The sequence below is a fragment of the Salimicrobium salexigens genome, assembly GCF_900156705.1.
GTDB lineage: Bacteria > Bacillota > Bacilli > Bacillales > Halobacillaceae > Salimicrobium > Salimicrobium album.
In genome coordinates this window covers 55073-112440 of sequence record NZ_FTOK01000007.1, presented here as the reverse complement: position 1 = coordinate 112440, position 57368 = coordinate 55073, and the positions used below count along the sequence as shown (strand labels likewise).

Below are 57368 nucleotides of genomic sequence, written 5' to 3'. Positions count from 1 at the left end.
GCGGCAGAAATGAGAGCCGTCATCACAAGACCCGTATACGCGACGGGGAGATGGGTGCTCTGCTCTACGGTATTGAAAACCTTCCGTTTCCGATAAATAAAATCGAAAATCATGAGGATGAGGACGTTGAACACGTTACTCCCGAGCATATTTCCGACGGCTATGTCGGCATTATCGATGTATACGGCAGTCAGACTGGTGGTCAGTTCAGGCAGAGAAGTGGCCCCGCCTATAAGCAGGGTACCCACCATAGCCCCGCTCCACGTGGATTTCTGGGAGATGACGTCTCCGTATTTGTTTAATTGAATCGCTGCAAAAATGACGACTATCGCAGCCGCAGTGAATATGACGAAATTCATGTTGACCCTCCTGCATTGTAGAAATAACTATTCCTAACTATAGCGAAGGGGAAAAGGAGCGTCAATTTATTAGGGATCGGAAAAGAGCCGATTTCGTGAAAAATAAAACGAGGGTTACGGGGGAGAGGCTCTTCCCGGGGATTCAAATTTCCAGAAACGGGTATATTATAAAGAAAGAGCCTGCAGGAGGTGGTGACATGGAGTACGAGTTCATGACGACGGAATGTGCCCTTCCCTGTTTAGTGGTGTCGGATGAGGATAACGGCAGGTATATGATTCAGAATTTCGATCGGAGCGGTGAAGTTTTCAATTCAAAAGAAGAGCTTGTGAAATGGATGGAGACTTTTTGGAGCCCTGATTTGATGCTTGAACCAGAAAGATATGACGAGGTCTTACAGGAAATCAAAGAAAGCGTACTCCCTGTCTGATGAACGGGGGTACGCTTTTTTCTGCTTGTATGTCTAATCTGCCTCGATCCGGAAATTTTACCCGGAAGTTTCCGCTTTTCATTGTGTCCAGCTGCACCACCCAGAAGTCCACGGTCCAAGCCGTAGTTTCTTTTTCAGGAAAGGACACCTGAAAAGCGAACCTCCGGCTTACGCCACCGCTTCTAACCGGAAGTTTCCGCTTTTCATGATCCAGCTGCAGCGTCCAGAAATTCATGCCATAAGCAGCACGGATCAGTGAAAGGAAAAGTCACCTTTCACGTGACCGGTCTGCTTATGCCCTCATTTCTAATCGGACGCTTACGCTTTTCATGATCCAGCTCCGCCATTCAGAAGTCCGTAAGATAAGCTGGCTCTCCTGTTTCGGGATAGAGCACCCGAAGCCCGGAGTACCTGCTTATCTTAGAACTTCTAAGCGAACGGCTCCGCTTTTCTTTTAATAATGCCGGGATTTGTACAGAGATATCGCTTCACTTCGGGTTTTTACTTTAAGTTTTTTGTACAGGGAGCTTATATAGTTTCGTACGGTTCCTTCCGACAAATAAAGGGTTTCGGCGATTTCTTTATTTTTCATTCCTTCGGCTAAACACGCAAGAACCTCATCTTCAGCTTCGGAGAGAGAGGAGAAAATATTATTGTGTTTAATGATCAGGGAACGGCGGAGGCCCGCTGCGGATTCGGCAGGGAAAATGAGCTTTCCTTTAGCACAGCCTTTTACGGTCAAAATGATGTTCTCGGCTTCCTTGTTTTTCAATAAAAAACCGTTCGCACCCTTTTTGAAAGCTTCAATAGCTAAATGATCGTCGTGGTAGGAGGAGAGGATGACGAAACTTGAACCGATACCCTCCGCTATAGCCTTTTGCATAACTTTCAAGCCATTCATACCGGGCATATCCCAGTCGATAAGGGCAACATCGGGAGCATATTGTTTCAATTGTTCCAGTGCTTCCGCTCCATCTTTCGCCACGGCCGTAACCTCCATATCTTTATCCGTAGACAAAATCGTGTGGAAACCATCGCGAATGACAGCATGATCGTCAGCAACCAGTATGCGAATCGGTTTCATACATACCTCTCCCTTTACTTTCTTTTTAGGTTTCAAGTGGAGCATGATAAAGTTCATTATGTCCTTGGCGGGACTTCACGGAAGAAAGGAAAGTATTTTCATTTAATTGTCACAATTTTTGTAATACCTAGTCATATTTTACCCTAAATAGGTTATATTTACTAGAAAAAACCATTATAATAAATACACTGAACGGAAGACTTGTGGGAGAGTCGTTTCTTCGTTCAGAAACGCTTCAGCTATTTTAACGGGAGAGTGGGAGTTTGACCTTTCTCAATATTCATCAGGGAAGGGTCTTTTTTTGGATTTTTTTACCACGCCCTGATGTTTGACACCGTTTGCAAGTGGATATAAAGTAAATGTATAAGTTAAAAAGTGTGACAGAAGTGGAGACCACACGACAATCGTTAAGTATACCTTAGATTGTCGTGTGTGTTTTTAACAACCGGAAAGGGGAAATCGTTTATGAAAAAAGTGATTAACAACCCTGAGGATGTAGTCAGGGAAATGCTTGAGGGGATGACGCTGGCTTACCCGGAACAGGTAAGAAACCTGGAGGATACGACGGTGCTCGTAAGAAAGGATGCACCGGTCGCAGGTAAGGTTGCAATTGTAAGCGGAGGGGGCAGTGGCCACGAGCCTGCGCACGCCGGTTATATTGGGCGCGGTATGCTTGATGCGGCAGTGGCAGGGGAAATGTTTACTTCTCCGACGCCGGATCAGGTGATAGAAGCAATACGTGCCGTAGATAGCGGGCAGGGCGTTTTTCTGGTCATCAAAAACTACACCGGTGACGTTATGAACTTTGAAATGGCAAGAGAGATGGCAGAAGCGGAAGGTATTTCTGTTGAGCAGGTAGTCGTCAATGATGACGTCGCTGTGGAGGACAGCTCTTTCACTACCGGTCGCCGGGGGATTGCAGGGACAGTTTTTGTCCATAAAATAGCCGGAGCTAAAGCAGCAGCCGGAGGATCTCTTAAAGAGGTGAAAGAAGCAGCTGAAAAAGTGGTAGCTAACACGAGATCCATGGGAGTCGCTCTGTCTCCGTGTACCATCCCTGGGGCAGGGAAACCTAATTTTCAACTGGAAGATGACGAGATGGAAGTAGGAATCGGTATACACGGCGAACCGGGGACGAAGCGGGAAAAGATTGCTCCTGCTGATGACATTGCCGAAGAACTGCTTCAAAAAGTTCTGGAAGACAGCGTTGATTTCGATAAATCGGAAGTAGCGGTCATGGTTAACGGTCTCGGAGCGACTCCAGAATCCGAACTGTTCATAGTAAACCGCTACGTACACAGTAAGCTGCGCGAGAAAAGCATAAACGTCACCCATACATTTGTCGGGGAATATATGACTTCCCTTGAAATGGCCGGTTTTTCCATAACACTGATGAAAGTCGATGAAGAAATAAAACAGTTGCTTGATGCAGAGGCAGTAGCCCCTGCGTTTCACAGATAGGAGGTTTTGAAATGATGGTAATGACAGCGGAACAGGCAGTAACGTGGGTGGAGAAAACGAACGCCCTTATACAATCGAATAAAGAGTATCTTACGGAACTGGACCAGGCTATCGGAGACGGTGATCACGGTCTGAACATGTCCCGGGGTTTCCAGGAAGCGGAAGCCAAAGTCAGCAGTTCAGAGTATGAAACGGTCGGAGGGGTGTTCAAGGATACCGCCACTGTCCTTATGTCAAAAATCGGGGGCGCATCCGGTCCCTTATACGGAACTGCTTTTCTGAAAATGTCCATGTTTCTGAGAGATAAGCCGTCCGTAACTCAGGCTGATTTTGCAGAGGCCGTGGAAGAAGCTCTGAATGGAATGAAACAGCGCGGGAAAGCGGAGCAGGGAGAAAAAACTATGATCGACGTATGGCATCCTGTTGCAGATTTCCTGAAGAACGGACAAAACGTCAACGCCGGGAAATTAGTGGAAGTAGCGGAACAGGCGATGGAAGGTACGAAGGATACGGTAGCCACAAAAGGAAGAGCCGCTTACCTGCAGGATCGTTCCAAAGGTCACATCGATCCCGGTTCCACTTCTTCCTTCTATTTATTCCAGGCACTGGCAGATGTTTGGGAGGAAGGAGAATAAACGATGGCGAATACAGGAATTGTACTGATTTCTCACAGTCCCAAAGTGGCCGAAGGTACCCGGGATATAATTGCGGAGGCAGTTAAGAATGTGAAGGTTGTGCCTGCCGGAGGCACCGAGGAAGGTGGTATCGGCACCAGCGCCCCTAAGATCCAGCAGGCTGTGGAAGAAGCGGATGATGGAAACGGCGTTCTGCTTTTGTATGACATCGGAAGTGCCGGTATGAATGCTGAAATGGCCGTAGAATTGACGGAGACAGAGAGATGCCACGTAGCGGAAGACATCCCCCTTGTGGAAGGCGGATATGTGGCGGCTGTTGAAGCAGGAATGGGTAAATCTGCAGAGGAGATAATAGCTTCCTTGCGGAAAAGCTTTCGCCTGGAATAAACAAAATCAAAACAGGCTCCATCCATTGATAATTTTTGGATGGAGCCTGTTTTTTTAATATGGAAAGCGGTGTCCGACGCAGTAAACTTATTTTCGGTGAAGAGCCTCCAGCTTAGCCCAGAACTTCTAAACGGGCGGTTCCGCTTTTCTTGATCCAGCTGCAGCGTCCAGAAATTCATGTCACAAGCAGCTCGGATCAGTGAAAGGAAAAGCCACCTTTCACGTGACCGGTCTGCTTATGCCCCCATTTCTGAACGGACGCTTTCGCTTTTCTTTGTGTCCAGCTCCGCCATTCAGAAGTCCGTAAGATAAGCCGGCCCTCCTGTTTCGGGCCAGAGCACCCGAAGCCCGGAGTACCTGCTTATCTTAGAACTTCTAAGCGAATGGCTCCGCTTTTCTTTTAGGCATGTTGCTGCAGGAATTGATACATTTCCTGTCCTTCGGCGTTCAGACGGGTGCCCGTGCCGTGACAGGCAGTGCAGTCGATTTCGTAGCTTGTTTCATTAAAAGCCTGGGCCCATACTTCCTCCGCCTGCTTATCCGTTACTTCGAAATAGTGGGCAGCAAGCATACTTGCCTTTCCGTCATCGTATTCGGTATATTTCCCGGAGCCTTCGCAGACCGGGCAAGTGTAGTATAGAGTGTGCAATTGTTGAGATGTCATAAAATCTCTCCTTTTTCGTCTCGAATTTAAGTTATAAATAAGATTTTACGAAATATTCTGATAAAATACAACTCAAATACGTACATTTTATTTTGAAAAAAAAGAAAAAAACTACATTTCTTCCTTAATTCCTTTCCGAACGAGCCACCAGTTAGCCGGATAGCTGGTGATAAACCCGAGAATCATGGCTATCTGCATCATGAACCAGTAGGTGGCTTCTGTAGGAACAGGGGGTTCCGTGAAAAGAAGATAGTGTACGATGGCCATCCATCCGAACATTCCGATCTCAAAGGCGATCAGAGATAGAGAGTCTGCTTTGACCGAGGCTTTCAGTGAGTCCATCGTCGTATTATTTTCACTCATAGGATGAATAGCTAAATACTGAAAAACAATTCCGAATCCATAAGCTAAAATAAATTCCACAGCGTAGTGAGCGAATAGGGTAGAGCCTGCAATCGCCGCTCCTGTGACGGCTACAATCGGAACTCCGACCGCATCCCCGAGAGTGCACCCGGCCGAGCAGTGACTGGTGGAGAGGAAAACTTTAGCTGCTTTTCCCCGCTCGTCTTTCCTTTCGTTATCTTTCGCTTTCAGACGGCCCCAGCGGTAATACGTCCATAAAGCGAATGGACCGAAGAACCATCCGTTGATAGGCCATACCACGTTCATAATTTTCATCATCTGCGGATGTCTGTATACATCGACAACAATGATCAATGAAGATAGCAACCCGATACCGAGGGCGATCCATGAGATTATTGTAAGCATAAATATTCCTCCTTGCTTTTTTTGGATATCCGTAGGCCGTATAATTTAAACGGTAGTAATATAACGTTATATTTTAAGGGAAAAGTGAGCAATTCATTTGAATAATATACCTATACGGGGTATTATATTAAGTGAAGGAGGGAGTTGTTATGGAAGAATTACCTGTACAGAGCGGTAAAGAACCTGTAACTCCACGTACGGAAGATGAAAAAGCGAAAGTATTGAATAGATTGAAACGGATCGAAGGGCAGGTACGCGGTATTCAGAAGATGGTAGAAGACGACAGATACTGTGTAGATATTCTTGTGCAGATATCTGCTATCGACAGTGCCCTGAACAAAGTCGGGCATTCTCTCATGGAACGCCATACGCATCACTGTGTAGCAGACGCCATTAAGAAAGGTGAGGGAGAAGAAGCCATAGATGAACTTATGAAAGTGATGAAACAGTTCGGGAAATAAGGAGGTGGAATGATGAGTGGAGAGAAACATGTAAATCTCGGAGTCACCGGGATGACGTGCGCTGCCTGTTCGACAAGAATTGAAAAGTCACTGAACAAAATGGAGGGTGTAAACGCCCAGGTGAACCTTCCTATGGAAAAGGCGAGTATCGACTACGATGCCTCAAATGTGAATATGGAGGATATTGAAGCACGTATTGAGAAACTTGGCTATGGAGTCGAAAAAGATACGGTAGAACTGGATATTAGCGGAATGACATGTGCCGCCTGTTCCAATCGTATCGAAAAAGTACTGAATAAGGCGGATGGTGTGGAAAATGCAACGGTCAACCTGGCTAATGAGACAGGGACAATCGAATATCGTCCGGGAGCTTTGTCCGTAGATGACATGATAGCTAAAATCAAAAAGCTGGGTTATGATGCAGCTCTGCGTGCTTCCGAAGAAGAGAAACAGTCCAATAAAGAAAAAGAAATAACGAAGCAGAAGCAGAAGCTTATCGTTTCAGGTCTTCTCTCGGCTCCGTTACTTTTGACTATGTTTGCTCATCTATTCGGTATGCAGCTTCCGGCTCTGCTGATGAACCCGTGGTTCCAGATGGCGCTTGCTACTCCGGTACAGTTCGTTATCGGGTGGACATTTTACCGGGGCGCTTATAACAACTTGCGCAATAAGTCAGCGAACATGGACGTTCTCGTAGCCCTCGGTACGAGCGCCGCTTATTTCTACAGTGTAGTGGAAGGAATACGTACCATCGGTAACCCGGGGTATGAGCCTCATCTGTATTTTGAAACGAGTGCCGTATTGATTACGCTTATTTTACTCGGTAAATATTTTGAAGCAATCGCCAAGGGAAGAACGACTCAGGCAATTTCCGGACTGCTGGAGCTGCAGGCAAAAGAAGCATCGGTCGTAAGAGACGGAGAAACGGTACAGGTTCCGGTGAACCAGGTGCAGGTGGACGACATCGTGCTCGTTCGTCCAGGAGAAAAAATACCCGTCGACGGTATCGTGGTCGAAGGGACGACTTCTGTAGACGAGTCCATGCTGACCGGAGAAGCGCTCCCGGTCGGTAAATCGGCAGGCGAAACGTTGACCGGTTCCACCATCAACAAAAATGGAACGGTCAAAATGAAGGCGAAAAAAGTCGGGGAAGACACGGCACTCGCCGGAATTATCCGGGTCGTCGAACAGGCACAGGGGTCCAAAGCTCCGATACAGCGGATGGCGGACGTGATTTCCGGTTATTTCGTCCCTATCGTTGTAGGGATTGCGGTCGTCGCTTTCGGGGTCTGGTTCGGTATCGTAGCTCCGGGAGATCTGCCGCTTGCGCTTGAAGCATCTATTGCAGTACTCGTTATCGCCTGTCCTTGTGCGCTCGGTCTTGCTACTCCTACCTCCATCATGGTAGGTACGGGGAAAGGCGCCGAGATGGGGATATTATACAAAGGCGGTGAGCATCTCGAATCGACACACAAACTGGATACGATCGTCTTTGATAAGACGGGTACGATTACGAAAGGCGAACCGGAAGTTACGGATATTGAGCTGGATGAAGAGGCGACTGAGTATCTCATCAGTGCTGAATCCTATTCCGAGCATCCGCTTGCTGAAGCGATTACTGCTTATCGGGAAGATATCGACAGGAAACCTGTAGAGAATTTTGAAGCGATTCCCGGGGCAGGTATCCGGGCGACCGTCGCCGGAAAGACAGTACGTGTGGGAACGAAGAAATGGATGGAAGAAGGTACTTTAGATTATGAAGAACAGGCAAACCGTTGGGAAGAAGAAGCAAAAACGGTTATGTTCGTAGAACTGGACGGCGATGTTCGAGGTATCATTGCAGTGGCCGACCAGGTGAAGCCGGAAGCGAAAAGCGCTCTGAAGAAACTGCACGATAAAAACATTCATCTTGTCATGCTGACGGGGGACAATGAAAAAACGGCTCAGGCCATCGCCCGTCAGGTAGGTATAGATACAGTTATCGCTGAAGTCGTTCCGGAAGAGAAAGCGTTTCACGTGGAACAATTGCAAAAAGAAGGAAGACATGTTGCAATGGTAGGAGACGGCATTAACGATGCTCCGGCACTTGCAGCAGCGGATATAGGAATAGCTATCGGCACCGGTACGGACGTTGCCATTGAAACAGCTGATCTGACTATCCTTGGAGGCGATCTGGAACTGCTTTCCAAAGCCGTCGATTTGAGTAACCTGACTATGCAGAATATTAGACAGAACCTGTTCTGGGCACTGTTTTATAACTCGGCAGGTATTCCGATTGCGGCTCTCGGCCTTCTGGCACCGTGGTTGGCAGGTGCGGCTATGGCTTTCAGTTCTGTCAGCGTAGTTTCCAACTCGCTGAGACTGAGAAGAAAGAAAGTCGCTTAATCATTTAAGACTTTAACTACTATCAAGGAGGTATAATCATGGAAAAAACATTGAACGTGGAAGGAATGACGTGCGGACATTGTGAATCTGCAGTTAAAGGGGCACTTGCTGAACTGGACGGTGTAAAGGAAGTTCAGGTATCCCTCGACACCGGAAAAGTGGACGTAACGTATGAAGAAGGAAAAGTTACGGATGAGCAGATGAAAGATGCTGTGGAAGAACAGGGTTATGACGTAAAATAATAGACAGAGCACCCCCGGGCGACTTCAAATCGCCCGGGGTTTTATATGAAAAGAAAAAAATCATTTACTTATATAATTATATGCTTATATAATAGAGTGGGGGTGGAGCTATGGTAAAAACACGATTGGAAATAGAAGAGGCGGTACCCGCTTTAAAACTCCTTGGGGATAAAACTCGTCTTACCATTCTAGGCATGCTGAAAAATGGGGAGTGCTGTGTCTGTGAGTTCACGGAAGTGCTTGAAATGAGTCAGCCCTCTGTAAGTCAGCATCTGCGCAAACTGCGTGATGCAAAGCTCGTGAAGGAAGACCGTCGGGGACAGTGGGTGTTCTATTCCCTGAATGAGAACTATGAAGCGTATGATCTTGTCCTGGGTGTCATTGGTTACGTCTCGGATCAATCGGAAAAGATTGCAGAACTTGAGAGGCAGGGAAAAAGAATTGAATGTAAATAGAGAAAGGATGACGATGTTTTGGCAATACTTGCAACAGCGATATTTCTTGCAACGCTGGTTCTCGTAATCTGGCAGCCGAAAAATCTCGGTATCGGATGGTCCGCCTGTGCCGGGGCGATAGTAGCCCTGATACTGGGAGTCGTAGATTTCGGTGATGTGCTGGATGTAACGGGAATCGTCTGGAATGCAACGCTTGCATTCGTAGCAGTTATACTTATATCTTTAATTTTGGATGAAATCGGTTTTTTCGAATGGGCAGCTTTACATATGGCCCGGATTGCCAAAGGGAACGGAAAGTTGATGTTTGTTTACGTAACGTTGCTCGGGGCAGTGGTAGCAGCTCTTTTTGCTAACGACGGGGCCGCGCTAATCCTTACCCCGATTGTACTGGCGATGGTGCGGAATCTGAATTTCAAAGAAGCGATGATTCTTCCCTTTATCATGGCCAGCGGCTTCATTGCCGATACGACTTCTCTTCCATTTATCGTAAGTAATCTGGTGAACATCGTATCTGCGGACTTTTTCGACATAGGGTTCGTCGAGTATGCGTCACGGATGGTTATACCGAATTTGTTCTCGCTGATTGCGAGTATAATCGTACTGTACGTGTTTTTCCGCAAAGATATGCCGGAGCATTATGATTTGAGTCAGCTGAAAGTTCCGAAAGAAGCGATTAGGGACCATGAGATGTTCCGTATGTCCTGGGGTGTCCTCGGTCTCCTGCTCATCGGGTATTTCATTAGTGAACCGTTCGGCATTCCGGTTTCCATCATTGCCGGCATCATCGCTGTCTTTTTCCTGCTGATGGCCCGAAGAAGCAGTGCTGTCGAGACGATGAATGTGGTCAAAGGAGCGCCGTGGGCTATCGTGTTTTTCTCTCTCGGCATGTATATCGTCGTATACGGACTCCGTAATGCAGGACTGACGGACATACTGGCCGGTGTTATCCAGACTGCGGCGAACCAGGGTATGTTCTCTGCTACGGTGTCGATGGGCTTCATTGCGGCGATTCTTTCCTCGGTGATGAACAATATGCCGACCGTTATGATCGATGCTTTGGCCATAGCGGAGACGAATACTTCGGGGGCAATTCGGGAATCTCTTATATACGCGAACGTTATCGGTTCCGACCTCGGTCCGAAAATTACTCCTATCGGGTCGCTGGCTACGCTTCTGTGGTTGCACGTACTGTCGATGAAGGGGTTCCGTATTTCCTGGGGATACTATTTCAAAGTAGGAATTGTTCTTACTGTACCTACCCTGTTCATTACGCTGGTCGGATTGTATCTATGGCTTACATTTATACTTTAGAAAGGAGAATGCGTTATGAGTAAACCGATAATCTACTTTTTATGTACGGGGAATTCCTGCCGCAGTCAGATGGCGGAGGGTTTCGGTGAAAAGTATCTGGGTGACAGGTATGAAGTGAAATCAGCAGGAATCGAAGCGCACGGGCTGAACCCGAAAGCTGTGGAGGCGATGGAGGAAAAAGGGATAGATATCAGCGGACAGTCGTCGGAAGTTATCGATGACGTCGTGTTGAACCGCGCCGTTTACGCAATTACGCTGTGCGGGGATGCGAACGACAAGTGCCCGATGACCCCTATTCAAGTTGTGCGCTACCATTGGGGATTCGATGATCCGGCACGTGCAGAAGGAACGGAAGAAGAGAAGTGGGAAGTCTTCCGCCGGGTACGTGACGAAATCGAAGAAAGAATAAAACGATTCGCCGACGAAGAAGCATAAAGAAAAGCGAAGCCATTCGCTTATAAGTTCTAAGATAACCAGGTATTCCAGACTTCGGGTGCTCTGGCCCGAAACAGGAGGGCCGGCTTACCTTACGGACTTCTGGAAGTTGCAGCTGGATCAAGAAAAGCGTAAGCGTCCGATTAGAAACAAGGGCATAAGCAGACCGGTCACGTGAAAGGCGGTTTTTCCTTCCACTGATCCGTGCTGCTTATGACATGAATTTCTGGACGCTGAAGCTGGATCAAGAAAAGCGTAACCCGCGTCTATGACCATGATTTAATGAATAACAGAGGCACCAGAACCGAAAACTGTCGTTCGGTTCTGGTGCCTCTGTTTGGTTTTATTGGGAACTTATTCTTTTTCAAAAGGCGGGTGCTGCTTGAATTTCTTATAAAAGTTCATAGTGGAAGCATATACGTAGAAGCGTCGTTTGGGGCTTTTTTCCACACTGAAGTTAAACATAGGGTTTATGGCTTTATTTTCCTTAAACATTCTCTTTATCGTCTTCTTGAGTTCGCTGTCTGCGATGTATTTCAACAAAAGCTTCTTGGGAACGACCGTATAAAGCTTTTCATTTTCCGCTTTCACAGGAGTGATCTCCCGTTTCTGCAGATGCTCTTCTACGTAATATTCTACAGGGTTGTGTCCTCCAACTGTCATATAATAGTTACTTCGTCCCAAACGGGGGTTCAGTTCGAAAAACTTATATTTTCCGTCTCTTTGGTCATACTTAATATCAAAGTTCGCAATTCCTGTGAAACCGGTATGTTCCACGATTTTCTTTGCATGTTCGACTACTTCGTCGTTACTGAACGTTCTTATAGCCAAAGGGTTCCCTCTGCCACCGGGTGTGTGGTCTTCCAGCAGCACCTGGCCATACGACGCCAACTTCGTTTCGCCATCCTGACCCACATACAAAGTCAATATCCTCATTGCTGAATCATCACCCGGTACATATTCCTGCAGGATGACACTTTTATGAAGACCGGCTTTTTTAAGTCTGGCAGTGACATCCTCAAGTTCCTCCCGGTTCTCGCATATGAATACTTTCTTCTTACCTTCGAAATCGGTGGATTCATACAGGGCCCGGTCGGTAGGCTTTATAACCACGGGGAAGGAAAAGTTCACATCGTCGCCCGGAGAGGCATCATCATTCAAATAGGTGTATTTCGGGTAAGGGACTCCTACTTTTTCACAAATATCGTAGAAACTTGTCTTATGGATTATTTTTTGAAGCGTCTGATTGTCCACATACGGAATAACCCAGTCATCGCCAAGTTTTCCATGGAAATCAACGATGGATTCAATATGCCAGTCGTTGCTTCCAATAAGTATTTTCGGCTGATCAGGGTACATGCTGCCGATTTTTTTCAATTTGGCGAGCAAAACATCTTCCTCTCCCATCGACTTTTCTGTCATAGGGACAATAATGGACGACTTGTCTATCGGTCCTGCAGTCTGTTTGGAAAGACTGATCGACTTTACATTATAGGCTTCGTGAAAGGAGCGGACGATACTGTACGTGCCGATATTCGCTCCGAGGACTACGGGGATAAATGGTTGTTGTTTGAGCATAATGGACTCCTTTTTCATTATTTTATAGATAAAAAGCCCGAACTGAAATAATAGTCCGGAAGCTCCTGTATAAACGGTTGGTAAGCCAAGAATTATTGTAACATCGTTTTCATTTACATTCTAGACAACTTTGCCCCTTTATGAAAACACTGGGTGCAGGAATTCAGGGGTAAGCAGGGTGCGCCTTTTCAATCTCTGATCAGCGGCAGGGTGCAGCAGCGGAAGGAACCGCCTGATTTAATGATTTCCGAAAAATCATGTTCGATAACGTGGAATCCGAGTGAACGTAATTCGTTGTTCATTCTTTCCTGGAAAGGGAGGCTGACTACGGTGCGGTTTCCGAGAGACAGGATGTTAGGTCCCATGTAAAACCGTTCGTTCTCTGTGACCGGTATCGTAACCGGATACCGGGTTTTAATTTTCCGGAGTCCCCCTTCTGAGAAAGCGGGAGGATAAACGATGGTAGTTTCCTGATCCAGGATGGAAAGGACACAGTCGAGGTGAAGTATGTCTTCTTCCAGCGGCAGGGGTTCGACCGAATAGCCGGGGAACCTCTTCTTCAAATCTTTCACTGCGTCGCTGGATGTACGTTTGGCACGTCCCACCCATATAACGTCCCCGTCTGTGAGAACGTCGCCTCCTTCAATGTGACCGTCCGGGGAACGTTCATAAGGGATGGAGTACATATCAAGCCATTCTTTCAGTCTTTCGGATTCGCCCTGACGTACGGGTTCTTCCATAGAAGCGAGGACCAGCCTTTCTCCGACAGCAAAAGCAACATCTCTTGTGAAAACCTGTTCGGGGAGATCCGGGAAAGCCGGTAACTCAAGGACTTCAACTCCGTTTTTTCGCAGTATATCCAGGAAACCGGCATGTTCACCGGCGGCACGTTCCCGGTTTATGTTCGAATTTTTATAGTGTTTTTGTGTTTCATTGATCGGTTCCGTTATTTTCATATAATCGGGCGGGGTGACAATCACTTTTTTTAAAGAGCCGTATTCGTTGGTACAGCTTACACGGGAGTGGGGTGCAGTTTCTTCCATAAGCTCTTCTCCTCCTGAGTTAAGGTACCTCTGTTTTCCCCCTCGGGCTTCCTGTCAAACGTTCAGACCTTTTTGACTGCGTAAGGCCGGGCTAACGTAAAGAAAGTAACGAGGCCGAGTGAGGAAGTCGAAAACAGAATGAGCCCCATAGGCACGGCTGTCGATTCATCCAGTCCGGCGAGCGGTGAAGCGGCAGCCCCGAACAGGAGAGGAAGCATGCCGAGTACGGCACTTGCACTCCCGGCCCGGTGCCCCTGTTTCTCCATAGCCAGGGTAAAAGTACTGGTAAGTACCATCCCCATGCAAGTCATATAAATGAAGATGGATATGACGAGAGTGGGCAGAGGTCCTTTCGTGATCGTCATGATCAGGAGAAAAAACGTCGCAGCCACAGCAGTAATGACGGCGGTCTGGAGCAGTTTCCGCTCGTGGATGATCCCTCCGAGACGTCCGATCAGAAAGCTCCCTGTAATAATGGCAAGCCCGTTAATTCCGAACAGGATACTGAACACTTGGGGACTCACTCCGTAGATCCCCTGATAAACGAACGGTGTACCCGATACGTAGGCGAAGCTTCCTCCGTGAACGAAGCCGATTGTGAGAGCGTAGCCGATGAAGGAGCGATCCACGAGCAGCCGCCCGATCGTTTTTACGGAAGCACCGACGGAACTCGGGATCCTTCTTTCTTTCGGGAGCGTCTCCGGCAGTTTCCACGTCACGGTAAATACGATAATCAGGCCGAGTAAGGAGAGAAAGTAAAAAATCGTGTGCCATGAAGAAAAAGGGAACCATAAAATCGCTCCGCCGGCCATCGGTGCAATCATCGGTGCTGTAGCATTGATGACCATCAGAAGAGCGAAAAATTTCGTCAGCTCCCTCCCGTCGAACACGTCACGGACGACAGCACGGGACAGGACGACTCCTGCGGAGGCCGTGAATCCCTGGAGAAATCTTGCGATGATGAGAATATAAATATTCGGAGCAAGCGCACAGAGCAGGGATGCGATAGCGAACAGAAACAGGAAAACTGTGAGCGGTCTTTTTCTGCCCGAAGCATCACTGATGGGGCCGACAACGATTTGACCTATCGCAAGTCCGATGAGGCAGGCGGTTAAGCTCAGCTGGACCATGGAAGCGGTCGTCGCGAGGTCCCGGGCGATTCCCGGGAAACTCGGTAAATACATATCTATATTGAGCGGCCCCATAATCCCCAGCATTCCAAGCAGAAGGGCCAGGCCGAAACGTTCCTTTCCGGTCGGATTATGTAACATGGATTGAACACCTCTTTTGTCGTTATATCCCTCCATTTTATACCTCTGTGTCACAATATGCTAACCCTTACCCATAAAAAAATGAATGTTTTTCTACCGAGGAGGGTATGGGGGAGTAGGAAGATTTATAGGAGGGGTCATTTATGACATATAAGACAGTTATACTCGGCACAGGACCTGCAGGACTTACAGCAGCGATTTACCTGGCCCGCGCGAATATGGAACCGCTGGTCATCGAAGGACCGGAACCGGGAGGGCAGCTTACCCTGACTACGGAAGTGGAGAACTACCCCGGTTTTGCGGACGGTATTATGGGTCCGCAGCTGATGGATGATATGAAGAAACAGGCCGAACGTTTCGGAGCCGAATTCAAAAGAGGATGGGTGGAAGAGGTGGATACTTCCGACCGCCCTTTCAAACTGAAAATCAACGGTATGGAGGATATTGAAACGAGAAGCCTGCTTATCTCTACCGGGGCCTCCGCCAAAATGCTCGGAATTCCCGGGGAGAAAGAGAACATAGGGAAAGGCGTAAGCACCTGCGCTACGTGTGACGGCTTCTTTTTCCGCGATAAGAAACTGGTTGTAGTCGGGGGCGGAGATTCCGCGATGGAAGAAGCGAACTTTTTGACGAAGTTTGCAAGGGAAGTGCAGATCGTCCACCGGCGCAACGAACTGAGAGCTTCCAAAATCATGCAGGACCGTGCCAAAGCCAACGAAAAAATAACGTGGGCACTTAATAAGTCACCGGTGGAAATGCAGTCGGACGGTCTGAAGATAAGTGGACTCAAAGTGCAGGATAACGATACAGGAGAAGAAGAAGTCATTGAAACGGACGGAGTATTCGTAGCTATCGGTCACAATCCGAATACGGAGTTCGTGAGAGGAAAACTGGACATGGATGAAAAAGGGTATCTGCTCGTGGATCCCGGAACGACCAATACGAACGTAGATGGTATATTCGCCTGCGGTGATGTGCAGGATGCGAAGTATCGTCAGGCGGTTACAGCTGCCGGTACAGGTTGCATGGCAGCGATGGACGCCGAACGTTTTCTGGAAGGCGAAGCAGTTATCGACTGGAGTCAGACTTTATCGTAAAATAAAAAACAGAGCACTGAACCGGTCCGGAGGCGGTACATCTTAAATGATGGAACGTTCCCGGGCCGGTTTTTTATAGGTCCATGAAGAAGAACTGCTTTTCTTTAAATTCCCTGCTGTATCGCGTATAATTAATTGTGAAATGATTCACGTTGGAAAGGCGGTAACGGGAATGAAAGAATGGAATCTGCTGTTGAAAAAAGAGTGGAAAAAAGTTTCGGTGATTGTTCTCGCTGCCCTACTGCTGGCTGTAAGTATTATCGGGCAGGGGTATCTGTTCGTTACAATCGTGGACCGCGTTTTTGTAGAAGGGGGAGGTCTGTCGGCTGTGCTCGTACCGCTGACACTCCTGCTCGGAGTATTGTGGATCCGTACGGGTGTCAGTACTGCGATAGCCCGCACCGGGGTCCGGCTGGCCTCTGGAGCCAAACGTATGATGAGAGAACGGCTGCTTCACAAAATATCGGGAGCATCCGTCGGGGAATCAGGACAGGTGGAAGCCGGGCGGCGGGTGAGCGTTTTCATGGATGCAGTGGAAGAGACGGACAGTTATTTCAGCGGCTACGTGCCTCAGGTGATCCAGTCACTGATCGTACCTCTTTTCCTTTTTGTCACGATTGCAGTTATCCATTTGAACTCCGCTTTTATCATCCTGGCCACTTCGCCGTTCATTCCGCTTTTTTATATAATCATCGGGATGAAAACAAAAGAGAAGTCAGAGGAGAAAGTGGAGGGAATGAATGAACTGTCCGGAAAATTCCTCGATATTTTGCAGGGCCTGACCACGCTGAAACTGTTCCGTAAAGCGAAAGCACAGAAAGAGACGATTGAAACCAGCAGTCTGAGGTTCCGGGATGCGACGATGGAAGTGCTGAAAACGGCGTTCGTGTCTTCCCTCATGTTGGAACTCATTTCTATGCTGAGCATCGGCCTCATTGCTCTTGAAATTGCTCTGCAGCTGATCATATTTGAAAATATGAACTTTTTCACAGCTTTCTTCATTCTTATTCTCGCGCCCGAGTTCTATAACTATCTGAAGCAGCTCGGTTTCGCTTTTCATACAGGTCGGACAAGCATGGGAGCAGCGTCGAAGGTTTTTGAGGAGATCAATAAACCGGAAGACGAGATACAGTGGGGGGAGAAAGAGCTTCCATTATCCCATCCGCCTCATATCGTGCTTCGTGACGTAACGTATCGCTACGGAGAAGACGGGTTTCACACCGGACCTGTCAGCGTAGACCTTACGCCGGGGAAAAACCTTGCAATTGCCGGACGGACCGGTTCCGGAAAATCGACGCTCCTACACCTGATCAGCGGACTGATGCCGGTGAAAGAAGGAACGATCGAGGTGGAAGAGGAGGACCTGCATGAGTATCGTGAGGATGAATGGATGAATCACGTCAGCTATATTTCCCAGGATCCCTACATCTTCTCGGGAACATTGAAAGAAAATATTATTATCGGAGCCGGTGGACGGCCTTCTCCGGAAGAAGTGGAGACCGCCTTGAGAAAAGCAGGTCTTTACGAGTTGACGCAGCGATTGGAAGACGGGATGAATACCCCGTTAGGAGAAGGGGGAAGAGGTCTTTCCGGAGGAGAAAAACAGCGGCTGGCGCTCGCCCGGGCATTCCTGAAAGATCCGTACATCGTTCTTCTCGATGAACCTACAACCGGGCTGGACCTGGAGACGGAACGTATTTTGAGCGAATCACTGACGGAACTGTCGCAGCACGCAACGACGATTACGGTGGCCCACCGCCTGCATACTATACGGGAAGCGGATGAAATTCTGTTTCTGGAAGACGGCCGTGTGGCAGGTCAGGGAACACATGAAGAACTTTTCGGCACCGTGGATGAATACCGCCGGATGACGACGGCGAGCCAGGGAGTGGAAGTGCAATGAAGGAACTGCGAACTGTATTGGCTCTTGTAGCAAGAGAAAAGAAGGATATATGGTTTTCCATCGTCTTCGGGGTGCTGGCCGGCCTGACGACAGTGGGGCTCTTCGGCGCCAGCGGATACCTGATTTCAAAAGCTGCTCTCGCTCCGCCTCTGTATACGCTCATTATCGTTATCGCCATGGTGAAACTGTTCGGTTTTACAAGAGCGCTCGGGCGGTATGTGGAACGGCTGTTTTCGCACCGGGCCACCTTCACGATTTTAAGTCATATCCGGACCCGATTTTTTGAAATGCTTGAGCCCGAAGTGCCCCACATATTCCGGAAATACCGGAGCGGGGATCTTCTCGCACGGGTCATCGGGGACGTGGAGAGCCTGCAGAACTTCTTCCTGCGGGTTTATTATCCCCCGATTGTGCTTCTCATCGTGTTTTTGAGCACTATCATTTTCACTACTTTTTTCTCATGGATGCTCGCTCTCCTATTCTTTCTCGGCCTGGTCATCGTAGGAGTGGTGATTCCGTTCATAGCTACACTGAAACAGCGGAAGAGCCAATATTCCGTAAGAGAAGGTCGTGGCATTCTCTCCACGAAGCTTGCAGAGTGGCTGTACGGCTTCCGTGATTTGAAGATATATCAGAAACAGGAGGAAACAGAGGCCGATCTCAGGGAATCGATGGAGACATACGAAGCTGCTCATGAACGGCAGCAGCTGCAGATGGCTGGCGGAGAAGGATGGAATCTGCTGGCTTCTCTGACAGCGACGTGGGCTGTTGTTCTCGTTTCCGTCTGGCAGATCGGAGCCGGGGAGCTGGACGGGATTTTCCTTGCCATGTTCATCATGATTTCTCTCATGGTATTTGAAGATGCCGGTCCTATGGCGAACGTGCCCAGGCATCTGGAAGATAACAGAAACGCAGCGGAGCGCCTGTTCTCCCTTCCCGGACAGACCGGCAGGCACTCGGGAGATGTCTCCCTCGAACCATCCGGACCGCTTTCTTTTTCCATGGAGAATGTAACTTACTCTTTTCCGGAAAGTCTGACTCCTGTACTTCAGGATGCGACCATCTCTTTTCCTGCCGGCTCCAAAACGGCCATCGTCGGGGCCAGCGGGTCAGGGAAGTCGACGATCCAGCAGCTCCTTCTTTCTATGGACGTGCCCGAAGCCGGACGGATTAAAGTACAGGATAAAGACATGCAGAGGGTGAGTCAGGAAAGCGTGTGGAAAGAAGTGAACGCCATTTTACAGGAAAGTCATTTCTTTTATGGAACGGTCAGAGATAATCTTCTTCTTGCCGATGAAGACGCCGATGACCGTAGAATGAAGGAAGTGCTTGAGCGTGTGAAACTGCCGCATCTGTCCCCTGAACATCCGGTAGAGGAAAAAGGAGGGAACTTGTCGGGCGGAGAGAAACAGCGGCTTGCGCTGGCCAGGATTTACCTGAAACCGGCCCGTACGTGGATTCTTGACGAACCGTTTTCCTCGGTGGACGTCCTTACCGAAAGAGAACTGATGCAGGACTTTTGGGAAACAGCGGTTCATGATACGGTTATTCTTATCAGCCATAATCTTAAAGGGCTTGAGCAGATGGATAACATCGTCGTCGTTGAACAGGGACAGGTGATAGAAAAAGGAAGTTATGAGGAACTTATGGAATGGAAAGGGTACTTCTACAGAATGAAGCAGCTCGAAAATACGCTTATCGGCTGACATGGAAAAAAACGCCTTTCCTCCAGAGAGGCGTTTTTTTTACGTGACCGGCATGGGGAGATAGGAGCATCTGTCAGGAAAGCCCTTACAAAGGAATCCATTTTTTAGTAGTATGGGGAGAGGAGGGATTACTATGAATGAACAGCCAGTCAATTTAGGACACGACACGTATTTGATTGACGGATACGATATGGGCTTTGAAGGCAGAACCGGTACTTACGTTCTTAACAACAAATATGTGACTCTGGTTGAAACCGGTCCGGCTCCTTCGGTCGAAAAAATCAGAGAGGGCCTCGATTCGCTCGGTATTTCTCTTGAGGATGTCAAATATGTTATTGTGACCCACGTTCATCTGGATCACGCCGGGGGAGCGGGACTGCTGCTTGACTCCTGTCCCAATGCAGAACTTATCGTCCATCCGAAAGGAAAGCGCCACCTCGTGGATCCGTCCCGGCTTATTAAGGGAGCGAGAGCCGTCTACGGTGAGGACTTCGACCGATTGTTCGCACCGATTCATCCCGTTCCGGAGGAGAAAGTGATTGAAAAAGGGGAAGAAGACGTGCTCATGATAGATGATGAGAGGGAACTGAAATTTTTTGATACACCAGGACATGCCAAACATCACCTCGGTATCTATGACCCCGTGACCGACGGTATTTTCACCGGAGATACGGCCGGGATCAGATATCATCAGGTAGAAGGCATGACTTTTTATCTGCCCTCCACGTCTCCGAACCAGTTCAATCCGGAAGAGATGACGGCACAGATTCAGCGTTTCCGTCACATGAAACCATCACGTCTCTATTTCGGTCACTACGGGATGACGGAGGAGCCCGAGGAAGCACTGAGTCAGGTGAAAGACTGGCTTTCCGTATTTGTGGAAACTCTCAGACAGGAGGACTCTGCGGAAGCGATGGAGAGCCGCCTATTTGAAAAAGTATCCGGATACCTGAGAGAGAATGGGGTGCCGGATGATCACGACGTATACGAGATCCTCCGCCTGGATATGAAAGTATGTGCCATGGGGTTATATGATTATAAGCAGAAAGAAAGTTAGGAAAATATATAAGAAAGAGCGGTTCCACGAGGGAGGCCGCTCTTTCCTATGTTCTGACTTTATATAGATGCCGCGAATCTTTGATGAGTTCCGGATGAAGGGCTCTTGCAAAGAGGGGAAAGTTTTTTAATTTTATCCCTGCTCCGTAGTAATACGCCTGCCACACCAGTTTGGTGCAGTACTGTTTACCACCAGTATTTTTCAGATCGGTGAAGAACCGGTAGGGTGCCCGGGGGTTCGATTCAAAAATGCGCTTGGCGAAAGCGGCCGCCCGTGCCCCGGCTTCTTCATCCCTGGCGCGGTACAGGTAGAGTCGTGCGAACTTGCGGAAAAAACGGTCTGCATCGTCTTTTTTAAGCCCTTTTGGAATGGAGTGGATGACGCTATCGTCTTCTGTGACGATTCCGACGTGACCGATATAGAAAGAATCTTTCTCTCCGATAGGTGAAAACAGAAGATCTCCCGGTTTCAGTTCGGGGCGTGGGGTCGGGGCTGCAGCTTTTCGCGGTTTAAGAAAGAGAAGTACGCTTAAGAAAGTTATGAGGGCGGCTGTGATTTTTTTCATGAGAACCTGGCTCCTTTTGAAACGTTTTGTTTCGTCTATCGTATAGGAGAAGGAAAGAAAAGACAATCAGAAAGGAAGGATTACATATGCAACAGCCGGCAGGCTTCTGGGTCCGTTTGGGAGCGAATATTCTTGACTCGCTCATCATCGGAGTAATTCTGGCGCTCCTTGCGTTCATCGTTTACGGGGACATCACCAGAGCGGGTGAAGCATCTGCGCTCGATGCGCTATCATTTCTTTACTCTTTGCTGCTTCCGGTTTTCTGGCGGGGGTATGTCATAGGGAAGAAGCTGATGGGTGTCCGTATCGTAAAAGTGAGCGGGGAGGACGTAACCATCGGAAACATGCTGCTGCGTATCGTAGTGGGGGGAATCGTCTACGTTCTCACCATTGGTATCGGTGTGATCGTCAGTGCCTTTATGGTAGGTTTGCGCGAGGATAAACGAGCGATACACGATTTGATAGCCGGTACACAAGTCATCCACGACGGAGAGGGTTAACTTCCTCCCTGTCGTGGTATTTTATTAGTAATACATGCTCGTTAAAGGGAGGTTAACATTATGAAAGTGCCCGTGGTGACAGGTATAACGGCATTTGTTTTCTTTCTGGTTCTGTTTATTATCATTGACAGCCCGCTTCCCTTAGTCGGTGCGCTTTTCATCGCAGTTTTTATTTCCGAGATAGCTTTCTATCATTACTTCGTACAAAAACGTGCCCGGCTCCGACATCCCTCTGATTGAGGTTGCCTCCTTCTTTCTGTACAATGTCGTTATGTGTAAATTTAAAAAGAAGGTGTGACGTTATGACAGAGCGCTATATTGTGATCGGTGCAGGCATCCTTGGTGCTTCCGCTGCCTATCACTTACGGAAAGCCGGAAAAGAGGTGACGGTGATCGATCGTAACGATGACGGGCAGGCTACTGCGGTGGCGGCCGGGATCATCTGTCCCTGGCTTTCCTTAAGAAGGAATAAACGCTGGTATCGTTTAGCCTCGGGAGGAGCACGTTACTATCCGGAACTAGTCCGTGAACTTGAGGATATGGGAGAGACGAATACAGGCTACAAGCAGGTCGGTGCCATAAAAATGCACCAGAAAGAAGAGAAGGCCCGGGATATGTACGAACGGGCCTTAGCCAAAAAGGAATATACCCCGGAAATGGGGGAAGTCACATATCTTGACCACGGTAAACCGAAAGAATATTTCCCGCCTCTGGACGAAGCTTACGCCGGTGTCCATGTGAGCGGGGCGGCCCGGGTGAACGGACGGGAAGTCCGGGATGCGTTAATTCGTGCCGGGAAGAAACTCGGCGTTACGTTTGTAGAGGGATCGGCAGAACTTCTGCATAAAGAAAACCGGGTCTGTGGTGCTATGGTGGACGGCACTCATTACGAAGCGGACCAGGTGATTGCGGCTAACGGCGCGTGGGCGAAGGAACTGCTTTCCCCGCTCGGACTTCATGTGGAAGCCGGGCCCCAGAAAGCTCTGATCGCTCATCTTGATATGCCGGGAGCGGATACGGGAAACTGGCCTGTATTGCTTCCGCCGGGCAATAAATATATGCTCACCTTTGAAGACGGGAGAATCGTCAGCGGAGCCACCCAGTCCTCGGACGAAGGGTTCGATCACGGTGTCCGTGCTTCTTTGCTTCAGGAAATCATCAGTAAAATGATCGAGGTGGCGCCGGGCCTTGAGAATATGGAATTCCATGCTGCAAAAATCGGCTTTCGGCCCTACACTCCCGGATCGATGCCCGTATACGGGAAAGCGCCGGGTGTGGAAGGTCTGTATATCGCTAACGGTCTCGGTGCCTCGGGTCTCACGGCAGGCCCGTACATCGGGGCGGAGCTTGCCCGTCTTGTCATCGGTGAGGAAACGGAGCTGGATCCGTCGGATTACACAGTTGAACAGATTATGGAATAGAAAAAGCGCGATTTCCCCAATTGAGGAAATCGCGCTTTTGTTCGAGGAGACGCGTTTTATTTTTGCAGCGTGCGTACGAACTCTTTCGCTACTGCTACTGTAGACTGAGGGTTCTGACCGGTGATCAGATTTCCGTCTGTTTCTACATGCTCGGACCAGTTCGGTGCGGAAAGGAAATGTGCACCACGTTCCCGCAGTTTGCTTTCAAGAAGGAAAGGCATGTGCTGATCAAGCGTAGTGTCCGCTTCTTCCGCGTCCGTGAACGCATTGACGCTTTTGCCCTGTACGATATACTGTCCGTCCGAAAGTTTTACGTTCACGAGAGCAGCAGGCCCGTGGCATACGGCAGCCAGCGGTTTCTTGGATTCGTACGTTTCTCTCAGCATACTCTGAAGTTTTTCGTTATCCGGGAAGTCGAACATAGTGCCGTGACCGCCTGGTAGGAAAACCGCATCGAAGTCTTCTGCGTTCAGACTGCTGATAGGCGTTGTGTTTTCGAGCATCGGTTTAGCATCCAGATTTTCCTGAGGCTCGTCATCGCTTACACTGTTCGGGTCTACCGGAGACTGACCGCCGCTTGGGCTGGCTACCGTTACATCGAAGCCGTGCTGTTTGAATTCATTATAGGCTTCGGCGAATTCTGAAAGCCAGATTCCTGTCGGTGTGTCTTCATTGATTTTATCATGGTTCGTTACAATCATTAGTACTTTCTTACTCATATCTGTAAACACTCCTTGTTTTCTGGTTTGTTGCTCACAACCTGTGTATACCCAAGTTACCGTAAATGTTAAACAACCCTGAATGAACGGGCGGTTCCGCTTTTCTTTTGTCCAGCTGCACCACCCAGAAGTCCGTGTCCTAAGCAGTATCCTTATTTTCGGGTAAAGACGACCGAAAAGTAAGCCTCCTGCTTATGCCAGCGCTTCTACCCGGAAGTTTCCGCTTTTCTATGTGCATGTGGCTTGCATAGTCAGGGAAAGGCTGATTAAATTAATTTGTGTGTAACACTTGAAGAAGGGGACGGTTTTCATGAAGATAAACGACTGGTCACAAGTTCAGAAAACGGAGGGTCCGCTGACGCTCGTAATTGCCGATTTCGACGGAATGCATCTCGGTCATTACAATTTATTGCGCCAGGCCCGTAAGCGGGGGCATCAGATAGCGGTACTTGATACTTCCGTAAAAAAAGAACGGCTGCTTACCCCTTTTCATCATAAAAAAGAACTGCTGGAGTCTTTCGGCATAGACTTTTATTATAAAAAGTCGGATGAAGAAAATATCAGGCAGGGTGTGGAAACACTTGCGCCCTTGCATGTTATAATAGAAGAAGAAAATTCAGCTGTCCGTGATGCTGAAGTCTTTTCCATTCAACATGTATCGGCTCCGGAGATCAGGACGCTGATTGAAGAAGGAAAAGTGGAAGCCGCCACAGCCAAGTTAGGTCGCCCCTATGCCATGAAGGCGACGGTCACAAGAGGACAGGCTCTTGGTCGTGAGCTCGGTTTCCCTACAATAAATCTCGGCGGGGCGGACGAATACGTGAACCCCGCACCGGGCGTTTACATCGGTTCTCTTCTCATACACGAAGAGACACCGAGGAGTTATTATGTACTGATCAGTGCCGGATACCGTCCGACGGTGAAAGGTACGACCTATAAAGTGGAAGCATATATTCTGGACTTTCAGGAAGATATTTACGATAGAGACATCACGCTTTCTTTCTTAAGGCACATGCGGGGAGAAGTTGATTTTGACGGTCTCGATGCGCTGGTGGAACAGATGAAGCAGGACGAAATCGACGCACGTGAAGTTTTGGGATTACAACAAAGAAAAGGAGACTGACTCCCATGGGGTAGTACTTGTAGAAATATGCGACAGCAACTTACTGAGCACGATAGACGCAGAAGGGATTCTGGAAGAGGAGTATCCGGCAGTGGACGTGCTGATCAGCGACTGCCTGTCCTATTGCGGCCTTTGTGCCATTAAACCTTACGCTCTTGTGAACAACAAACGGGTCTTCGGCCATTCGGCAGAACAGGCGATGGACAAGATCCGTAAACAGATAGATGAAGAACTTGTAGCTTTCACAGAATAGAAATGGACGTGGACCAGATGGAGTCACTGAAACTCAGCTTGCGCCTTCCGAAAAAAGAGGCGCTCTTTCAACTGAATAGAAAAGGGATCACCAGCACGATCGGCTATCTGTTCGTGCTGCTTCTCGTACTTTTTCTCCCTAACATCTACAGTGCTATCACGACGTTCGAAAGAGAACTGACGGAAGTGGCGAGAGGTCTCTATATGGCGCAGGCTCTCGTTTTTTACCCGCTGCTGATCATTTTTCTAATTGTAGCCGGTGTAACCATCATCGCCGGGGGAGGACTTCTCCTTTCCAAAATATTGAAAAGAAAGCTGCGGTATCAGCAGGTTTGGAAGATGACAGCGTATGCCCTGACACTTCCGCTCGTTTTTTCTACGTTATCGACTTATATTGGGCTCCCGGACTACGTAACAGTGCTTGTATTCATCACTCCGATCAGCTATTTGCTTTATAAAATGATAACGGTGTATCCGAAGCGTCCCTGACGCTTCTTTTTTTGTTGTGTGAATCCTTTTGCGTGACTTTGAGCCGGCATTTTCCCTTCCGGAGGTCACGATTCCTTGATAATCGTGACCTTCAGGAAGAAAAACCGGAGGTAAAGGTCACTAAACAGCTCCCGTCACCTAATTTTTACTTGGGTTCAGAGCGAGGATAAGGTAAGATAATGGAACATTACAAAGAGGAGGGATAGCGATGAAGAGTGCACTGGTATTCCAGTCTGATTTCGGCATAAGTGACGGTGCTGTCAGTGCTATGTACGGAGTGGCCCATTCCGTTGATGAACAGCTGCAGCTATTTACGCTGACGCACGAGATTCCGGCTTTTCACATATGGGAGGCATCGTACCGGTTGTGGCAGACAGCAGGATACTGGAAAAAGGGGACCGTGTTCGTATCCGTCGTTGATCCGGGCGTCGGTTCTAAGCGTAAAAGCGTCGTAGCAAAAACCGCAGGCGGCCATTACATAGTGACTCCGGACAATGGGACACTCACCCATATTCATGAGGCGGAAACGATCGTGGAGCTGCGGGAGATTGATGAGCAGACAAATCGTCTGCCGAATTCCGGGGAGAGCTACACGTTTCATGGAAGAGACATTTACGCCTACACAGGTGCGCGGCTTTCCTCAGGTACGATTACTTACGAAGATGTGGGTCCGCTGTTACCTGCAGATTCCTTTATTTCTCTCCCTCTTCATTATCCGGAGGTCGACGGAGAAAAGATTGAAGGTACGGTGGATATTCTTGATATCCAGTTTGGGAATCTGTGGACGAATGTGCCGCGCGAAGCGTTTCATCAACTGGGTATTACTCACGGGGATTCCGTGGAAGTTACGATCGAACACGGGCGACGGCAGCATTTTCACCAGCTGATGACGTTCGGTCATTCATTTGCGGATACGCATAAAGGAGAGCCTCTCGTATACATCAATTCCCTTGACCGTCTTGCTGTAGCGATCAATCAGGGTTCTTTCGCAAAAGCCTACGATGTGGGCACGGGGCCGGACTGGCATATTCTTTTCAGGAAGTTGTAGGTTGAAAGGTGTAGTAAAATGGGTATAGTGAAACAAAGAGAGAGGGGAGATTTTACATGAATTACGTACAGCTACATAACGATGTGTCGATGCCGCAGCTTGGATTCGGACTCTGGCAGGTAGAAACGAAAGATGCGGAACCGGCAGTAACGAAAGCACTTCAGACCGGCTACCGCTCCATTGACACGGCAGCCATTTACGGGAACGAAGGTCAGGTAGGAGAAGCGATTGCCAAAAGCGATATCCCGAGAGAAGAATTGTTCATTACGACCAAAGTCTGGAACAGTAATCACGGATACGAAAAAACGCTTGAGGCTTTTGAAGAGAGTCTTATTAAACTGGGCACCGACTACGTGGATCTTTATCTCATTCACTGGCCGACTCCGGAGTATGACGACTACGTGGAAACCTATAAAGCGATGGAGAAGCTTCAGAAGGAAGGGAAGGCCCGGGCGATAGGTGTGTGCAACTTTGATATAAGTCATATGCAGCGTCTTCTTGATGAATGTGACGTGAAACCTGCGGTGAACCAGGTGGAATGCCATCCTTACCTTGCACAAAAAGATATTAAAGACTTCTGTGAGGAACACGGTATTCAAATGGAAGCCTGGAGTCCTATTATGCAGGGCGGAGAAGTGCTTGAGAATCATTATGTGCAGGAGATAGCTAAAAATCATGATAAAACAGGAGCTCAGGTTATTCTGCGCTGGCATTTGCAGAACAACCGGGTAGTTATCCCGAAATCGGTGACCCCTTCCCGTATCGAAGAGAACTTTGACGTGTTCGATTTCGAACTGACGCAGGACGAGATGGAGAAACTGGACAGTCTGGACAGCGGTACGAGACTCGGACCGCGTCCTGCCGATATGAATGTAAAATAATGTACGAGGTGGACAACGCGGGCGAGACGGCCCGCGTGTTTTTATGGAAAAAATTATATGACGAAATAACGCGGTCCGAAAATCTGATATACTTGAATAAGCAGAACCGGAATGGAGTCCGGGTGACGGAAGGAAGGTGTTTTCATGATTTTACATAAGAATGAATTCAATGATCACGATATGGGGAAGCTTGTGAAAGGGGCTATCGTTCCGAGGCCGATCGCCTGGGTTTCCTCCATGGATGGAAACGGAAGAAAAAACCTTGCCCCCTTCAGCTTTTTTACGGTAGCTTCGATGGACCCGCTGACGCTTGCCATCTCCGTCGGCGAACGGGAAAGGGAGAAAGATACGGCCTTCAATATAAAAGAAACGGAAGAGTTTGTAGTGAACATCGTGTCCGAATCGCTGGCGAACGCCATGCACGAAACGAGCAGGTATTACAGCGCGGAAGAAGATGAATTCGAAGTGGCGGGTATTACGGAAGCGGAAAGTGTTTACGTCCGTACGCCGCGCGTCATGGCTTCTCCGGTGAGTTTCGAGTGCAGGCTGACGCAGGTAATGGAAATAGGTACATCGAATCTGATTCTGGGAGAAGTCATCGGCTATCATTTACGAGATGATATTTATATGGAGAAGGATAAAGTGGATCCTCATAAGCTTCAGGCTATCGGCCGCATGGCTGGGGATTACACTTTCGTACGGGACTTTTTTCCGTTGCCAACCGATCAGCTTCCGGAATAAAATATATAGAAAGAACAGGACAGGAGGAGAACCATTATGGATTATTATTCACTCGATGAGCTGGAAGTAATGCAGCAGAATGATTTCATCAGGGCTGCTGTGGACCGTGTGGGTGTCGGGGTCGTCATTGCTGACCCGCAACAGGTGGACACACCGGTCGTTTACGTAAATAAAGGTTTTGAGGAACTCACGGGTTATGAGGCGAAGGACGTGCTTGGACGGAACTGCCGCTTTCTTCAGGGAGAGGATACAGAATCAGAAAACCTGGACAAAATCCGGGATGCACTGAAAAGCAAAGAGAATATGAAAGTGGAGCTTCGCAACTACCGCAAAGACGGATCCGAATTCTGGAATGAACTGCAGATATACACCGTGTTCATCGAAAAATTGAACCAGGATTTCTTCGTCGGAGTACAGCAGGATGTGACGAAAAGAGTGGAAGCGGAGCGTCTCGTCGGACATTATTCCACGGAAGTGAAGCGGCTTTCCACACCGATCGTACCGGTGGAAGATGGAGTGTCTATTTTGCCGCTGATCGGAAATGTGGACGACGAACGTCTCCAGCAGATGCTTGATGCTGTCAGTAACCACGTTCAGGAAGAGAAGGAAGACTACCTGATTCTTGATTTATCCGGAGTTTCCTTCTTCAACGAAGAAATACATATAGGAATCTATCAGCTGAACCAGCTCCTCAATCTGATGGGGACCACTCTCATACTGAGCGGTGTCACCCCGAAATTCGCTATGGGGAGCACACCTTACGCCAATTTCAGCGAGCTTTCCCTGAGAAGTTATACTTCCGTCAGGCAGGCACTTGAAAGAATCAGAAACGACATTCAGATATAACTGATCGTTTGATCGGCAGAGAGTTACCAGCTTCTCTGCCGGTCTTTTTTCATATTCGGAATTATGCGAATAAAAAGCTGCCTGTTACAACTCCAATCAGCACTCCCCCCCAGGCTGGTACTTTGAAGAAGTGAAGAAGGGAAAAGAGTGCCAGCGCCAGAGCGAAAGAAGTGTTCGAATGAATGGCACTTGTCACGACGGGATCGTAAAAGGCGGCCAGCAGAATACCGACGACGCTTGCGTTCACTCCCATCAGCACACCCTGAAATCCCGGACGGCTCCGCAGCTCGCTGAGAAAAGGCAAAGCGGCGATCAGAAACAGGAAAGAGGGGAGAAACATGGCGATTGTCGCGACTGCCGCCCCGCTCACCCCTTCGATCATGGTTCCGATATAACTTGAGAAAGTGAACAGCGGGCCTGGAACAGCCTGAGCTGCCCCGTAACCGGCGAGAAACTGATCCACATTCAGCAACCCTGACGGCACGATTTCCCGTTCAAGCATAGGGAGGACGACATGGCCGCCTCCGAATACGAGAGAACCGACGCGGAAGAAGGTATCGAATAGTTGTATAAGAATGTGCTCTGTCTGCCGTGCAAGGACGGGCAGTACCAGAAGGAGGGAGACAAGCAGAGCAAGAGCGCCCGCACCCGCTTTTTTCGAAAAAGTGACGGGGAAGGGGGCGGCGTTTGTATCTGCTATTTTTTTGAACAGAAATCTTCCGGCTATCCCTGCCACCCCTATGATCCCGAGCTGCATCCACGCGAACGGGAAAAGAAGCATAAAACAGGCCGCTATTATTGCAATCGTCTGCCTTTTCGAATCCGGCGTCAGTTTTTTTCCGAGCCCGATCAGAGCGTGCAGCACGACGGCGACAGCCACCACTTTTAAACTATGGATGAACGGAGCATCCGCCAGTTGGAAATTCTGATACAAAAGCGCAAATAGCACCAGAATAATCACGGATGGCAGTGTGAACCCGAGCCAGCTGATAATACCGCCGGCGAGCCCCCCTCGCAGCATGCCGATGGATATTCCTACCTGACTGGAAGCAGGGCCGGGGAGAAACTGACAGAGGGCGATGATGTCGGCATACATCTTGTCGTCAAGCCATTTTCTCCGGTCGATGTACTCTTCTTTAAAGTACGCGAGATGAGCGACAGGGCCGCCGAACGAAGTCAGCCCGAGACGAATGGATGATTTCATTATCTCAAAGAGATGTCTGTTGTTGTTCTTCATATTGAAAAAAGCTCCTCTCGAGACCGCTTTTATTAGAAAAAAGAAAGGACGGGATTTTCTCCTTCCCAGGAGGTCAATCTACAATATACGTTGTTGGGTGGACACCGTCAACATTGTAAAACGGTAACATTTTGTTTAAAATTGAAAATAATTATCAATAAGAATCGGAGGCGTTGAGATATGAAAGATGTGATTGTAATCGGCGGAGGAACAAGCGGACTTTATGCCGCTTACTACAGCTGTATGAGAAATATGGACACGCTGGTGCTCGAGTACCAAGAGGAAACGGGAGGAAAAGCGAAAGTATTCTATCCGGAGAAAGAGCTGTATGACGTTCCCGGCTTCAACGGAATCACGGGGGAGGACTTTGTTTTTGAAACGCAGAAACAGGCGGAACTGCTGGCTCCGGAAATAGAGACGGATGTCATCGTCGAAAATCTGGAAGAAAAAGAAGACAGTGTCGTCGTAAAGACGAATAAAGGCGATTACGAAGCTCTCAGCGTCATCCTCGCTTCCGGACTCGGAGCGTATGACACGGTACCGCTGCCTCTTCAGAAAAGGGAAGAATTCGAGCCTTACTCCATCCACTATACGCTTGAAAATCGGAAACGCTTCAAAAACAAGCGGATTGCCGTATATTCCAACTTCCGTATCGGAATCGACTGGGCCCTGACAATGGAAAAAGAGGGAGCGGCCGCTGTCAGCTTGATCAACCGGGATGAAACATTCCGGGCGGTTTATGAGCACGATGAAGAACAGCTCGCTGCATCTTCCGTGAATGTATTCCGTAATACGGAAATCGACGATCTCGAAGGAGAATCGGGAGCTCTCATGCGTATTCATCTTTCCAATGGGGAAAGTATCGAAGCGGACCACCTTCTTGTATATGAAGGGGTAAGCATAGGTAAAAGTGTATACAAAGACTGGGGACTCGAAGTGGAAAAAGGAAGAGTGACTGTGGATACAGAAATGAAAACGAGCGGAGCCCGGGTATTTGCGTGCGGAGATGCTGCCTATTACCCTGGGAAAACGATGCTTCTCGCTTCGGGGATGTCCGAAGCCATGACAGCTGTGAACAGTGTGAAACAGCTGCTGAATCCGAAAGCTCCCCCTCAAGTTTACAGTACGGTCGTTTATAAACACCATAAGCCCGGGGAGGATATGGACGAATGACATCGATCTGTCTCGTACGACACGGAGAAACAATGTGGAACAGGGAAAAGAAACTTCAGGGAGGTACGGATATCCCGCTGAACGATACGGGGGTAGAGCAGGCGAAACTGTGCCGGGACTACCTGAGAGACGATGACTGGGACGTATTGGTGACAAGCCCGCTGGAAAGAGCGAAGCACACCGCTGAAATCATCGGGGAGGGGCATAACCTTCCCCTTACAGTCATGGAAGAATTACGGGAGCGCCACTTCGGGGAAGCTGAAGGAATGCGTGAAGAGGAAAGGCTGGCCGCATATCCGGACAAACAGTACCCCGGACAGGAAGACAAGGAAGTTTTCATAAATCGGGTGATGACGGGTGTCCGTCGTCTGACTGAAGAATTTCCGGATCGCCGCGTGCTGCTTGTTGCCCACGGCGCGGTTATTAACGCTATACTGACGGAAATCTCCGGTGGGAAAATCGGAGCCGATCGCTTTAAGCTTCTGAACGGATGCCTCACGAATATCGAATTTATGGAAGGGGTCTGGAAAGTCCACGATTACAATCAGGTCACTCATCTTTCCTGAATGTCTCTTCGTAAAAATTTCCGGGGAAATAAATTATTCCTTAAAGGCTTGAGGATGGGAAAATATAGGAAAAGGATACTGGCGTATGGCCAGTATCCTTTTTTTGGGGGGGCGGACTCAACTTATTGAACCGCCGCATACGATGTCATACTTACGATGCGGGGAGGTCGGACACCTTCTTCTGCTCCACGGCAGCTCCTCCCGACAGACTTTATTTAAACGAATACGTAATATAGCTGTGATACCTCTCCCCCGAAGCTGCGATCACACTGGGAAACTCTTCGTGGTGCAAGGCTGCCGGGTGTGCCTGGGCTTCAAAACAAACGCCTGCGTATTTTTGGGAGGGTCCGTTGTTTAATGCAAGCCCGGCATCAAGGCCATTGGCAGTGTACAGCACCATGCCGGGTTGATTTGTGCGGATCTCCATATTTCGTCCGGAGCTCTGTTCCGATACTTTTATCGTTTTCTCTTTCCCAAGAACAAAATAATGATCGTAACCGTTACCGACAGTTTTTTGCTGGGCTGTGTCCGGTTTTAGCCCCTCTCCAATCGATCGGCCGTTTCTGAAATCAAAAGGTGTTCCAGTCGTCTCCATTAATCTGCCGGTCGGTATAAGTTCCTCGTCGAGTTCGGCGAAATGATCGCTTTCAAATTCGACATGGTGATTGTGCACCGTTTCTCTTCTGTTTCCGCTTAAATTGAAATACGTATGGTTTGTCATAGCGACCGGAGTGTCCTGGTCAGAACTCGCCCCGTAGCTGAGCGTCAGTTCATTAGCATTGTTCAGAGTATACGTAATCGATACATCCAGATTACCCGGGTAGCCTTCTTCCATATGTGTGCTTGTTCGATTTAAAATAAGCTTGGCTTCATTTTTCGACTGAAACGTTTCTGCATCCCAAACCATCTGATGAAAGCCGTTAGAGCCACCATGCAGATGATGGTTACCTTCATTATTCGTCAATACATAGGAATTATCGTTGAGCTGGAAGCTGCTGTTTTTGATTCTCCCGGCCACACGTCCGATCTGGGCTCCTAAATAATTAGCATTATCAGCATAGTCTGCATAATTTTTATACCCGAGGACAACATTTTCGGTTCTTCCGTGCCGGTCCGGAACCATGAGTTTTGTAATAATTCCGCCATAGTTCAGTATAGAAACCGACATACCATGATCATTTTCGAGGGTATACTCCTTCCAATCGCCGTATATATCATCCTTTGCGATATACAGTTTTCTTCACCTGCCCGTCTGTTTTACAGTGTGTTAATAAAACGCTTGAATGTTGATTCATCCTTGAACACACCGGCATCTTCCAATACTTTTGAAAATTTAATCCCAAGTTCTTTCTGCAAGACGTTTTCCGCTTTAGTAGTGTCATTAAGTGTACCGTATTTTTGTTTAATGGTTTGCGCCCACGCTTCGTGATAGTCTGCCACATTGCCTGGTTCTCCCAGGAGGAATGATTTGATTTCAGTGAATTCCTCTTTCAACCTTGCCGGGAGGACGGCGAGACCCATTACCTCAATCAGCCCAATGTTCTCTTTTTTAATATGGTGGACGTCAGCATGAGGATGGAAGATACCCGATGGATGCTCTTCAGATGTTCGATTGTTGCGCAAAACCAGATCAAGCTCATAAACGCCGTTCCGCATTCGTGCTATCGGTGTGATAGTGTTGTGTGGAGTGTTGCCGGAAAAAGCTTTAATCGCTGCCGACTCATCCGAGTAATCTTTCCACGTTTGTAGAATATGGTCGGCCGCACCAAGCAACTGTTCTTTTTCCATACTTTTTAACCGTATGACTGATAAAGGCCAATGCAGCACGTGGGCAGAAACTTCGGCAAAATCGGTAAGCGAAAAAGAAAATGCTTCTTTTGCGTCGGTCATAGCGAACCTGTATCTGCCACCCTGAAAATGATCATGCGTTAAAATAGACCCGCCGACAATCGGAAGATCGGCATTCGATCCGATAAAATAATGCGGGAATTTTTCGATGAATGCGAGCAGTTGTGCGAATGTCTTCTTATTAATTTTCATGTCCCGGTGTTCTTCGGCGAGCACTATACTATGTTCGTTGTAATAAACGTATGGCGAGTATTGGAGATACCAGTTTTCCCCGAGCAGTGGAACCTCGATAACCCGATGATTGGCGCGGGCCGGATAACCGGTTCGACCGACGTATCCTTCATTTTCAACACAAAGAACGCATTTCGGATAGTCAACTTGCTGTTTGTTTTCGCGTTCCCGTCTGATCTGCTCCGGATCTTTTTCAGGCTTCGACAAATTGATGGTAATATCGAGCTCTCCATACTCCGTGGTGGCCGTGAAATGGATGTTTTTGTTGATACGCTTCATCTGAATATAATTGCTGTTTTTGCTGAGCTCATAAAAGTAATCCGTGGCCCTCGTCGGGTTTTGTGCGTATTTTTCCTGAAAAACAGCATTAATGGTTGATGGGCGGGCAACGAGACAATTCATGATATTTGCTGCCAGGATTTCTTTCTCGTCAAAAACGTCATCGATGACGTGGTTCCGGACGGCGTAAGCTACCAGTTGATCAAGTATATCCGGGATATTGTCGTCATTGTGCAGGGAGGGGGCTGCAGCTGTCTCTCCTTTCAGATTAAGCAAATACATGATTTGGTTACGTGCATAGATCCGGTCTGCTTGTTCAATTAACCCGACTTCCGTCGCTTTATGAATCAGTTTCTCAAGATGCTGGTAAACCATGTTTATCTGCTCCTCTCAGGTTTGATAGCCGCCTGGATTATTTACGTGCCACTGCCAGGCGTCCTCCATGATTTTTGTGATTGCTGTCCGTTCAGGATTCCAATGGAGCATATTTCTGGCTTTCTCCGAGCTTGCGATTAATACGCTTGGGTCGCCGGCTCGCCGTTCCCCAATTTCAGCTTCGATTTCTCTTCCTGTTACCTTCCGTGCTGCATCGACCATTTCTTTTACCGAGAACCCGCGACTGCTGCCAAGGTTAAAAATGTCGCTGGCGCCGTCATTTCTTAAATGGCTCATCGCAAGGATATGTGCCTGGATCAAATCCTCGACATGGACATAGTCCCTGATGCAAGTACCGTCTTCTGTATTGTAGTCATCCCCGAAAATAATAATGTTCTGGCGTTGGCCGAGAGCGGCCTGCAAAATAATTGGCACAAGATGTGTTTCAGGACGATGATCCTCACCGATTTCACCTGATTCTCTTGCCCCTGCCACATTAAAATATCGGAGGGATACATATTTTATACCATGAGCCTGTTCGGTCCACTTCATGAGTTTTTCCATGGTCAGTTTTGTTTCGCCATATGTGCTTGCCGGGTTTGTCTGCATGGTTTCGGTAATCGGAATGGACTCCGGTTCGCCATACGTTGCTGCAGATGATGAGAACACGATATTTCTTACATGATTTTCAACCATCGCTGTCAATAAAACCTGTGTGCCGTATACGTTGTTATCGAAATATTGAAGCGGTTTTTCCATGGACTCGCCTACAAGGGAATTAGCTGCAAAATGCATGACACCATCGATCGTTTCCTTTTCGAATACGTCGCGAAGGAAGTCGATTTCACGGATGTCCCCTTCATAAAAAGTTACCTTAGGATGGATCGCTTCTTCATGTCCTGTGGTCAGATTATCGACTACCACCACATCTTCACCTTTGTCCACAAGCTGGTAAACTGCATGGGAGCCGATATATCCGGCTCCGCCTAATACAAGTATACTCATTTCAGCGCACCCCTTTCGTTATCTCTTTAGCACCGTCGCCAATTGCTGCGGTGTAAAAGGTCGGTTCATAACCAATTGTTTTCGAATAGATTTCATTTACATTTGTTTTGAAAGAATCGATGCTGCTTTGTTCCACGATGGCGATTGCACATCCGCCAAATCCTGCACCGGTCATGCGTGCGCCGGTCACGCCATCCTGGTCCCAGGCCGCTTCCACGATGGTGTCCAATTCAATTCCGGTAACTTCATAATCATTTTTCAGCGATTCGTGGGAAGCGTTCATCAATCGGCCAAATCCGTTAAGATCGCCGTCCTGAAGTTTTTTTAATGCCTCAAGGGTACGTACGTTTTCTGAAACGGCGTGTTTTGCCCGTTTCCGGTCGTCCTCATTATTGATGAGGTGTTTGTGCTGAGTAAATTCTTCATTCGATAAATCACCAAGACTTTCGATGGACAGTTCGCTTTTTAAATCGGCCAGTGCCTGATCACACTGCTGACGGCGTTCATTATATTTCGAGTCCGCCAGCATACGCTGCTTGTTGGTATTCATAATGATAATCGAATGGTGGTGCAGTTCAATCGGTGCATAGTGGTAATCGAGCGTTTGACAGTCTAATAGAATAGCCTGATTTTTTTTGCCCATACCAACTGCAAACTGATCCATGATGCCGCTGTTTACACCAATGTATTCATTTTCAACCTGCTGACCGAGCCGGATCATGTCGATACGGTCAATGGCTAACTCATATAAATATTCCAGCAGTACACCGGTCACCATCTCTATCGACGCGGAAGACGACAGGCCTGCACCGTTTGGAATGTCCCCGTAATACAAAATGTCAGCACCGTGATCGATATTATGCCCCTGTGCGGTTATGTATTTGATCATCCCTTTCGGATAATTCGCCCAGTCGTGCGCCGAATTATAACTCAGATCCGCCAGATCACATTCGATAATATCTGTTTCCGGAAAATTCATTGAATAGAAACGAAGTACAGTATCATTTCGTTTTGTTCCCAGCGCATATGTTCCGAAAGAAACCGATGCAGGGAAAACGTGACCTCCATTATAGTCGGTATGCTCACCGATTAAATTAATTCGCCCCGGTGCAAAGAATGTACGGGGTGTTTCATCGCTGTTAAATATCTCCTGAAATTTCTGGATGAGATTAGTCATGGGACCCCTCCTGTTTATTAAACGCTTACAATTCCTAATTTCAATTTACTATAGTGTTTTGACTTACACAATAAAAAAATCAATTTATTTTAGTAAAAAAATAATAAAAATTTACTTAGCGATTATTATGTAATTGAGAAGGTTTGTTTTTCAATGGCTTTAAAATAGCTATTTACATAAATTTTATGAAAGCGTATACTAAACTTAAATTAAAAAAACTTAGGAGGTTTCGAAAATGGTCAGTAAAAAAATAGGTAAAAAAATGATATTTTTCCTCGGTGCTTTAGGAGGACTTCTGTACGGTTATGATATGGGTGTTATCTCCGGCGCTCTTTTATACATAAAAGACGATATCCCGCTGACGAGTTTTACGGAAGGACTTGTGGTCAGTTCCATGTTGATAGGTGCGATATTCGGCTCCGGATCCAGCGGACCTTTATCGGATAAATTCGGGCGGCGCAGGCTGGTGTTCATGATCTCCATTATCTTTATAATCGGTGCCCTTACGCTGGCGTTTGCTCCGAATATGGTGACACTCGTTGTCGGCCGATTGATTATCGGACTTGCCGTTGGCGGTTCTACCGCAATTGTTCCCGTCTATTTGTCCGAGATGGCCCCGACAGAATCACGCGGGTCGCTCAGTTCTTTGAACCAGCTGATGATTACGATAGGTATTCTTTCTTCCTATCTGGTAAACTATGCTTTTGCAGATATCGAAGGATGGCGCTGGATGGTCGGGCTTGCTGTCGTACCGTCCTTTGTATTGATGGTCGGCGTTATCTTTATGCCGGAGAGTCCAAGATGGCTGCTTGAAAACCGTGGTAAGGAAGCGGCACGCAGTGTTATGAAACTGACGCGGAAACCGGATGAGATAGAGAAAGAAATCGATGAAATGATTGAAATCAACCGTATTTCTGACAGCACATGGAATGTGTTGAAGTCATCATGGCTGCGTCCGACACTGCTCATTGGATGTACATTCGCATTGTTGCAGCAGATCATCGGTATTAATGCTATCATTTACTATGCACCGACCATTTTCAATGAAGCGGGGCTTGGGGATGTAACATCCATCCTGGGAACAGTCGGTATCGGGACGGTGAACGTGGTTGTTACCATATTTGCCATCATGATCATCGATAAAATCGACCGGAAAAAGCTGTTGATCACCGGTAATATCGGGATGGTCAGCTCATTAATTATAATGGCCGGTCTTATTTGGACAATTGGACTAGGCTCAGATGTTACTGCCTGGATCATTGTCGCTTGTCTGACATTGTTTATTGTGTTCTTTGCTTTTACGTGGGGACCTGTACTATGGGTTATGCTTCCGGAACTGTTCCCGATGCGTGCACGTGGCGCCGCTACAGGTATTGCCGCTTTGGCGTTATCAATCGGAAGTCTGCTAGTTGCACAATTCTTCCCGCTGCTGACTGAGATTATGGCGATTGAGCAGGTATTCCTGATTTTCGCAGCGATCGGCATCGGCGCACTGTTCTTTGTTGTGAAATACCTTCCGGAAACCCGCGGTCGCAGCCTGGAAGAAATTGAAGCTGATTTGCGGGCACGTACCTCCGCTTCAGAGACGAATGATGCAGGCAGTATGCATAACTAAGCGATTGGAGTGGAAGAAATGGCAACGATAAAAGATATAGCAACTAATGTGAATGTCTCGATTGCCACCGTCTCACGTGTGCTGAATAATGACCCGACACTATCGGTAAGTCCTGAAACAAAACAGCGTATTTTCGATGCTGCTGAACTGCTTGATTATAAAAAACATATTCACAAAAAAACAAAGCAGCACATGCGAATAGCCATCGTTCAGTGGTACACCGAAACAGAAGAGCTGAATGACCTTTATTACTACTCAATCAGGCTGGGTGTGGAAAAGAAGTTGGAAGGTGAGGGGTATGATTATATCAGGCTGTTTCAAAATACGGACAATAACCTCAACGTTAAAGTGAATGGGATTATTGCTATTGGTAAGTTTTCACACGAGCAAATGAAACAACTGGAAGAATGGTGCCCCAACATTTGTTTTGTCGATAATATCCGTGCACTGAATTCATGTGATTCTGTTATTGCTGACTTTCAGCAGTCCACCCAGAGTGTTTTGTCTCACTTTATAGAAGAGGGGCATTCAAAAATAGGGATTCTGGCTGGTGAAGAAAAGCCCCCCGGGGCCTCCGAAGTGCTGATGGACCCAAGATATGAGAATTTTCGTGACTACATGAAAACACAGGGGCTATTTAATAAAAATTACTGCTTTAAAGGTGCTTTCGCGGTGGATGCCGGGTACGAGATGATGAATCAGGCCGTAAGCACGCTGCAGGATGATCTGCCGACTGCATTTTTTTGTGCAAATGACTCCATTGCTATCGGAGCATTACGCGCATTACGTGATCATTCCATTTCGGTACCGGAGCGGGTCAGTTTAATCGGATTCAATGATTCCAGTGTGGCAAAGTATATATCGCCGTCTTTAAGCACTGTCAAAGTCTATACGGAAATGATGGGGGAGACCGCAGTGAGTTTGCTGAAGGAACGGATTTTTCAACAGCGCCCGGTTGCCAAAAAAGTAACGTTGGGGACGGAACTGATTATCAGGGAAAGCTGTCAAAAAACAGAGCCGCAGGGAGAATTAACATGAGAATCAGCACTGTAAACAAAAAAGGGAATGGAAACATAAATGAGGATGCTTATGTCGTGAATGAAAAGGCGGGGGTATTCGCTGCAATTGATGGGGCGACAGGACTTGAAGGTGTCCCCGGTAACATTGCCTCCCATGCCGTCCGGGATACGCTGGCTTCAGCTGCAGAAGAGGAGCTGTTTGACGAACTCGTCGAAGCTGCTAATCTGCAGGTTGCAGAAGAAACGTTGAACTGGTTAGGTTCAGATGATCCAGCAGAAATTAATGATGTGCCGAAGGGAAAGCGGAGCACCTGTGCCCTTGCGGCCATCTCAATAGACAGGGAACGATTGTCTCTGGAATACGCCCATGCGGCCGACTGTATGATTTTTTTACAGTATGCAAACGGAGATATACGAACAGTCACATATGACCTGCTCAGTCATTTTGACCGGAAGGCAATCAATGAAATTGTGAAACTGCGAAGCGGACAGACGAAGAAAACACCTATCAGTGAAGCCCGGAAGGAAGTCCGTTCAACTTTAATTGAAAACCGTGCCCTGTTAAACACGGATGCGGGATACAGTGTGATTGACGGAAGTAAAGAAGCGATGAAGCACCTGGAAAGTGGCAGGTTATCCTTGAAAAAGGTCACCGCGATTCTTTTGTTAAGTGACGGATTGATGATGCCCACGGGGCTTGAGGAAGCCGATGGCTGGGAGCAGTCGGCCAACATTGCTTTTCAGTATGGAGTGGACAGGTTAGTGAGTGCAGTGGAGGAAAGGGAGAACGATGATCCCGAGTGTATAACATACCCGCGTCTGAAAATGAAAGATGACAAGACAGCCGTTCTGATAGAAATCGGCTCGTAACTTTAATATTTGATTGCCGGGACTGGAACTGGTAAAACGTTTCGCTCCTGTTTTTAAGGTACTTTTCCGGACAATGAGCACAGATGTAAAGCACTGAAATAACGTTGGATTTTATGAAGCCGTCATATGCAGAACTGGGATAGAGAGAAGGAGGAGGTCAGTCGTCTCCTTCTTTCTATCCGTTAAGCTCTGCCGCGGCTTCTTTTTTATCCATATTTTTTCTGGTGCTGCTTTTTCATAGCCAGATATTCTTCGTCTTCCCGGACTTTGATCCATTTCTGTTCGAAAATCCGGGCGGACTCGGCTTTCTCTTCATCTATATCGCGTTCTTTGACGTTTCCGTCTTCGTCGTACTTTTTCCCGCCTTTGTAATTAGCATACCTTCTGGAACGGGTGTAGCCCATCTGCAGAAATTTCCGGGCCATGTCCATACCGACAAACTCGTTGTTCTTCTTGTAATCAAGGTACATATTGTATATAGCTTCCGAGGATTCCCGGGCAATCTCGGGAGTCTTGAAGCGCCAGTGTGCGAGAATCTCACTTTTATAGGGTTCCACGAGCAGGACACCCTGCTCGCCTCGTCCCACCCGGTATTTCTCGGGATTCTTGCGGAAGTCGGTGGTGTCGAAATCGAGATCATAATCAAAGCTCATGTTCGATCACCCCGAACATGTTCAGATCCAGCTCGTTGGAAAGCGATTTGACGAGGGCACCTCCGGCCGTGCTGTTTCCTTTGGCATCAATCGCCGGACCGATGATCCCTATTCCCATACGTCCGGGTACGGCACCGATAATAGCTCCGGAGACCCCGCTTTTTAGAGGGAAGCCCGCTTCCACGGCGAACTGACCGGACGAGTTATACATCCCGGAGGTAAGCATAATAGATTTGACCGTTCTTAAGTGTTCCGGTGATATGAGACGAATATTCGTTTCCGGATCCCGGCCTTCGTTGGCCATAAAATGACCGACCCGGGCGAAATCCTCGGTACACATCATGACAGCGTTGGTACGGAAATAGAGATCGAGCGCTTCTTCCGGAGGCATAATCATTGCTCCCGTACTTTGCATGAAATAAGCGAGGGCACGGTTGCGGGCTCCGTTTGATTTCTCTGCTTCGTATATTTCTTCGCTCATCACTAAGTCGGGGTTTCCGGTGATCTGTCTGATGAATTCCATAAATCTTTCGAATCGCTCTTCGACGGAGCCGCCTTTAATAAGAGCGGCAGTGGCGATAGCGCCGGCGTTGATCATCGGATTGAACGGCTTTTCCGTCTGATGCCTCTCCAGCTGGCCGATTGAGTTGAAGAAATCTCCCATCGGCTCCATACCGACCATATCGAACACTCGCTTTTTCCCGAAGTCATTCAGCGCGAGCATGAGCGTAACAATTTTAGCTGTGCTCTGCATGGGCACGTACAAGTCCGTCCTTCCGGCATGAAAATACTCCTCACCGGTCCAGACCGTAACGCCCAGTACATCTTTTTTCGTATCATCATACATAGGGATAACCGGTCTTACTTCCCCGTCTGAGGCGTAGGGGAGACTGTCTTCGACTATCTGTTCCAGCAGCTGGTTGGATAATTGGGCCATAAGTGAATTCTCCTTTATTGAATGACTAAAGAGTATAATAAATGTGCACGAATCATTCATTTTTAAAAGTGTACCCTCATTTTTACCGTTCTATGCCTGGTTTTCTTAATAAAAAAAGTGAAATACTATGTATAAAACTGTATTTCATGTTATTATGAAAAAGTATAGAATACACGCAAATTCTGCGATAGGAAGAGTACGTTCTTTTGCCCATCCCAAGAGAATCACCGGCTGCTGGAAGGTGACAGATGGAGAAGAAGGGAAGATCATCCTGGAGAAGCGTCGTTGAAATAAGTAGATGCCGCCGGTTACGTGACCGTTACCCACGATGGTTCAAAGTGCCGCATACGTGCGGAATTCGGGTGGTACCGCGGAAATAACTCCGTCCCTTTTATAGAAGGGGCGGTTTTTTTATACTTTTGTTTTTGGAGGACCCGGTTCGTCCGGGGTAGTTTTTGACAGAAAGAGAGACTGGAGAGTAGGGTACCTTACTCAAATAAATTACGTGAGGTGAAGAGGAAATGCGTAAAGTCAATACGAAAGAAGTGGCAATCGAACGCGAAAATCGCGTCAAGGATTACTGGCAGGAGGAAAATGTGTTCAACCGTTCCATGGAAGAGCGGGAAGGAAACGAAACGTTCGTCTTCTATGAAGGTCCGCCGACAGCAAACGGTCTTCCCCATGCCGGGCACGTGCTTGGCCGGGTAATCAAGGACTTCGTCGGTCGTTATAAGACGATGAACGGCTACCAGGTTATCCGTAAAGGCGGCTGGGATACACACGGTCTCCCGGTGGAAATCGAAGTGGAAAAACAGCTCGGTATTTCCGGTAAGCAGGAAATCGAAGAATACGGAGTGGAGAAGTTCATCGAACAGTGTAAGAAGAGCGTGTTCGAATATGAAAAACAGTGGCGGGAGTTTACGGAAGCGATCGGGTACTGGCTCGATATGGACGATCCGTACGTCACACTTGAAGATAATTATATCGAGAGTGAGTGGTATATCCTGGCCGACCTGCACAAACGAGGTCTCCTCTCCAAAGGTCACCGGGTTACACCGTATTGCCCGAGCTGCCAGACGACTCTCAGTTCCCATGAAGTCGCCCAGGGCTATGAAGATGTAAAAGATCTGTCGGCCACGGCGAAATTCAAAGTGAAGGATGCGGAGAATGAATACTTCCTCGGCTGGACGACGACGCCATGGACACTGCCGGCGAACGTGGCGCTTGCCGTTCACCCGGAACTCGACTACGTCAAAGCGAAACAGCACGATGAAGTGTTTATCGTAGCCCGCGATCTTGCGGACGCAGTGATGGGAGAAGGATATGAAATCATTTCCGAACATAAAGGGAGCGAACTCGTAGGAATCGATTACATCGCGCCGTTCCCGTTTGTAAAACCGGAGCGGGGTCACACCGTCGTTTCCGCTGGATTTGTAAACGCAGAAAGCGGTACAGGGGTCGTACACATTGCCCCTGCCTACGGGGAGGATGACTACAACCTCGTCCTTGAAAATAATCTCTCTTTCTTTAACGTCGTGGACGGAGCGGGACGCTATACTTCCGACATCCCTCCGTTCGAGGGACGATTCGTCAAAGACTGTGACGTGGACATTGTGAAATATCTGTCGGAAGAAGGGCTTCTGTATGATAAAGAAAAATATGAGCACAGCTACCCGCACTGCTGGCGCTGTGACACGCCGCTCCTTTATTATGCGATCGAAAGCTGGTTCATCAAAACGACGGAGATGAAAGATAAGTTCATCGAAAATAACCAGACAGTGGAGTGGCACCCGGATCATATCAAAGATGGTCGTTTCGGAAACTTCCTTGAAAATATGGTGGACTGGAACATTGGTCGTAACCGTTTCTGGGGTACGCCTCTGAACGTTTGGATCTGTAATGAATGCGGTCATCAGCACGCTCCGGAGAGTAAATCGGATCTTCTTTCCAAAGCGAAAGGAGAAGTGACGGATGTCGAGCTGCATAAACCTTATGTCGATCGTATTCAGCTCTCCTGTGAGGAATGCGGCGGCACGATGGACCGCGTCCCGGAAGTGATCGACGTGTGGTTTGACAGCGGATCGATGCCGTTTTCCCAGTACCACTACCCGTTCGAGAATGAAGAGACGTTCAATAAGCAGTTCCCGGCGGACGTTATTTGTGAAGGGGTGGATCAGACCCGCGGCTGGTTCTACAGTCTGATGGCCGTATCCACGATGTTTACAGGGAAAGCTCCGTACAAGCGGGTTCTTTCCACCGGTCACATTCTTGATGAACATGGCAGGAAGATGTCCAAGAGTAAAGGGAATGCGCTCCATCCGATGGACCTCGTAAATAAATTCGGAGCGGATGCTTTCCGCTGGGCTCTGCTTGCCGACAGTGCTCCGTGGAACAATAAACGTTTCTCCGAGCGCGTCGTCTCCGAAGCGAAATCGAAAGTTGTCGATACGTTAGTAAATACGCACGGTTTCTTTACACTGTACGCGGATATCGATAACTACGAGTATGACCCGGAGGATACAGGAGAGAAGACGCTCCTGGACCGCTGGATCATTTCCCGAGCGAACACTGTGGCGGCCCGCGTGAGAACCGGACTTGACGAGTATGACTTTACAAAAGCTGCGAAGGAAATCGAGAAATTAGTCGATGAAGTAAGTAACTGGTATATCCGTCGTTCCCGTAACAGATTCTGGGAAAGCGGAATGAGTGAGTCGAAAAAAGCTGCCTACTCCACGCTTCGCGAAGTGCTCGTAGGCTTGAGTCGTCTGCTTGCTCCATACACTCCGTTCGTAGCGGACGACATTCATATGAACCTGACGGGCGAAAGTGTCCATCTCGCTGCTTTCCCTGAGCGTGAAGAACATCGCGTCGATGAGAAGCTGGAGAGAGACATGGATGCTGTCCTTCAGGTAGTGGAACTTGCCCGCGGCGTACGTAATACGGAAGCGATCAAGACGAAACAGCCGCTGGCCGAACTGACGGTCATCCCGGTCAATCAGGATCGCGGCGCCGCTCTTAAAGAGTATCGCCCTATTATCGCAGAGGAAATCAACGTGAAAGAGGTCGTAGTAAAAGAATCCTCCGAAGACCTTATCCGGTATGAAGTTAAACTTAACTTCCGTGAAGCCGGACCTAAGTTAGGGAAAAACGTCAATACAGTGAAGAAATACCTGGAGTCGCTCTCTGATGAAGAGGCAGCTGATATCGTGACGAATCAGAAAGCGGTAGTGCCTGCAGAGGACGGGGACATCGAAGTGCCGATGGACCTTCTGATCGCTGAAAGAGTAGCCGACAGTGGACTGTCGATGGGATCGAACCAGGAATTCCACGTAGTGCTTGATACGACTATTACGGAAGAACTCCGCCTTGAAGGTCTTTCCCGCGAAGTGATCCGCGTTATCCAGGATGTACGGAAGCAGAAAGACCTGCCGATCGATCTTCGTGTAAACATAGCTATTGCAGGAGACGAGGATGTGAGGAAGGCGATACAGGAAAACGAGCAGGTCATCCGTGACAACGTACTGGTCAATGAGCTCGACCTGCAGGAAACAGAGGACATGGAAGAATTCGAAGTAAGCAGTCATAAGCTGAAGCTTCAGATTCAGACGTGAGATAAACACCTCCCGTTTCCAGTCTGGACTGATGCTCCGGGTAAGCGCCCCTTATCCGGAACACTTCCGTCCGGCGAATGTGAAAATAAATAAAAAAGCGTACCTCGTGGAAAAGTATTCCACCAGGTACGCTTTTTTTGTTCAGTATTTTTCAGTTATATCCTCAGCAGTACTTATCGTAAGCTTCTGTCAGGTTCTCTACGATTTCTTCCACTTCATAATCTTCAATGTGCTCGCGTGGAATGAAATGCATAACCTGGCCGTCTTTTAAAATCGCCATGGAAGGAGAGGAAGGTTCATATCCTTCCAGATAGTCGCGCATCCGGGCCGTCGATTCACGATCCTGACCGGCGAACACGGTGACGAGGTGCTCCGGCCGATTGTCGTTTTCGAGAGATTTGATAGCTGCAGGACGGGCCAGTCCGGCGGCACACCCGCAAACCGAGTTGATGACGACGAGAGATGTGCCCTTCACAGAGCTGATGAACTCGTCCACTTCATCCGGAGATACAAGTTCCGTAAAACCAGCTTCCGTCAATTCGTCTCTCATCGGCTGGGAAATTTCTTTCATATAAGCTTCATATGCGTTCATAGTAAACGCCCCCTTATTTATTTTCTTTCGTTTTCGTAGCCTGGGTCATCTGATACCAGACGGATCCTTCCGCTGCGTGACCGCCTTCGATCCGTTCGATGGCCATTCGGATCTGCAGGCGCACTTCAAATTCCGGATCGTCTTTTGCTTCCTGAAGAGCAGGCAGCGCCGTTTCGTCCCCTACTTCATAAAGGTACATAGCTGCCCTCCAGCGGACGATTTTACTCGGGTCCTTCAGGGATTTTATCATATGAGGAATGGCATCGGTGGATCCGATGTCGGAGATGCAGTCCCCGGCGGTTCTTCGGACGGTGACGGTTTTGTCAAAGAGTGCTTCATAGAGGTAAGGGAGTACTTCCTCATCTTCGATCATCCCGAGATAAGCAGTCGCAAGCCTTCTTATCGAAGCTTTTTCATCATGCAGGGCTTTATGGAGTACGGGTAAATCTTCAAGCGTCGGGTGCATCTGATCGAGCGCCTGATAACGTATCCTCCAGTCGGAATCATCCAGTGTGGAAAGCGTAACCGGACTCTCCTGCTTTTCGGTTTCATTCCGGAAAGCGAGTTCCACCAGGCGGGCAAGACGTTCTTCGTCATAACTCGCGGAAATCTCCTCCTGCACCTGCCGGCCTACTTCTTCTGCATCTCCGTAGCGGGAGGCGTCCTCCTCCCACTTCCTTTCCATAATCATGTTTTCGGAAGCTTCGGACGCTTTCATGGCTGCGTTTGTGAACCTCTCGGGGAGGGCCACTCTCGTTTCCGTTTCCCCGTCCTGCAGTTTGATCTGCATCGGGATATTGCGGAATTTCTGGATGAATACCTGCACTTCCCCGAAACTCTCCTCAGGCTCTTCGCGGAAAGCTTCGCCCTGAAGTCCTTCATCCGAACCGAGAGCGTCCCGTACTTCCGGGAGGATGTCTTCCCATGATACTTTCGGATGACGTTCAAGAGCAAGGAAGTCCAGCACGTGGTAAATCCCTTTCACTCCGTTTATGTCAAAGAGCTGACGGGCCCATGAAGGGAAAGAAGATATATCTCCGTCTTTTGTATAGTTGTATGTCTCGCTCTGAGGCAGACTTTCATCTAAATTGATTTTCATCGAATTGGGACTGGGAGTCGGTTCGATAGATACGATCCTCATGCATAGCACCTCCGTTATTTGTATCATATCAAAGTTTCAGAGTGACTTCTATCATTCAAGTTTTCGACGAAAAAATGAAACATTTTTCCAAGTCCTTCGTATACAGGGGGTGGGAAGGGGAGATTTAGTATGGAGAGCATAATGAAGCTTGAAAAAGTGAACAAGACAATCGGTTCTCATCACGTCATCAAGGACCTGAGTTTTGAAATTTTTCCCGGGGAAGTGTTCGGATTTCTCGGACCGAACGGAGCGGGAAAAACCACGACGATCCGTATGATGGTAGGCCTCATGAGTATGAGCAGCGGCGATATCGTCATTGCCGGCAACAGCATACATAAACAGAGAAGTAAGGCAATGGAACAGGTCGGGGCGATCGTTGAGAACCCCGAAATGTACCCATTCATGAGCGGTTGGAAAAACCTTGTACACTTTGCCCGGATGGGAAAAGATGTAACAGAAGAAAGAATCAGGGAAGTCGTTCAGCTCGTCGGTCTGGAGAAACGGATCAACGACAAAGTACAGAAATATTCTCTCGGAATGCGCCAGCGGCTCGGTATCGCCCAGGCTCTGCTGCATCGGCCTGCCGTATTGATTCTCGATGAACCGACGAACGGGCTCGACCCTTCCGGAATGAAAGAGATACGGGCTTATGTGCAGCGCCTCGCCAAAGTGGAAAACGTGGCTGTAATTGTGTCGAGTCACATCCTCTCCGAAATGGAACTGATGTGTGACAGGTTCGGAGTCATCCATAACGGCGAACTGGTCGATATCCAGTCCGTGAAGGACGCCGTCGCAGACGCGGAAATGGAAGTCAGTATCGAAGCAACTCCGCTTGATGTGGTGGAGCGCATCCTCAAAGAAGAGACGAAAAATGTGATTACGAAAAAGCAGCGTTGTCATATCGTTCTTGAGAAAGACCGAATTCCGGATATTACGACAAAGCTGGTTGAGAATAACGTCAGCATTTATAGTATATATACCGAGAGGAAAACACTTGAAGACGAATTCCTGAAGGTGATTGGAGATGGTGTCATTGATTAGCCTGATTCGGAACGAATGGATGAAACTGTTCGCTCAGCGCTCTACGTGGATAGGAATCATACTGTTTGTCTGTCTGATTACCGGATTTGCGTTATTTATGACGACCGGAGCTTCTTCCTCCGAGCAGTACGGAAGCGACTGGAAGCAGGAACTGCAGCAGGAAAACCAGGAAATGAAGAAACAGATAGAAGAAACACCGTCCGCGGCCAGTTTCAGACAGGACCAGATAAAGATGAACGAATACCGGATTGAAAACAATATTGCTCCGAATGAGTTTACCGGGTGGAAGTTCGTACAGGAAAACCGAATGTTCGTTTCTCTGATCAGTCTGTTTACGATTATTATAGCTGCAGGCAGTATCGCTAACGAGTTCCGTTGGGGGTCGATTAAGCTGCTGCTCATCCGGCCGGTGTCACGCACGAAAATTCTGTTCTCCAAGTTTATCACTCTGCTGCTGTTCGCTTTGATGCTTCTCGTCGGCCTGTTTTTATTATCGATAGGGCTCGGAGCTTTATTATTCGGCCTCGGTTCATGGACGGACCCATATGTGTTTATGGAAAGCGGGGAAGTGAAAGACACTTCCATCATGGCTTTCTCCCTAATGCAGTATGGCTTCTCCTCGGTGAATCTGCTTATGATGGTAACATTCGCTTTTATGATTTCGGCCGTCTTCCGGAACAGCGCACTTGCTATAGGAGCGGCTGTCTTCCTGATGCTGAGCGGGAACTCGATCGTCACTTTCTTCGCCGACAAAGAATGGGCGAAATACATCCTGTTCGCAAACACGGATCTGAACCAGTTTGTCACAGGCACACCATTAATCGAAGATTTGACTATGACTTTTTCTGTTTCGGTACTGATTGTATATTTCCTCGTTTTTCTTGGGGCCGCCTGGCTCGTATTTACGAAACGGGATGTTACGAGTACTTAAATTTTAAATCGCTTCTTTCATATGGAAGCATTAAAAACTCCGACCATTGAATGAGAATGGTCGGAGTTTTTCAGTATTAATTATTTTTCTTCTTTTACTTCATCCGGTACCTGAAGGCCGAGACCTTCGGCGACACGGGTTCCGTAATCAGGGTCGGCTCTGTAGAAATGAGCGATCTGACGAAGCTGGATTTCCTCTGAAGTCACCGGTTCCATATGACCTACTACGGCATCAATGAGACGATCCTGCTCATCTTTACTCATCAGACGATACAGATCTCCTGCCTGCGTATAGTGATCGTGGTCCGGGTAAGGTACGCTATCGGCATAGCCTTCCACTTCGAACGGATTGATCTTCGACGTATCATCTTCTTTCGGAAGATGATCGTAGCTGTTCGGTTCGTAGTTGTAATTGCTTCCTCCGTTGCCGTCTACACGCATGTAACCATCGCGCTGATAGTTATACTGTTCGTTTTTCGGACGGTTTACGGGAATCTGTTCATGGTTTACACCGAGACGGTAGCGCTGAGTATCGGAATAAGAGAACAGACGGCCCTGAAGCATTTTGTCCGGAGAAGCTTCGATGCCGGGTACGAAGTGAGCCGGGGAAAGTGCAACCTGCTCCACTTCGGCGAAATAGTTTCTCGGATTCCGGTTGAGCGTCATTTTACCGACTTCGATACGTGGATAGTCTTTCAGAGACCATATTTTCGTAACGTCAAACGGATCCCATTTGTATGATTTCGCATCCTCAAACGGCATAATCTGTACGTATAGCGTCCAGGAAGGAAAATCACCTTTATCAATAGCGTTGAAAAGATCTTCCGTGTGATAGTCAGGATTCGTTCCGGCAATTTCATCCGCAACGGAAGCGTCCAGACCTTTCACACCCTGGTCACTGACGAAGTGATATTTAACCCAGAATGGTTCTCCTTCGGCATTCACCCACTTGTAAGTATGACTCCCGTACCCATTCATGTGACGGAAAGTAGCGGGGATACCGCGGTCTCCGTGAAGGTATGTCACCTGGTGAAGAGACTCGGGGGAGTGAGACCAGAAGTCCCATACCATGTTTTTGTCTTTCAGGTTTGTCTGAGGGTTTCTTTTTTGCGTATGAATGAAGTCAGGGAACTTGATAGCATCGCGAATAAAGAAGATAGGGGTATTATTACCTACAAGATCGTAGTTTCCCTCTTCTGTGTAAAATTTAATGGCGAAACCGCGCGGATCACGGACGGTATCGGCTGAACCGGATTCCCCTGCGACAGTGGAGAAACGGATGAACATATCCGTCGCTTTTCCTTTTTCACTGAGAAAGTCCGCTTTTGTGTAATTGGAAATTTCATCATTTGTTACTTCGAATGTACCGTAGGCTCCGGCACCTTTGGCATGTACGACTCGCTCAGGAATTCTTTCGCGGTCGAAGTGGGCCAGTTTTTCCAGCAGGTGTACATCCTGAATCAATCCAGGACCGCGACGACCGGCTGTGAGTGAGTTCTGATTGTCTCCAACGGGTGCGCCGCTCGAGGTAGTAAGACGATTGTTCTTATCTGTCATAATCCAAAACCTCCTGTATAATTTCTACAATATCCATTATAACAAATGCCCGTTTAAAATCAATGTTTTTTTATAATGATTTTAAATAAATGGCGATTCATGCTTTCGCAGATGCTTCGAGGAGAAGGTCGTGGAAAGAGGATTACGTGTGTTAATAAAAGGAAATAACAGGTGAGTATTTTCTTAAAAAATATAGTATTTTTCTCTTTACAATAAAGGGACTATCTATTATATTTGGGGAACCACAGGAAATCGGTTTCCACTCTTGTCTGTGGTGGAAGCGGAACCTGTAATAAACTGAATAAAGGAGGGAAAAATATGACACTACTGTACACGAAAGCCCGTGAACTTTTTGAGGAAGATTTCAAAAAGAATCCAGTCGCTAAAGAAAATGCAAAACCAACTTCGGGTGTGAAGCAGACACGGAGCGGTAAATTGTTCCGGAAGCCTAACAAGCGCAAGTAATGGTGATGCAGTGGTGGAGTTAACTCTATGAGAAAAAATAAGCAGTTCTGTTTAGGACTCTTAATAAACGAAAGTCATTAGGTCAGCGTCTTTGAGTGAGCAAAAAATGCTCAGGACGCTGATTTTTTACATATATAATGCTCCGCCTGTCTTTACTGTAATAGTTTACCTACGGCTTCTTCAGGATATAGATAGAAGAAATAACAGATAGGAGTGGAGAAATTGCTATTTGCGGATAATGCGTTTAAAGGGAAACATATAGTAGTCACCGGAGCGTCCAGAGGAATCGGCAGGGAAACGGCCATTCAGCTGACCAGGTCCGGAGCGTCGGTTACGCTTACAGGTAGAAACCGGGAAAGATTAGAGGAAGTACAGAAAGAATGTGAAAATGGAACAGGGGAAACGCAGATTGTGGTGGCAGACCTTAATCAGGCAGCAGATCGGCAGGAGCTGGTTGAGAAGTCTCTCGAGTTTCTTCCGGTATATGGACTGGTGAATTCAGCCGGCGTCCTCAGCACTTATTACCTTGAGGATATTCCGGAAGAAGAGCTGAGGAAAGCGATGGAAGTGAATTTCTTCTCGCTGACTCTACTCACTCAGGAATTTTACACGGAAATGAAAAAGAGGGAAGAAGGAGCCATCGTCAATCTCTCCTCCCTTTCCGGTCTGAGAGGGACACACGGGAACGTGGCGTACTGTGCTTCCAAATTTGCCGTGACGGGATTCACCCAGTCGCTTGCCCATGAAGCGATCCGCTCCAATATCCGCGTGAACGCCGTAGCACCCGGTTTCGTCGATACAGAAATGGGGCGGAAGGCCGTCGCTGCAAAAGCTGAGAGGGAAGGACGGAGTTTTGAAGAACAGTGGGAACTGGCCCAGTCCGGGAATCCGTCCGGCAGAATTACGACTGCCGGAGAAGTGGCCGGTACGATTCTGTTTCTCCTCTCCGAAACTTCCGAAAATATTATCGGGGAATCAGTGAAAATATCCGGAGGAAGTGTCATGAGATAGTTTGTATTTCCGTATCAAGGGAATTATATTTTTAAGAAAATACGAGCTCATTAAAAGGAGGAACGTTTGTGGGACGTCTTTTAAAACGAATAATCAAATATGGACCGATGCTCTATCCGCTAATCCGCAAGTTTATGAGAAGAAAGCGCTGAAGCGTTCCGGTCATTATAAAATAAGCGTGGATCCGGCGCTTATTTTATTTTATACTGCGGGCTTTTCAGTATAGGCAGATAACTTTTGTTATACTTACAGGTAGAAAAAAAGGGGGGAGAGTCATGGAAGAATGGGATAAATCGAGAGTAGTCCGCTTTTTCGGGGGCCGGGGACTTCTTTACATACTTGGAGTACTTCTGCTCATCGGGGTGAACATCGCCGTGTATTCGAATATATCTTTTATATTCGATCCGCTGTTCGTTTTTATAGAGACGGTAGCACTACCGATCATTCTGGCCGCCGTCGTATACTATCTGCTCCGCCCTGTCATCACTCTGCTCGAGAGAACCGGTATCCCCCGCATCTGGGGCATACTGATTACCACCATAATCGTTGCGGGTCTCATCACCCTGCTCGTCTTCCTCGTCATTCCATTTTTTGAGCAACAGTTCATGAAAATGGTGGAGGAGCTGCCTGATTACGTTATGCAGGTGGCGGAAGGTCTGGACGAATGGCTCAAAAATTCTATATTCGCCTCCTACTATAATGATCTGTTCGGTGATTTCTCACAGACGCTGAATAACCTGCCGGAAAACTTGAGTACGTATATCGGGGACGCGCTTTCCGGGATTACGAGCATTATATCGGCGGTCACTACTATAGTCATCGCTATCATTACACTGCCTTTCATTCTGTTTTACCTGCTCAAGGATGACCATAAGCTTCCGGGTGCGATGCTGCGCATTCTTCCGCCACGTACACGGCCGGAAATGAAAGAGATGTTCCGGGACATCGATCGGCAGCTGGCTGCCTATATCCAGGGGCAGATTATCGTCAGCTTCTGTATCGGTCTCATGCTGTACGTCGGATTTCTGATCATTGGCATCGATTACCCGGTAGTTCTTGCGGGTATCGCCAGCGTGACGAGTGTCGTTCCCTATCTCGGCCCTACGATCGCGATCACTCCCGCACTCATTATTGCGCTCGTGACTTCCCCGTTCATGCTTATAAAGCTTGTGCTCGTATGGACCGTGGTGCAGCTTTTGGAAGGCAAGTTCATTTCTCCGCAGATCATGGGAAAACGGCTCCACGTCCACCCTGTCACCATCATTTTTGTTTTGCTCACTGCCGGCCATCTGTTCGGTATTATCGGAATTATACTGGCCATTCCGGGATATGCCATTCTGAAGGTTATCGTTTCCCACCTGTTCCACTGGTTTCAGAGACGTTATAACAAATTTGCTGTCGGAAACGATAAATACGACCTTTAGTTTCAAAAAAATCGTCTTTTTTCCGAAAAAAAGATTTAACAGCAGAAGAAGAGGGAAAGAAAATAAAGGTAAATTTGAAACGTTCAGGTCTGCTTTTCGTATACACAGTAGAGAGGTCACGGTCATACTTTTTTTGGATGAGGTGAGGCAACGGTGAAAAAACTGGATGAATTGATTCACGATTTGCGTAACATAGGTGTGGAAGTGGAAAAAGTATACAAGCTCTCAGAGGGGAAATAAAGACGCTCATCACGAGCGTCTTTACTTGGATAGGTTTCGGTTTATGAATACACGAAAAAGGAGAGGAGACAGATATAGTGCTTACGAAATGGGTATTTACAGAAAGACAGGCTAGTCTCATCGAAAAAGCGGAACGAATTAAAGAAACGGCTTATGCACATGCCGAAGAAGCGGACGAAAATGCTTCCTTTCCGGACGAGGTCATGGACAAAATCAAAGAGGAACAGTACCCTTCTCTGCCTCTGATACAGAACCTGGGAGGAGAAAACATAACTTTGTACGAATTTTTGCTGATGCAGGAGAAGATCGCCGAAGGGGACGGTTCTGTCGCTCTTTCCATCGGCTGGCACATGGGAGTCATGATGGAACTGCGTGATGAAAGACCGTGGCAGGAAGAAAGGCTGGACCGGTTAATGAAAGAAGTGGCCGGGGAACAGAAAGTACTCAACCGTATCGCCTCCGAACCGGCTACCGGAAGCCCGACGCGTGGCGGCATGCCGGAGACTACGGCCAGAAGGGAAGAGAACAGTTATATACTGACCGGAAGGAAAACGTTCGCTTCTCTTGCCGATCATCTTGATTATTATCTTGTTTCTTCTTATGTGGAAGACATCGATACGATAGGCTGGTTCCTTATCCCGAAACAGACAGCGGGCGTGTCCGTCGAGAAAACATGGGACACACTCGGTATGAGAGGTACGGAGAGCGACGATCTGCTGATGAAAGATGTGATGCTTCCGGTGGACGCTCTGGTGGAAACGAAGTCCTCGAAGCCTCCCGTACCGAAAGGTTGGCTGCTTCACATACCGGCCTGTTATCTCGGAATCGCTGTAGGAGCCCGGAACGAAGCTGTGGAATTTGCGAAAAATTTTCAGCCGAACAGTCTCGATACCCCAATCAGCGAAGTGCCTCATATTCAGGACAAACTCGGTACGATGGAGTGGAAACTTCTGCAGGCTCACAGTTTTCTCTATGATACAGCAAGAAAATGGGATGAATATCCGGAGCGGAGAAACGAATGGGCGGAGGAATTAGGGGCCGTGAAGCTGGCGGTCACCAATGCCGCCCAGGAAGTGGTGGATCTCGCTATGAGAATCACCGGAGGCCGCGGCCTCTCCAGGCGTCAGCCGTTCGAAAAATATTACAGAGATGTAAGGGCAGGTCTTCATAATCCGCCGATGGACGATGCTGTCATCAGCATGCTCGCCAGAAATGTATAGCTGTTCATAAAATAAAAGAGGGCCTGCGGAGGCCCTCTTTTGTTCGCGCTTACTCTCTTTCGACGTTTTTCTCCAGTGTATCGTACGTACGGCGCCACGGAGAATCTTTCGTTACGTATATGACCCACCATATAAGGAGAGGCTGGAAAAGCGGGCGCAGCCAGAGAGCAGTGAGACTGGTGTTTTCCGTCCACGGGGCTGGCACCTGCTGGATGGCTGCGTAAATGTTAGCCGGCAGAACTACGACGAGGAATACGGCTGTTGCGAGTCCCGCCGCTTTTCTCGTATGAGGGAAAATAAGCAGAAGGGAGAGCAGCCATTCCGTAATTCCTGTAATATAAACGAGCTCGTAGCGGAAAGGGAGAAACTCGGGGATCATCGCCGCAAATCCGCTGTCATAAATAAAGTGAAGAATTCCTGCGGAGAATAGCGCACCTGCAAATAAGTAAAGGCCGATCGTTTTAATCATCGAAGACAATCCTTTCGTGTTGGATTTATATTACTGTTATTCATTCAGTTCGGTTATAATAAGTATAGGTCTATTACATTTTTTTAAGGAGAAGATTAACGATGAAACTAATGAAATACTGGCTGCTTACGGGCGTTGCGCTGGTGATGTTCCTTTCTGCCGCCGTTTCTGTACAGGCTTCGAATTCCAACAGTATTAATGAGAAACTCGGTCTGCCTATTGTAGTGTACGGAGATGCCTTATCTGAAAGCCAGAGGTCGGACGTCAGTGACCTGCTGGAGACTTCGAAACATGAGCAGCTGGACGAATTTACAGTGACAGGCCAGGATATAGCTGAATATATCGGCGGCAATCCCAACTCCAACATGTACTCCTCGGTAAAAATCATTCATCAGGACAGCGGCGGGCTGAATGTTGATATTGTGAGTCCCGACAACATTACAGAAGTTACCCGGGAGATGTATGAAAACGCCCTGCTGACGGCGGGAGTGGAAAACGCTGAGGTGCTTGTAGCTTCATCAGTCGCTGTGAGTGGCCATTCGGCACTGACAGGCATTTACAAAGCGTACGATGCGAAAGGTGCTTCTCTCGATAAAGACCGGATGCAGGTGGCAAGCGAAGAACTGGATGTAGCCACTTCCATCGGGGAGAAAGAAGGAATAAGTAAGGATGAAATCAGCAGTCTGCTTACGGAAATCAAAAAAGCTATTGCCGAGCAGAACCCTGCCACCCGGGAAGAGGTGGAGCAGATTGTAGAAACGCAGCTTGACTCGCTGCAGATCGAGCTCAGCCCGGAGGACAGAAAAAGGTTGACCGATTTGTTTGACCAGATGCGAAATCTGAATATAAATTTCGATGAAATGCAGAGTCAGCTCGATGACTTGGCCAGTGGGTTCCAGGATCTTATCAATGACGAAGGGTTCTGGAATAACATTAAGACAGCCGTTCAGGACTTCCTCCGTTCCCTGCGCAACTTCATAGATTCAGTTCTGAATTGACAGAGTAAAGAGAAGCGCTCCACAGGCGCTTCCCTTTTTTAGTTTTTCACTATTTTTGCATCTTCTACAATTTGTTCATAAGGCACGTCCTGTACCCCGTCATAATATTTCTTAATCGTGCCTTTTTCATCTACAAGAAAGAACTGGGTGCCGTGTGTCACCTGGTCCTGACCTTCCGGCTTATCTACGATAATATGGAAACTATCTTTGGCGAAAGATTCAATGGTCTGCTGATCGTAACCGGTGACGAAGGTCCAGTTAGAGAAATCCACTCCCTGCTCTTTACCGAAGGACTTCAACTTTTTCGGATCATCGACGGTCGGGTCGATACTGAAGGAGACGAATTCCACGTCCACCCCTTCTTCTTCC

58 protein-coding genes and 1 other annotated feature (2 of these 59 running past the window's edge) are annotated in these 57368 nt (G+C 48.0%); of the genes, 37 read left to right on the top strand and 21 right to left on the bottom strand.

The window, feature by feature from the left end:
• Positions 1–359 carry the 5' portion of a sodium:calcium antiporter gene (locus BW931_RS09990; protein ID WP_076572007.1) on the bottom strand. The gene continues 595 nt to the left of window position 1, outside the view, so the window shows 359 of its 954 coding nt (coding positions 1–359); the start codon lies at positions 357–359; the stop codon falls past the left edge of the window.
• A gap of 197 nt (positions 360–556) precedes the next feature.
• Here BW931_RS09990 and BW931_RS09985 point away from each other — a divergent pair, with 197 nt between their 5' ends.
• Positions 557–787 carry a hypothetical protein gene (locus BW931_RS09985; protein ID WP_076572005.1) on the top strand — a complete coding sequence of 77 codons (231 nt, stop codon included), beginning with the start codon at positions 557–559 and terminating at the stop codon, positions 785–787.
• Positions 788–1241: 454 nt separating this feature from the next.
• Here BW931_RS09985 and BW931_RS09975 read toward each other — a convergent pair whose 3' ends face one another.
• On the bottom strand, positions 1242–1871 hold the full coding sequence (locus tag BW931_RS09975; protein ID WP_076572001.1) for a response regulator: 630 nt from the start codon (positions 1869–1871) through the stop codon (positions 1242–1244).
• Between the two features lie 465 nt (positions 1872–2336).
• Between BW931_RS09975 and dhaK the strand changes: the two genes are divergently transcribed.
• Genes dhaK through dhaM form a run of 3 tightly spaced genes read left to right on the top strand, consistent with a single transcriptional unit; the run spans position 2337 to position 4354 of the window.
• Complete coding sequence (gene dhaK / locus BW931_RS09970; RefSeq protein WP_076571999.1) at positions 2337–3332, top strand: dihydroxyacetone kinase subunit DhaK; 996 nt, start codon at positions 2337–2339, stop codon at positions 3330–3332.
• 14 nt (positions 3333–3346) lie between these two features.
• Positions 3347–3967: a dihydroxyacetone kinase subunit DhaL gene (dhaL, locus tag BW931_RS09965; protein WP_076572034.1), complete on the top strand. Its 621-nt coding sequence runs from the start codon at positions 3347–3349 to the stop codon at positions 3965–3967.
• A gap of 3 nt (positions 3968–3970) precedes the next feature.
• A complete protein-coding gene (dhaM, locus tag BW931_RS09960; protein WP_008591138.1) occupies positions 3971–4354 on the top strand; it encodes a dihydroxyacetone kinase phosphoryl donor subunit DhaM in 384 nt (127 codons plus the stop codon).
• Between the two features lie 400 nt (positions 4355–4754).
• On the opposite strand, the gene BW931_RS09955 is transcribed toward dhaM, so the two are convergent.
• Positions 4755–5018 carry a hypothetical protein gene (locus BW931_RS09955; protein ID WP_008591140.1) on the bottom strand — a complete coding sequence of 88 codons (264 nt, stop codon included), beginning with the start codon at positions 5016–5018 and terminating at the stop codon, positions 4755–4757.
• A 111-nt stretch (positions 5019–5129) separates the two neighbouring features.
• The gene (locus BW931_RS09950) at positions 5130–5786 is read right to left on the bottom strand and encodes a DUF4396 domain-containing protein (protein ID WP_076571996.1); all 657 of its coding nucleotides are present in this window, start codon (positions 5784–5786) and stop codon (positions 5130–5132) included.
• A 149-nt stretch (positions 5787–5935) separates the two neighbouring features.
• On the opposite strand from BW931_RS09950, the gene BW931_RS09945 reads away from it, so the two are divergent.
• The 6 genes from BW931_RS09945 to arsC all read left to right on the top strand — a co-directional run bounded on the left by BW931_RS09945 (position 5936) and on the right by arsC (position 11075).
• Positions 5936–6247: a metal-sensing transcriptional repressor gene (locus tag BW931_RS09945; RefSeq protein ID WP_008591145.1), complete on the top strand. Its 312-nt coding sequence runs from the start codon at positions 5936–5938 to the stop codon at positions 6245–6247.
• A 12-nt stretch (positions 6248–6259) separates the two neighbouring features.
• Positions 6260–8632, top strand: coding sequence for a heavy metal translocating P-type ATPase (locus BW931_RS09940; protein WP_076571993.1), 2373 nt, complete (start codon positions 6260–6262; stop codon positions 8630–8632).
• A gap of 38 nt (positions 8633–8670) precedes the next feature.
• Positions 8671–8874, top strand: a complete 204-nt coding sequence (gene copZ, locus BW931_RS09935) for a copper chaperone CopZ (RefSeq protein WP_008591150.1) — start codon at positions 8671–8673, stop codon at positions 8872–8874.
• A 110-nt stretch (positions 8875–8984) separates the two neighbouring features.
• On the top strand, positions 8985–9329 hold the full coding sequence (locus BW931_RS09930) for an ArsR/SmtB family transcription factor (RefSeq protein WP_076571991.1): 345 nt from the start codon (positions 8985–8987) through the stop codon (positions 9327–9329).
• An 18-nt stretch (positions 9330–9347) separates the two neighbouring features.
• Positions 9348–10640, top strand: coding sequence for an arsenic transporter (locus BW931_RS09925; protein WP_076571989.1), 1293 nt, complete (start codon positions 9348–9350; stop codon positions 10638–10640).
• 15 nt (positions 10641–10655) lie between these two features.
• Complete coding sequence (arsC, locus tag BW931_RS09920; protein WP_076571987.1) at positions 10656–11075, top strand: arsenate reductase (thioredoxin); 420 nt, start codon at positions 10656–10658, stop codon at positions 11073–11075.
• A 354-nt stretch (positions 11076–11429) separates the two neighbouring features.
• Here arsC and BW931_RS09915 read toward each other — a convergent pair whose 3' ends face one another.
• The 3 genes from BW931_RS09915 to BW931_RS09905 form a co-directional block, all read right to left on the bottom strand.
• Positions 11430–12653 carry a carboxylate--amine ligase gene (locus BW931_RS09915; RefSeq protein ID WP_076571984.1) on the bottom strand — a complete coding sequence of 408 codons (1224 nt, stop codon included), beginning with the start codon at positions 12651–12653 and terminating at the stop codon, positions 11430–11432.
• 188 nt (positions 12654–12841) lie between these two features.
• Positions 12842–13696: a dimethylarginine dimethylaminohydrolase family protein gene (locus BW931_RS09910; protein WP_076571981.1), complete on the bottom strand. Its 855-nt coding sequence runs from the start codon at positions 13694–13696 to the stop codon at positions 12842–12844.
• A 62-nt stretch (positions 13697–13758) separates the two neighbouring features.
• A complete protein-coding gene (locus BW931_RS09905) occupies positions 13759–14967 on the bottom strand; it encodes a Bcr/CflA family efflux MFS transporter (protein ID WP_076571979.1) in 1209 nt (402 codons plus the stop codon).
• Positions 14968–15110: 143 nt separating this feature from the next.
• Here BW931_RS09905 and trxB point away from each other — a divergent pair, with 143 nt between their 5' ends.
• The 4 genes from trxB (at position 15111) to BW931_RS09885 (ending at position 20730) form a co-directional block, all read left to right on the top strand.
• Positions 15111–16064: a thioredoxin-disulfide reductase gene (gene trxB, locus BW931_RS09900; protein WP_008591162.1), complete on the top strand. Its 954-nt coding sequence runs from the start codon at positions 15111–15113 to the stop codon at positions 16062–16064.
• A 172-nt stretch (positions 16065–16236) separates the two neighbouring features.
• The gene (gene cydD, locus BW931_RS09895) at positions 16237–17967 is read left to right on the top strand and encodes a thiol reductant ABC exporter subunit CydD (RefSeq protein ID WP_076571976.1); all 1731 of its coding nucleotides are present in this window, start codon (positions 16237–16239) and stop codon (positions 17965–17967) included.
• Positions 17964–19673 (top strand): thiol reductant ABC exporter subunit CydC, encoded by a 1710-nt coding sequence (cydC, locus tag BW931_RS09890; protein WP_008591166.1) that lies wholly within the window; start codon positions 17964–17966, stop codon positions 19671–19673. Before cydD ends, cydC begins: the two co-directional genes overlap by 4 nt.
• 133 nt (positions 19674–19806) lie before the next feature.
• Positions 19807–20730, top strand: coding sequence for an MBL fold metallo-hydrolase (locus BW931_RS09885; protein WP_076571973.1), 924 nt, complete (start codon positions 19807–19809; stop codon positions 20728–20730).
• Between the two features lie 46 nt (positions 20731–20776).
• Here the strand turns inward: BW931_RS09885 and BW931_RS09880 are convergent, their stop codons facing one another.
• The gene (locus BW931_RS09880) at positions 20777–21295 is read right to left on the bottom strand and encodes a YiiX/YebB-like N1pC/P60 family cysteine hydrolase (RefSeq protein ID WP_076571971.1); all 519 of its coding nucleotides are present in this window, start codon (positions 21293–21295) and stop codon (positions 20777–20779) included.
• A gap of 86 nt (positions 21296–21381) precedes the next feature.
• Here BW931_RS09880 and BW931_RS09875 point away from each other — a divergent pair, with 86 nt between their 5' ends.
• The 3 genes from BW931_RS09875 (at position 21382) to BW931_RS09865 (ending at position 23216) form a co-directional block, all read left to right on the top strand.
• Complete coding sequence (locus BW931_RS09875) at positions 21382–21795, top strand: RDD family protein (protein ID WP_008591171.1); 414 nt, start codon at positions 21382–21384, stop codon at positions 21793–21795.
• 60 nt (positions 21796–21855) lie between these two features.
• Positions 21856–22035 (top strand): hypothetical protein, encoded by a 180-nt coding sequence (locus BW931_RS09870; protein WP_076571968.1) that lies wholly within the window; start codon positions 21856–21858, stop codon positions 22033–22035.
• A gap of 62 nt (positions 22036–22097) precedes the next feature.
• Positions 22098–23216 (top strand): NAD(P)/FAD-dependent oxidoreductase, encoded by a 1119-nt coding sequence (locus BW931_RS09865; protein ID WP_076571966.1) that lies wholly within the window; start codon positions 22098–22100, stop codon positions 23214–23216.
• Positions 23217–23272: 56 nt separating this feature from the next.
• Here the strand turns inward: BW931_RS09865 and BW931_RS09860 are convergent, their stop codons facing one another.
• On the bottom strand, positions 23273–23935 hold the full coding sequence (locus BW931_RS09860) for a type 1 glutamine amidotransferase domain-containing protein (protein WP_076571964.1): 663 nt from the start codon (positions 23933–23935) through the stop codon (positions 23273–23275).
• Between the two features lie 310 nt (positions 23936–24245).
• Between BW931_RS09860 and BW931_RS09855 the strand changes: the two genes are divergently transcribed.
• The 7 genes from BW931_RS09855 (at position 24246) to BW931_RS09825 (ending at position 29315) form a co-directional block, all read left to right on the top strand.
• On the top strand, positions 24246–25058 hold the full coding sequence (locus tag BW931_RS09855) for a riboflavin kinase (protein ID WP_076571962.1): 813 nt from the start codon (positions 24246–24248) through the stop codon (positions 25056–25058).
• Positions 25021–25311 (top strand): YuzB family protein, encoded by a 291-nt coding sequence (locus tag BW931_RS09850; RefSeq protein WP_076571960.1) that lies wholly within the window; start codon positions 25021–25023, stop codon positions 25309–25311. The genes BW931_RS09855 and BW931_RS09850 overlap by 38 nt, the downstream gene beginning before the upstream one ends.
• A gap of 2 nt (positions 25312–25313) precedes the next feature.
• On the top strand, positions 25314–25799 hold the full coding sequence (locus BW931_RS09845) for a DUF1189 family protein (RefSeq protein WP_234972619.1): 486 nt from the start codon (positions 25314–25316) through the stop codon (positions 25797–25799).
• Between the two features lie 208 nt (positions 25800–26007).
• The gene (locus BW931_RS09840; protein ID WP_076571955.1) at positions 26008–26847 is read left to right on the top strand and encodes an SAM hydrolase/SAM-dependent halogenase family protein; all 840 of its coding nucleotides are present in this window, start codon (positions 26008–26010) and stop codon (positions 26845–26847) included.
• Positions 26848–26903: 56 nt separating this feature from the next.
• Positions 26904–27728 (top strand): aldo/keto reductase, encoded by an 825-nt coding sequence (locus BW931_RS09835; RefSeq protein ID WP_076571953.1) that lies wholly within the window; start codon positions 26904–26906, stop codon positions 27726–27728.
• Between the two features lie 144 nt (positions 27729–27872).
• Positions 27873–28469: a flavin reductase family protein gene (locus tag BW931_RS09830; RefSeq protein WP_076571951.1), complete on the top strand. Its 597-nt coding sequence runs from the start codon at positions 27873–27875 to the stop codon at positions 28467–28469.
• A gap of 36 nt (positions 28470–28505) precedes the next feature.
• Positions 28506–29315 (top strand): YtvA family blue-light photoreceptor, encoded by an 810-nt coding sequence (locus BW931_RS09825; protein ID WP_076571949.1) that lies wholly within the window; start codon positions 28506–28508, stop codon positions 29313–29315.
• A gap of 61 nt (positions 29316–29376) precedes the next feature.
• Here BW931_RS09825 and chrA read toward each other — a convergent pair whose 3' ends face one another.
• Positions 29377–30552: a chromate efflux transporter gene (chrA, locus tag BW931_RS09820; protein WP_076571947.1), complete on the bottom strand. Its 1176-nt coding sequence runs from the start codon at positions 30550–30552 to the stop codon at positions 29377–29379.
• Positions 30553–30732: 180 nt separating this feature from the next.
• Here chrA and BW931_RS09815 point away from each other — a divergent pair, with 180 nt between their 5' ends.
• Both BW931_RS09815 and BW931_RS09810 read left to right on the top strand, forming a co-directional pair.
• Positions 30733–31725: an NAD(P)/FAD-dependent oxidoreductase gene (locus BW931_RS09815; protein ID WP_076571945.1), complete on the top strand. Its 993-nt coding sequence runs from the start codon at positions 30733–30735 to the stop codon at positions 31723–31725.
• Positions 31722–32291, top strand: a complete 570-nt coding sequence (locus BW931_RS09810; RefSeq protein ID WP_076571943.1) for a histidine phosphatase family protein — start codon at positions 31722–31724, stop codon at positions 32289–32291. Before BW931_RS09815 ends, BW931_RS09810 begins: the two co-directional genes overlap by 4 nt.
• Before the next feature lie 211 nt (positions 32292–32502).
• Here BW931_RS09810 and BW931_RS09805 read toward each other — a convergent pair whose 3' ends face one another.
• Genes BW931_RS09805 through BW931_RS09790 form a run of 4 tightly spaced genes read right to left on the bottom strand, consistent with a single transcriptional unit; the run spans position 32503 to position 37206 of the window.
• A complete protein-coding gene (locus tag BW931_RS09805; RefSeq protein WP_327288631.1) occupies positions 32503–33504 on the bottom strand; it encodes an aldose epimerase family protein in 1002 nt (333 codons plus the stop codon).
• 44 nt (positions 33505–33548) lie between these two features.
• Entirely contained in the window at positions 33549–35024 is a 1476-nt protein-coding gene (gene galT / locus BW931_RS09800) for a UDP-glucose--hexose-1-phosphate uridylyltransferase (protein WP_076571939.1), read from the bottom strand.
• A gap of 15 nt (positions 35025–35039) precedes the next feature.
• Positions 35040–36029 (bottom strand): UDP-glucose 4-epimerase GalE, encoded by a 990-nt coding sequence (gene galE / locus BW931_RS09795; RefSeq protein ID WP_076571937.1) that lies wholly within the window; start codon positions 36027–36029, stop codon positions 35040–35042.
• Position 36030: 1 nt separating this feature from the next.
• Entirely contained in the window at positions 36031–37206 is a 1176-nt protein-coding gene (locus tag BW931_RS09790) for a galactokinase (protein WP_076571935.1), read from the bottom strand.
• Positions 37207–37441: 235 nt separating this feature from the next.
• On the opposite strand from BW931_RS09790, the gene glcP reads away from it, so the two are divergent.
• From glcP to BW931_RS09775, 3 genes are read left to right on the top strand one after another with little or no spacing between them, the layout of a single operon-like run.
• A complete protein-coding gene (glcP, locus tag BW931_RS09785) occupies positions 37442–38821 on the top strand; it encodes a glucose transporter GlcP (RefSeq protein WP_076571933.1) in 1380 nt (459 codons plus the stop codon).
• An 18-nt stretch (positions 38822–38839) separates the two neighbouring features.
• Entirely contained in the window at positions 38840–39859 is a 1020-nt protein-coding gene (locus BW931_RS09780) for a LacI family DNA-binding transcriptional regulator (RefSeq protein ID WP_076571931.1), read from the top strand.
• Positions 39856–40710 (top strand): protein phosphatase 2C domain-containing protein, encoded by an 855-nt coding sequence (locus BW931_RS09775; protein ID WP_076571928.1) that lies wholly within the window; start codon positions 39856–39858, stop codon positions 40708–40710. Before BW931_RS09780 ends, BW931_RS09775 begins: the two co-directional genes overlap by 4 nt.
• Positions 40711–40916: 206 nt before the next feature.
• On the opposite strand, the gene BW931_RS09770 is transcribed toward BW931_RS09775, so the two are convergent.
• Entirely contained in the window at positions 40917–41363 is a 447-nt protein-coding gene (locus BW931_RS09770) for a DUF4385 domain-containing protein (protein WP_076571926.1), read from the bottom strand.
• Positions 41353–42300 carry a glutaminase A gene (gene glsA, locus BW931_RS09765; RefSeq protein WP_076571924.1) on the bottom strand — a complete coding sequence of 316 codons (948 nt, stop codon included), beginning with the start codon at positions 42298–42300 and terminating at the stop codon, positions 41353–41355. Before glsA ends, BW931_RS09770 begins: the two co-directional genes overlap by 11 nt.
• A 175-nt stretch (positions 42301–42475) precedes the next feature.
• Positions 42476–42693, top strand: a binding site (T-box leader).
• A 128-nt stretch (positions 42694–42821) separates the two neighbouring features.
• Between glsA and ileS the strand changes: the two genes are divergently transcribed.
• On the top strand, positions 42822–45911 hold the full coding sequence (gene ileS, locus BW931_RS09760; protein WP_076571922.1) for an isoleucine--tRNA ligase: 3090 nt from the start codon (positions 42822–42824) through the stop codon (positions 45909–45911).
• Between the two features lie 163 nt (positions 45912–46074).
• Here the strand turns inward: ileS and BW931_RS09755 are convergent, their stop codons facing one another.
• Positions 46075–46503: a BrxA/BrxB family bacilliredoxin gene (locus BW931_RS09755; RefSeq protein ID WP_008591218.1), complete on the bottom strand. Its 429-nt coding sequence runs from the start codon at positions 46501–46503 to the stop codon at positions 46075–46077.
• A 13-nt stretch (positions 46504–46516) separates the two neighbouring features.
• Positions 46517–47644, bottom strand: a complete 1128-nt coding sequence (locus BW931_RS09750) for a conserved virulence factor C family protein (protein ID WP_076571920.1) — start codon at positions 47642–47644, stop codon at positions 46517–46519.
• 129 nt (positions 47645–47773) lie between these two features.
• Here BW931_RS09750 and BW931_RS09745 point away from each other — a divergent pair, with 129 nt between their 5' ends.
• Both BW931_RS09745 and BW931_RS09740 read left to right on the top strand, forming a co-directional pair.
• Positions 47774–48685, top strand: coding sequence for an ABC transporter ATP-binding protein (locus BW931_RS09745; protein ID WP_008591223.1), 912 nt, complete (start codon positions 47774–47776; stop codon positions 48683–48685).
• A complete protein-coding gene (locus tag BW931_RS09740) occupies positions 48669–49616 on the top strand; it encodes an ABC transporter permease (RefSeq protein ID WP_076571918.1) in 948 nt (315 codons plus the stop codon). The genes BW931_RS09745 and BW931_RS09740 overlap by 17 nt, the downstream gene beginning before the upstream one ends.
• Before the next feature lie 80 nt (positions 49617–49696).
• Here the strand turns inward: BW931_RS09740 and BW931_RS09735 are convergent, their stop codons facing one another.
• Positions 49697–51172, bottom strand: coding sequence for a catalase (locus BW931_RS09735; protein ID WP_008590953.1), 1476 nt, complete (start codon positions 51170–51172; stop codon positions 49697–49699).
• Between the two features lie 318 nt (positions 51173–51490).
• On the opposite strand from BW931_RS09735, the gene BW931_RS13640 reads away from it, so the two are divergent.
• From BW931_RS13640 to BW931_RS09715, 4 genes are all read left to right on the top strand, one after another.
• Positions 51491–51637, top strand: a complete 147-nt coding sequence (locus tag BW931_RS13640) for a hypothetical protein (protein WP_008590955.1) — start codon at positions 51491–51493, stop codon at positions 51635–51637.
• A gap of 222 nt (positions 51638–51859) precedes the next feature.
• Positions 51860–52648 carry an SDR family NAD(P)-dependent oxidoreductase gene (locus tag BW931_RS09730; protein ID WP_076571916.1) on the top strand — a complete coding sequence of 263 codons (789 nt, stop codon included), beginning with the start codon at positions 51860–51862 and terminating at the stop codon, positions 52646–52648.
• A gap of 275 nt (positions 52649–52923) precedes the next feature.
• Entirely contained in the window at positions 52924–54072 is a 1149-nt protein-coding gene (locus tag BW931_RS09720) for an AI-2E family transporter (protein WP_076571912.1), read from the top strand.
• Positions 54073–54389: 317 nt separating this feature from the next.
• Complete coding sequence (locus BW931_RS09715) at positions 54390–55532, top strand: acyl-CoA dehydrogenase family protein (RefSeq protein ID WP_076571910.1); 1143 nt, start codon at positions 54390–54392, stop codon at positions 55530–55532.
• Between the two features lie 49 nt (positions 55533–55581).
• Here the strand turns inward: BW931_RS09715 and BW931_RS09710 are convergent, their stop codons facing one another.
• A complete protein-coding gene (locus BW931_RS09710; RefSeq protein ID WP_076571908.1) occupies positions 55582–56001 on the bottom strand; it encodes a DoxX family protein in 420 nt (139 codons plus the stop codon).
• A 101-nt stretch (positions 56002–56102) separates the two neighbouring features.
• On the opposite strand from BW931_RS09710, the gene BW931_RS09705 reads away from it, so the two are divergent.
• Entirely contained in the window at positions 56103–56999 is an 897-nt protein-coding gene (locus BW931_RS09705) for a DUF1002 domain-containing protein (RefSeq protein WP_008590966.1), read from the top strand.
• Positions 57000–57037: 38 nt separating this feature from the next.
• On the opposite strand, the gene BW931_RS09700 is transcribed toward BW931_RS09705, so the two are convergent.
• Positions 57038–57368, bottom strand: the 3' portion of a protein-coding gene (locus BW931_RS09700; RefSeq protein WP_076571906.1) for an SCO family protein. The gene runs 239 nt beyond the window's last position; 331 of the gene's 570 nt are visible here — the last part of the coding sequence; its start codon lies off the right edge, out of view; the stop codon is at positions 57038–57040.

Coding starts and splice junctions, on each gene's coding strand:
- BW931_RS09985 (WP_076572005.1), top strand. CDS start 557: ATGGAGTACGAGTTCATGACGACGGAATGTGCCCTTCCCTGTTTAGTG.
- BW931_RS09975 (WP_076572001.1), bottom strand. CDS start 1,871: ATGAAACCGATTCGCATACTGGTTGCTGACGATCATGCTGTCATTCGC.
- dhaK (WP_076571999.1), top strand. CDS start 2,337: ATGAAAAAAGTGATTAACAACCCTGAGGATGTAGTCAGGGAAATGCTT.
- dhaL (WP_076572034.1), top strand. CDS start 3,347: ATGGTAATGACAGCGGAACAGGCAGTAACGTGGGTGGAGAAAACGAAC.
- dhaM (WP_008591138.1), top strand. CDS start 3,971: ATGGCGAATACAGGAATTGTACTGATTTCTCACAGTCCCAAAGTGGCC.
- BW931_RS09955 (WP_008591140.1), bottom strand. CDS start 5,018: ATGACATCTCAACAATTGCACACTCTATACTACACTTGCCCGGTCTGC.
- BW931_RS09950 (WP_076571996.1), bottom strand. CDS start 5,786: ATGCTTACAATAATCTCATGGATCGCCCTCGGTATCGGGTTGCTATCT.
- BW931_RS09945 (WP_008591145.1), top strand. CDS start 5,936: ATGGAAGAATTACCTGTACAGAGCGGTAAAGAACCTGTAACTCCACGT.
- BW931_RS09940 (WP_076571993.1), top strand. CDS start 6,260: ATGAGTGGAGAGAAACATGTAAATCTCGGAGTCACCGGGATGACGTGC.
- copZ (WP_008591150.1), top strand. CDS start 8,671: ATGGAAAAAACATTGAACGTGGAAGGAATGACGTGCGGACATTGTGAA.
- BW931_RS09930 (WP_076571991.1), top strand. CDS start 8,985: ATGGTAAAAACACGATTGGAAATAGAAGAGGCGGTACCCGCTTTAAAA.
- arsC (WP_076571987.1), top strand. CDS start 10,656: ATGAGTAAACCGATAATCTACTTTTTATGTACGGGGAATTCCTGCCGC.
- BW931_RS09915 (WP_076571984.1), bottom strand. CDS start 12,653: ATGCTCAAACAACAACCATTTATCCCCGTAGTCCTCGGAGCGAATATC.
- BW931_RS09910 (WP_076571981.1), bottom strand. CDS start 13,696: ATGGAAGAAACTGCACCCCACTCCCGTGTAAGCTGTACCAACGAATAC.
- BW931_RS09905 (WP_076571979.1), bottom strand. CDS start 14,967: ATGTTACATAATCCGACCGGAAAGGAACGTTTCGGCCTGGCCCTTCTG.
- trxB (WP_008591162.1), top strand. CDS start 15,111: ATGACATATAAGACAGTTATACTCGGCACAGGACCTGCAGGACTTACA.
- cydD (WP_076571976.1), top strand. CDS start 16,237: ATGAAAGAATGGAATCTGCTGTTGAAAAAAGAGTGGAAAAAAGTTTCG.
- cydC (WP_008591166.1), top strand. CDS start 17,964: ATGAAGGAACTGCGAACTGTATTGGCTCTTGTAGCAAGAGAAAAGAAG.
- BW931_RS09885 (WP_076571973.1), top strand. CDS start 19,807: ATGAATGAACAGCCAGTCAATTTAGGACACGACACGTATTTGATTGAC.
- BW931_RS09880 (WP_076571971.1), bottom strand. CDS start 21,295: ATGAAAAAAATCACAGCCGCCCTCATAACTTTCTTAAGCGTACTTCTC.
- BW931_RS09875 (WP_008591171.1), top strand. CDS start 21,382: ATGCAACAGCCGGCAGGCTTCTGGGTCCGTTTGGGAGCGAATATTCTT.
- BW931_RS09870 (WP_076571968.1), top strand. CDS start 21,856: ATGAAAGTGCCCGTGGTGACAGGTATAACGGCATTTGTTTTCTTTCTG.
- BW931_RS09865 (WP_076571966.1), top strand. CDS start 22,098: ATGACAGAGCGCTATATTGTGATCGGTGCAGGCATCCTTGGTGCTTCC.
- BW931_RS09860 (WP_076571964.1), bottom strand. CDS start 23,935: ATGAGTAAGAAAGTACTAATGATTGTAACGAACCATGATAAAATCAAT.
- BW931_RS09855 (WP_076571962.1), top strand. CDS start 24,246: ATGAAGATAAACGACTGGTCACAAGTTCAGAAAACGGAGGGTCCGCTG.
- BW931_RS09845 (WP_234972619.1), top strand. CDS start 25,314: ATGGACGTGGACCAGATGGAGTCACTGAAACTCAGCTTGCGCCTTCCG.
- BW931_RS09840 (WP_076571955.1), top strand. CDS start 26,008: ATGAAGAGTGCACTGGTATTCCAGTCTGATTTCGGCATAAGTGACGGT.
- BW931_RS09835 (WP_076571953.1), top strand. CDS start 26,904: ATGAATTACGTACAGCTACATAACGATGTGTCGATGCCGCAGCTTGGA.
- BW931_RS09830 (WP_076571951.1), top strand. CDS start 27,873: ATGATTTTACATAAGAATGAATTCAATGATCACGATATGGGGAAGCTT.
- BW931_RS09825 (WP_076571949.1), top strand. CDS start 28,506: ATGGATTATTATTCACTCGATGAGCTGGAAGTAATGCAGCAGAATGAT.
- chrA (WP_076571947.1), bottom strand. CDS start 30,552: ATGAAGAACAACAACAGACATCTCTTTGAGATAATGAAATCATCCATT.
- BW931_RS09815 (WP_076571945.1), top strand. CDS start 30,733: ATGAAAGATGTGATTGTAATCGGCGGAGGAACAAGCGGACTTTATGCC.
- BW931_RS09810 (WP_076571943.1), top strand. CDS start 31,722: ATGACATCGATCTGTCTCGTACGACACGGAGAAACAATGTGGAACAGG.
- galT (WP_076571939.1), bottom strand. CDS start 35,024: ATGGTTTACCAGCATCTTGAGAAACTGATTCATAAAGCGACGGAAGTC.
- galE (WP_076571937.1), bottom strand. CDS start 36,029: ATGAGTATACTTGTATTAGGCGGAGCCGGATATATCGGCTCCCATGCA.
- BW931_RS09790 (WP_076571935.1), bottom strand. CDS start 37,206: ATGACTAATCTCATCCAGAAATTTCAGGAGATATTTAACAGCGATGAA.
- glcP (WP_076571933.1), top strand. CDS start 37,442: ATGGTCAGTAAAAAAATAGGTAAAAAAATGATATTTTTCCTCGGTGCT.
- BW931_RS09780 (WP_076571931.1), top strand. CDS start 38,840: ATGGCAACGATAAAAGATATAGCAACTAATGTGAATGTCTCGATTGCC.
- BW931_RS09775 (WP_076571928.1), top strand. CDS start 39,856: ATGAGAATCAGCACTGTAAACAAAAAAGGGAATGGAAACATAAATGAG.
- BW931_RS09770 (WP_076571926.1), bottom strand. CDS start 41,363: ATGAGCTTTGATTATGATCTCGATTTCGACACCACCGACTTCCGCAAG.
- glsA (WP_076571924.1), bottom strand. CDS start 42,300: ATGGCCCAATTATCCAACCAGCTGCTGGAACAGATAGTCGAAGACAGT.
- ileS (WP_076571922.1), top strand. CDS start 42,822: ATGCGTAAAGTCAATACGAAAGAAGTGGCAATCGAACGCGAAAATCGC.
- BW931_RS09755 (WP_008591218.1), bottom strand. CDS start 46,503: ATGAACGCATATGAAGCTTATATGAAAGAAATTTCCCAGCCGATGAGA.
- BW931_RS09750 (WP_076571920.1), bottom strand. CDS start 47,644: ATGAGGATCGTATCTATCGAACCGACTCCCAGTCCCAATTCGATGAAA.
- BW931_RS09745 (WP_008591223.1), top strand. CDS start 47,774: ATGGAGAGCATAATGAAGCTTGAAAAAGTGAACAAGACAATCGGTTCT.
- BW931_RS09740 (WP_076571918.1), top strand. CDS start 48,669: ATGGTGTCATTGATTAGCCTGATTCGGAACGAATGGATGAAACTGTTC.
- BW931_RS09735 (WP_008590953.1), bottom strand. CDS start 51,172: ATGACAGATAAGAACAATCGTCTTACTACCTCGAGCGGCGCACCCGTT.
- BW931_RS13640 (WP_008590955.1), top strand. CDS start 51,491: ATGACACTACTGTACACGAAAGCCCGTGAACTTTTTGAGGAAGATTTC.
- BW931_RS09720 (WP_076571912.1), top strand. CDS start 52,924: ATGGAAGAATGGGATAAATCGAGAGTAGTCCGCTTTTTCGGGGGCCGG.
- BW931_RS09710 (WP_076571908.1), bottom strand. CDS start 56,001: ATGATTAAAACGATCGGCCTTTACTTATTTGCAGGTGCGCTATTCTCC.
- BW931_RS09705 (WP_008590966.1), top strand. CDS start 56,103: ATGAAACTAATGAAATACTGGCTGCTTACGGGCGTTGCGCTGGTGATG.